At 67.3% G+C, this 55819-nt stretch carries 54 protein-coding genes (1 of these 54 cut by a window edge); 23 read left to right on the plus strand and 31 right to left on the minus strand.

Annotated elements, in window-relative coordinates; genetic code table 11:
* The first annotated feature begins 12 nt into the window (after positions 1–12).
* The 7 genes from VLK31_RS33725 to VLK31_RS33755 all read left to right on the plus strand — a co-directional run bounded on the left by VLK31_RS33725 (position 13) and on the right by VLK31_RS33755 (position 6843).
* A complete protein-coding gene (locus VLK31_RS33725; protein WP_409172850.1) occupies positions 13–939 on the plus strand; it encodes a hypothetical protein in 927 nt (308 codons plus the stop codon).
* Between the two features lie 356 nt (positions 940–1295).
* The gene (locus VLK31_RS33730; RefSeq protein ID WP_409172851.1) at positions 1296–1919 is read left to right on the plus strand and encodes a recombinase family protein; all 624 of its coding nucleotides are present in this window, start codon (positions 1296–1298) and stop codon (positions 1917–1919) included.
* Positions 1920–1950: 31 nt separating this feature from the next.
* Positions 1951–3264: a hemolysin family protein gene (locus VLK31_RS33735; RefSeq protein ID WP_409172852.1), complete on the plus strand. Its 1314-nt coding sequence runs from the start codon at positions 1951–1953 to the stop codon at positions 3262–3264.
* Positions 3265–3275: 11 nt separating this feature from the next.
* Complete coding sequence (locus VLK31_RS33740; RefSeq protein WP_409172853.1) at positions 3276–4253, plus strand: protein kinase family protein; 978 nt, start codon at positions 3276–3278, stop codon at positions 4251–4253.
* Positions 4254–4311: 58 nt separating this feature from the next.
* The gene (locus tag VLK31_RS33745) at positions 4312–5292 is read left to right on the plus strand and encodes a VWA domain-containing protein (protein WP_409172854.1); all 981 of its coding nucleotides are present in this window, start codon (positions 4312–4314) and stop codon (positions 5290–5292) included.
* Between the two features lie 7 nt (positions 5293–5299).
* Positions 5300–6646: an adenylosuccinate synthetase gene (locus VLK31_RS33750; RefSeq protein WP_409172855.1), complete on the plus strand. Its 1347-nt coding sequence runs from the start codon at positions 5300–5302 to the stop codon at positions 6644–6646.
* On the plus strand, positions 6643–6843 hold the full coding sequence (locus tag VLK31_RS33755; RefSeq protein WP_409172856.1) for a hypothetical protein: 201 nt from the start codon (positions 6643–6645) through the stop codon (positions 6841–6843). The genes VLK31_RS33750 and VLK31_RS33755 overlap by 4 nt, the downstream gene beginning before the upstream one ends.
* A gap of 29 nt (positions 6844–6872) precedes the next feature.
* Here VLK31_RS33755 and VLK31_RS33760 read toward each other — a convergent pair whose 3' ends face one another.
* Complete coding sequence (locus tag VLK31_RS33760; RefSeq protein WP_409172857.1) at positions 6873–7319, minus strand: DUF1801 domain-containing protein; 447 nt, start codon at positions 7317–7319, stop codon at positions 6873–6875.
* A gap of 180 nt (positions 7320–7499) precedes the next feature.
* Between VLK31_RS33760 and VLK31_RS33765 the strand changes: the two genes are divergently transcribed.
* The gene (locus VLK31_RS33765) at positions 7500–8741 is read left to right on the plus strand and encodes a GGDEF domain-containing protein (RefSeq protein ID WP_409172858.1); all 1242 of its coding nucleotides are present in this window, start codon (positions 7500–7502) and stop codon (positions 8739–8741) included.
* Between the two features lie 19 nt (positions 8742–8760).
* Here VLK31_RS33765 and VLK31_RS33770 read toward each other — a convergent pair whose 3' ends face one another.
* Both VLK31_RS33770 and VLK31_RS33775 read right to left on the minus strand, forming a co-directional pair.
* On the minus strand, positions 8761–10677 hold the full coding sequence (locus VLK31_RS33770; protein ID WP_409172859.1) for a YadA family autotransporter adhesin: 1917 nt from the start codon (positions 10675–10677) through the stop codon (positions 8761–8763).
* A 203-nt stretch (positions 10678–10880) separates the two neighbouring features.
* Entirely contained in the window at positions 10881–12065 is a 1185-nt protein-coding gene (locus VLK31_RS33775) for a glycoside hydrolase 100 family protein (protein WP_409172860.1), read from the minus strand.
* Between the two features lie 152 nt (positions 12066–12217).
* Between VLK31_RS33775 and VLK31_RS33780 the strand changes: the two genes are divergently transcribed.
* Positions 12218–13915: a phospholipase D family protein gene (locus VLK31_RS33780; protein WP_409172861.1), complete on the plus strand. Its 1698-nt coding sequence runs from the start codon at positions 12218–12220 to the stop codon at positions 13913–13915.
* Positions 13916–13947: 32 nt separating this feature from the next.
* On the opposite strand, the gene VLK31_RS33785 is transcribed toward VLK31_RS33780, so the two are convergent.
* Positions 13948–15852: a GspE/PulE family protein gene (locus VLK31_RS33785; protein ID WP_409172862.1), complete on the minus strand. Its 1905-nt coding sequence runs from the start codon at positions 15850–15852 to the stop codon at positions 13948–13950.
* Positions 15853–16189: 337 nt separating this feature from the next.
* On the opposite strand from VLK31_RS33785, the gene VLK31_RS33790 reads away from it, so the two are divergent.
* On the plus strand, positions 16190–17245 hold the full coding sequence (locus tag VLK31_RS33790; protein WP_409172863.1) for an NAD(P)-dependent alcohol dehydrogenase: 1056 nt from the start codon (positions 16190–16192) through the stop codon (positions 17243–17245).
* A gap of 36 nt (positions 17246–17281) precedes the next feature.
* On the opposite strand, the gene VLK31_RS33795 is transcribed toward VLK31_RS33790, so the two are convergent.
* Complete coding sequence (locus VLK31_RS33795; protein ID WP_409172864.1) at positions 17282–18751, minus strand: PLP-dependent aminotransferase family protein; 1470 nt, start codon at positions 18749–18751, stop codon at positions 17282–17284.
* 83 nt (positions 18752–18834) lie between these two features.
* On the opposite strand from VLK31_RS33795, the gene VLK31_RS33800 reads away from it, so the two are divergent.
* Entirely contained in the window at positions 18835–19491 is a 657-nt protein-coding gene (locus VLK31_RS33800) for a pyridoxamine 5'-phosphate oxidase family protein (RefSeq protein ID WP_409172865.1), read from the plus strand.
* 60 nt (positions 19492–19551) lie between these two features.
* On the opposite strand, the gene VLK31_RS33805 is transcribed toward VLK31_RS33800, so the two are convergent.
* From VLK31_RS33805 to VLK31_RS33830, 6 genes are all read right to left on the minus strand, one after another.
* On the minus strand, positions 19552–19962 hold the full coding sequence (locus tag VLK31_RS33805) for a PepSY domain-containing protein (protein ID WP_409172866.1): 411 nt from the start codon (positions 19960–19962) through the stop codon (positions 19552–19554).
* Positions 19926–20720 carry a PepSY-associated TM helix domain-containing protein gene (locus VLK31_RS33810; RefSeq protein WP_409172867.1) on the minus strand — a complete coding sequence of 265 codons (795 nt, stop codon included), beginning with the start codon at positions 20718–20720 and terminating at the stop codon, positions 19926–19928. Before VLK31_RS33810 ends, VLK31_RS33805 begins: the two co-directional genes overlap by 37 nt.
* Before the next feature lie 11 nt (positions 20721–20731).
* Entirely contained in the window at positions 20732–23200 is a 2469-nt protein-coding gene (locus VLK31_RS33815) for a TonB-dependent siderophore receptor (protein WP_409172868.1), read from the minus strand.
* Between the two features lie 160 nt (positions 23201–23360).
* Complete coding sequence (locus VLK31_RS33820) at positions 23361–24440, minus strand: FecR domain-containing protein (RefSeq protein WP_409172869.1); 1080 nt, start codon at positions 24438–24440, stop codon at positions 23361–23363.
* The gene (locus VLK31_RS33825) at positions 24421–24942 is read right to left on the minus strand and encodes a sigma-70 family RNA polymerase sigma factor (protein WP_409172870.1); all 522 of its coding nucleotides are present in this window, start codon (positions 24940–24942) and stop codon (positions 24421–24423) included. Before VLK31_RS33825 ends, VLK31_RS33820 begins: the two co-directional genes overlap by 20 nt.
* Positions 24943–24992: 50 nt before the next feature.
* Complete coding sequence (locus tag VLK31_RS33830) at positions 24993–25358, minus strand: hypothetical protein (RefSeq protein ID WP_409172871.1); 366 nt, start codon at positions 25356–25358, stop codon at positions 24993–24995.
* A gap of 118 nt (positions 25359–25476) precedes the next feature.
* On the opposite strand from VLK31_RS33830, the gene VLK31_RS33835 reads away from it, so the two are divergent.
* Positions 25477–25818 carry a hypothetical protein gene (locus VLK31_RS33835; protein WP_409172872.1) on the plus strand — a complete coding sequence of 114 codons (342 nt, stop codon included), beginning with the start codon at positions 25477–25479 and terminating at the stop codon, positions 25816–25818.
* 8 nt (positions 25819–25826) lie between these two features.
* Here VLK31_RS33835 and VLK31_RS33840 read toward each other — a convergent pair whose 3' ends face one another.
* The 10 genes from VLK31_RS33840 to VLK31_RS33885 all read right to left on the minus strand — a co-directional run bounded on the left by VLK31_RS33840 (position 25827) and on the right by VLK31_RS33885 (position 36840).
* Positions 25827–26291 (minus strand): GNAT family N-acetyltransferase, encoded by a 465-nt coding sequence (locus VLK31_RS33840; protein WP_409172873.1) that lies wholly within the window; start codon positions 26289–26291, stop codon positions 25827–25829.
* 67 nt (positions 26292–26358) lie between these two features.
* Positions 26359–27306, minus strand: a complete 948-nt coding sequence (locus VLK31_RS33845; RefSeq protein ID WP_409172905.1) for a CobW family GTP-binding protein — start codon at positions 27304–27306, stop codon at positions 26359–26361.
* 2 nt (positions 27307–27308) lie between these two features.
* The gene (locus tag VLK31_RS33850) at positions 27309–29012 is read right to left on the minus strand and encodes an amidohydrolase (protein ID WP_409172874.1); all 1704 of its coding nucleotides are present in this window, start codon (positions 29010–29012) and stop codon (positions 27309–27311) included.
* Positions 29009–30046, minus strand: a complete 1038-nt coding sequence (locus VLK31_RS33855; protein WP_409172875.1) for an ABC transporter ATP-binding protein — start codon at positions 30044–30046, stop codon at positions 29009–29011. Before VLK31_RS33855 ends, VLK31_RS33850 begins: the two co-directional genes overlap by 4 nt.
* Positions 30043–31128: an ABC transporter ATP-binding protein gene (locus VLK31_RS33860; protein WP_409172876.1), complete on the minus strand. Its 1086-nt coding sequence runs from the start codon at positions 31126–31128 to the stop codon at positions 30043–30045. Before VLK31_RS33860 ends, VLK31_RS33855 begins: the two co-directional genes overlap by 4 nt.
* Entirely contained in the window at positions 31128–31994 is an 867-nt protein-coding gene (locus VLK31_RS33865; protein ID WP_409172906.1) for an ABC transporter permease, read from the minus strand. Before VLK31_RS33865 ends, VLK31_RS33860 begins: the two co-directional genes overlap by 1 nt.
* A 77-nt stretch (positions 31995–32071) precedes the next feature.
* On the minus strand, positions 32072–33049 hold the full coding sequence (locus tag VLK31_RS33870) for an ABC transporter permease (protein ID WP_409172877.1): 978 nt from the start codon (positions 33047–33049) through the stop codon (positions 32072–32074).
* A 12-nt stretch (positions 33050–33061) separates the two neighbouring features.
* Complete coding sequence (locus tag VLK31_RS33875) at positions 33062–34669, minus strand: ABC transporter substrate-binding protein (protein ID WP_409172878.1); 1608 nt, start codon at positions 34667–34669, stop codon at positions 33062–33064.
* 240 nt (positions 34670–34909) lie between these two features.
* Positions 34910–36397, minus strand: coding sequence for an FAD-dependent oxidoreductase (locus tag VLK31_RS33880; protein ID WP_409172879.1), 1488 nt, complete (start codon positions 36395–36397; stop codon positions 34910–34912).
* Between the two features lie 41 nt (positions 36398–36438).
* Positions 36439–36840: a nuclear transport factor 2 family protein gene (locus tag VLK31_RS33885; RefSeq protein ID WP_409172880.1), complete on the minus strand. Its 402-nt coding sequence runs from the start codon at positions 36838–36840 to the stop codon at positions 36439–36441.
* Between the two features lie 139 nt (positions 36841–36979).
* On the opposite strand from VLK31_RS33885, the gene VLK31_RS33890 reads away from it, so the two are divergent.
* The 4 genes from VLK31_RS33890 (at position 36980) to VLK31_RS33905 (ending at position 41728) form a co-directional block, all read left to right on the plus strand.
* The gene (locus tag VLK31_RS33890) at positions 36980–38515 is read left to right on the plus strand and encodes a PLP-dependent aminotransferase family protein (protein ID WP_409172881.1); all 1536 of its coding nucleotides are present in this window, start codon (positions 36980–36982) and stop codon (positions 38513–38515) included.
* 178 nt (positions 38516–38693) lie between these two features.
* A complete protein-coding gene (gene tauA / locus VLK31_RS33895; protein WP_409172882.1) occupies positions 38694–39701 on the plus strand; it encodes a taurine ABC transporter substrate-binding protein in 1008 nt (335 codons plus the stop codon).
* A 343-nt stretch (positions 39702–40044) separates the two neighbouring features.
* The gene (locus VLK31_RS33900) at positions 40045–40833 is read left to right on the plus strand and encodes a taurine ABC transporter ATP-binding protein (RefSeq protein WP_409172883.1); all 789 of its coding nucleotides are present in this window, start codon (positions 40045–40047) and stop codon (positions 40831–40833) included.
* A complete protein-coding gene (locus tag VLK31_RS33905; protein ID WP_409172884.1) occupies positions 40826–41728 on the plus strand; it encodes an ABC transporter permease subunit in 903 nt (300 codons plus the stop codon). The genes VLK31_RS33900 and VLK31_RS33905 overlap by 8 nt, the downstream gene beginning before the upstream one ends.
* On the opposite strand, the gene VLK31_RS33910 is transcribed toward VLK31_RS33905, so the two are convergent.
* Positions 41646–42659, minus strand: coding sequence for a LysR family transcriptional regulator (locus VLK31_RS33910; protein WP_409172885.1), 1014 nt, complete (start codon positions 42657–42659; stop codon positions 41646–41648). The two genes, VLK31_RS33905 and VLK31_RS33910, sit on opposite strands and share 83 nt — an antisense overlap.
* Positions 42660–43009: 350 nt before the next feature.
* Between VLK31_RS33910 and VLK31_RS33915 the strand changes: the two genes are divergently transcribed.
* Positions 43010–43309, plus strand: a complete 300-nt coding sequence (locus tag VLK31_RS33915) for a hypothetical protein (RefSeq protein ID WP_409172886.1) — start codon at positions 43010–43012, stop codon at positions 43307–43309.
* Positions 43310–43377: 68 nt separating this feature from the next.
* Here VLK31_RS33915 and VLK31_RS33920 read toward each other — a convergent pair whose 3' ends face one another.
* The 5 genes from VLK31_RS33920 to VLK31_RS33940 form a co-directional block, all read right to left on the minus strand.
* Positions 43378–43677 carry a hypothetical protein gene (locus VLK31_RS33920; RefSeq protein ID WP_409172887.1) on the minus strand — a complete coding sequence of 100 codons (300 nt, stop codon included), beginning with the start codon at positions 43675–43677 and terminating at the stop codon, positions 43378–43380.
* 10 nt (positions 43678–43687) lie between these two features.
* Complete coding sequence (locus VLK31_RS33925; RefSeq protein WP_409172888.1) at positions 43688–43813, minus strand: YHYH domain-containing protein; 126 nt, start codon at positions 43811–43813, stop codon at positions 43688–43690.
* Positions 43814–43983: 170 nt separating this feature from the next.
* Positions 43984–44202 (minus strand): hypothetical protein, encoded by a 219-nt coding sequence (locus tag VLK31_RS33930; protein WP_409172889.1) that lies wholly within the window; start codon positions 44200–44202, stop codon positions 43984–43986.
* A gap of 314 nt (positions 44203–44516) precedes the next feature.
* On the minus strand, positions 44517–44792 hold the full coding sequence (locus VLK31_RS33935; RefSeq protein WP_409172890.1) for a DUF3253 domain-containing protein: 276 nt from the start codon (positions 44790–44792) through the stop codon (positions 44517–44519).
* Positions 44789–46324: a cryptochrome/photolyase family protein gene (locus tag VLK31_RS33940; RefSeq protein ID WP_409172891.1), complete on the minus strand. Its 1536-nt coding sequence runs from the start codon at positions 46322–46324 to the stop codon at positions 44789–44791. The genes VLK31_RS33935 and VLK31_RS33940 overlap by 4 nt, the downstream gene beginning before the upstream one ends.
* A gap of 198 nt (positions 46325–46522) precedes the next feature.
* On the opposite strand from VLK31_RS33940, the gene VLK31_RS33945 reads away from it, so the two are divergent.
* From VLK31_RS33945 to VLK31_RS33965, 5 genes are all read left to right on the plus strand, one after another.
* Positions 46523–47569: an SAM-dependent methyltransferase gene (locus VLK31_RS33945; protein WP_409172892.1), complete on the plus strand. Its 1047-nt coding sequence runs from the start codon at positions 46523–46525 to the stop codon at positions 47567–47569.
* Positions 47566–48357 carry a DUF1295 domain-containing protein gene (locus tag VLK31_RS33950; protein WP_409172893.1) on the plus strand — a complete coding sequence of 264 codons (792 nt, stop codon included), beginning with the start codon at positions 47566–47568 and terminating at the stop codon, positions 48355–48357. Before VLK31_RS33945 ends, VLK31_RS33950 begins: the two co-directional genes overlap by 4 nt.
* Positions 48354–49040 carry a DUF6134 family protein gene (locus VLK31_RS33955; RefSeq protein ID WP_409172894.1) on the plus strand — a complete coding sequence of 229 codons (687 nt, stop codon included), beginning with the start codon at positions 48354–48356 and terminating at the stop codon, positions 49038–49040. Before VLK31_RS33950 ends, VLK31_RS33955 begins: the two co-directional genes overlap by 4 nt.
* Before the next feature lie 204 nt (positions 49041–49244).
* Positions 49245–49691, plus strand: a complete 447-nt coding sequence (locus tag VLK31_RS33960; RefSeq protein WP_409172895.1) for a hypothetical protein — start codon at positions 49245–49247, stop codon at positions 49689–49691.
* A 13-nt stretch (positions 49692–49704) separates the two neighbouring features.
* Positions 49705–50724, plus strand: a complete 1020-nt coding sequence (locus VLK31_RS33965) for an alpha/beta fold hydrolase (RefSeq protein ID WP_409172896.1) — start codon at positions 49705–49707, stop codon at positions 50722–50724.
* Here VLK31_RS33965 and VLK31_RS33970 read toward each other — a convergent pair.
* Both VLK31_RS33970 and VLK31_RS33975 read right to left on the minus strand, forming a co-directional pair.
* A complete protein-coding gene (locus VLK31_RS33970; protein WP_409172897.1) occupies positions 50716–52035 on the minus strand; it encodes an MFS transporter in 1320 nt (439 codons plus the stop codon). The genes VLK31_RS33965 and VLK31_RS33970 overlap by 9 nt on opposite strands.
* A gap of 55 nt (positions 52036–52090) precedes the next feature.
* Positions 52091–53734, minus strand: a complete 1644-nt coding sequence (locus tag VLK31_RS33975; RefSeq protein WP_409172898.1) for a GMC family oxidoreductase — start codon at positions 53732–53734, stop codon at positions 52091–52093.
* Positions 53735–53830: 96 nt separating this feature from the next.
* Between VLK31_RS33975 and VLK31_RS33980 the strand changes: the two genes are divergently transcribed.
* Complete coding sequence (locus VLK31_RS33980; protein ID WP_409172899.1) at positions 53831–54643, plus strand: IclR family transcriptional regulator; 813 nt, start codon at positions 53831–53833, stop codon at positions 54641–54643.
* Positions 54644–54656: 13 nt separating this feature from the next.
* On the opposite strand, the gene VLK31_RS33985 is transcribed toward VLK31_RS33980, so the two are convergent.
* Both VLK31_RS33985 and VLK31_RS33990 read right to left on the minus strand, forming a co-directional pair.
* On the minus strand, positions 54657–55742 hold the full coding sequence (locus VLK31_RS33985; RefSeq protein WP_409172900.1) for a TRM11 family SAM-dependent methyltransferase: 1086 nt from the start codon (positions 55740–55742) through the stop codon (positions 54657–54659).
* A protein-coding gene (locus VLK31_RS33990; RefSeq protein ID WP_409172901.1) for a hypothetical protein crosses the window boundary here: on the minus strand, positions 55711–55819 show its 3' end. 1079 nt of this gene lie beyond the right edge of the window; 109 of the gene's 1188 nt are visible here — the last part of the coding sequence; its start codon lies off the right edge, out of view; its stop codon occupies positions 55711–55713. Before VLK31_RS33990 ends, VLK31_RS33985 begins: the two co-directional genes overlap by 32 nt.

Consider the following 55819-nt stretch of genomic DNA (forward strand, 5'->3'; position numbering starts at 1 on the left):
GAAGGCCGCTGAGTGCGTGCGGCGGGGTCTTCTGCTCATATTCGCTCCAGTCTTCACAGGCGAGGTCCTCGCCAGCAGGAGCAGTTTCCACACTTATCGGCTTGTTCAGATTTCCGGGGCCAGCTCTATGGCGAGTTCGTCAAGGTCGCGGACAAGTTCAACAAATACGATCCGAAGTACTTCGGCACCTACAAGTCGCACGTGTCCGGTGATATCGACACCGACACCTACACCGACAAGCGCGCCAGCTTTCTCAATACGTCATTCGTGCGCTACGGCGTGCCATTGGCGATTGGCCTGGCTATCTGGGGCGGATGGAAGTCGTGGGCGTTCTTTCACCCTGAGGCTGTGAAGCCGAAGCCCGGCAGTGTGTCTGTTGCGCAGGCCGGTCCTCCTGTGCAGACCGCTTCTGCCGCGCCGGTGGCGCCGCCAAGCGCGCAAAAGCCTTTGATCGGTACGACACCCCCACCGGACGCTAAAACGCCTCAGGAGCGTTATTTTTCGGATCTGGGCGCGAAGGGGAGGGTTCGCCTTTCCGGATTGCTCCTGGCGAACGGTCGAGTTGCCGCCGGCGTTGTTGAGTGGGTGGACGGTGGTGCGCGTGTCATAGAGCGCATCGGGCTCGACACGATGCGCCAGCTCGGTGTGTCCGTCGAGGTGATCGGGCCAGCTGTTGTTCTCAGGCTCGGTGAGTGGAACACGTTGGCCACGATGTGGCCTGTTGAAGCAGAGGGCAAGGTATCGGAGTATCGACAGGCTGTGATCCGTGGGTCCGCCGACCATGTCGAGGGTGTTGCTCCTTCGGGGCTATCGCTTATCGATTCTGGGAAATCATCTGGTGGTGTCGCGCCTGTCGGGGCGCCTGTCGGGGCGCCTGGTGACAATCCTGCGTCGCGCGTGCAGCCTGGATCAAAGTGGTCTTTTCAGGCGGGCGCTTAGCGGTGTTTGGCCGGGCCCTGCCATATGGGCCTTGCCTTGGCTGCGGCGCATTTCGTTTCCGGCAGCGTCAATCCGCTCTTATGTCGGGCAGGTTGGCTGTATTCGCCGCGCGGTTCCTTGCTGGCATGCGTGTGTCTCGAGTGCCGCGTTGGGCGTCTAGTACCCCGTCGCGGACTGCCAAGCGGATCACGAAATACATCACCGCTAGCCCTAATAGCGTGCCGATGATCGATAGGGCAATCCCGCCGATGGCCCATGCTGCCAGGGTGCGTTCAATGTCAGTCGCTGCTCGCATCTTGCTCCTCCGGTAAAGTTGTGCAAACTAATTGTTACATGTTCTTTAAGGAGGCAGGTCTGTGCTGATTGGTTATGCAAGGGTTTCTACTAGTGAGCAGGAAACGCATCTTCAGATGGATGCCTTGCGTGCTGCTGGTGTTGGTCGTGTGTTCGCGGAAAAGGGTAGTTCAGTTGGGCCTCGCCCTGAGCTGCGTAGGGCGCTCGCGAGCATGGCTCACGGAGATGTGCTTGTGGTTTGGAAGCTGGACCGCCTTTCTCGCGGTCTTATTGATCTTCTCGCGTTGATTGATCAACTGAAGGTTAGCGGTTGTGGTTTTCGGTCTTTGACTGAGCCGATTGATACGACGAACCCGCTTGGCGTCTTCATGCTTCAGGTGCTTGGCGCGGTTGCTCAGTTGGAGCGTTCGCTTATTCGTCAGCGGGCCGTTGCGGGCCAGGTGGCTGCTTATGACCGTGGCGTGCGTTGGGGCGGTCAGCCTCGTGCTTTATCTGACGATGATTCTCTCGAACTGGTGCGTTGCAAGCGCACTGGGTTTTTCACAAACGCTTTGCTGTCTGAGATATTTGGTTGCTCGATGTCTACCGTGTATCGGACCTGGTGGCACGCGGCCAACCCTGGAGGGCTGCGGTCACGAGTGCGAGCACTCCCTGTGCTCGGCTCTTATGTGTCACCAATGAAGTAAAGTGACATTCCCTCATTCTCTCCCTCAGTTCATGGATGTCTTGCTCCTGGCTTTGCTGACCACGCTCAACGCGGCGTTCGCAATGTCCGAAATGGCCCTTTCAACCAGCCGCCGCGCACGCCTCGCGGCCTTGGCCGAAACGGGAGACACCGGCGCGGTGGCCGCGCTGAAGCTGATGGAGTCGCCCACGCAGTTTCTTTCCACCGTGCAGATCGGCATCACCTCCATCGGCATGCTGAGCGGCATCGTCGGTGAGGCCGCCTTTGCCGCGCCGCTGGCGGTGTGGATGGAGTCGGTGGGCATGGGCGCGGGCACCGCCAGCATCGTGTCGACCGCCTGCGTGGTCACCTGCATCACCTTCTTCACCATCATCTTCGGCGAGCTGGTGCCCAAGCGCATCGGCCAGCTCTACCCCGAGCCGGTGGCGCTCTGGGTGTCGCGCCCCATGCGCGCGCTGGCCAAGGGCGCCAAGCCTTTCGTGTGGTTGCTGGCCGGGGCCACGGCCACCATGCTGAAGCTGCTGCGCATCGACGCCAACGCAGCGCGCCACGTCACAGAAGAAGAAATCTCAGCCAGCCTTGAAGAAGGCGTGGACGCCGGCGTCATCGAGCAGCATGAGCACCAGATGGTGCGCAACGTGTTTCACCTGGATGACAGGCGCCTGTCGTCGCTGATGATTCCGCGCGCCGACATCGAATGGCTCGACGCCTCGTTCACCGTGACCCAGGCGTTGCAGCAGGTGGCCGACGCGGCCGGGCTGAACCTGGTGCATTCGTGGTACCCGGTGTGCCGCAACTCGCTGGACGACGTGGTCGGCGTGATCAGCGTGGCGCACCTGCTGCGCCTGGGCTCGGCCCACGTCGGCGCGCTCGGCCGTGAGGCCACGCCCGCCGTGTTCGTGCCCGAGACCCTCACCGGCATGGAGCTGCTCGAGCAGTTCCGCGAACGCGCGGGCCGCCTGGTGTTCGTGGTCGACGAATACGGCGTGGTGCAAGGCCTGATGACCCCGCGCGACCTGCTCGAAGCCATCACCGGCGAGCTGCAGCCCGGCATGCAGACCGACGCCTGGGCCCGCGAGCGGCCCGATGGCGTGTGGGAGCTCGACGGGCTCATGCCCGTGTCGGAGCTGCGCGCGCGCCTGGGCATTCGCGAGCTGCCCGAGGAAGATCGCGGTCGCTACAACACCGTGGCCGGCTTGCTGATGTCGGTGTCGGGCCACTTGCCCGAGGTGGGCGAGCTGATCGACTGCGCCGGCTGGTGCTTCGAGATTGCCGCGCTCGAAGGCCGCCGCATCGACCGCGTGCTGGCATCGCCCGACCCGCAGGCGCACCTGAAAAACGACTAGGGCACAGGCCGATGCTGTCACTGCTCGCACTCAGCTGCCCCCAATGTTCCGCGCCGCTGCCGCGTGCCGCGCGATGGCGCACCGTCAACTGCAGCTACTGCGGCGCCACCATCGTGCGCGGCACCGAGACCGTGGAGCGCGAGAGCTTTCGCGCCGCGCTGCGCCGGGCCAATGCAGATGTGCCGGGCGGGCGCATCCTTGCCTGGCGCGGCGCGCGCTACCGCGTGCTGGCGCCGCTGGCCACCGGGGAACACAGCGAGGTGCTGCTGGCCGAACGGCTCGGCGCGCTGCCTGAGCGCGTCACCTTGAAGCTGGCGCGCGACTCGGCGGCCCACAGCGTGCTGCTGCGCGAAGCCGCCGTGCTGCAGGCCTTGCAAGAGCTGTCGGTGTCCGGCGCGGCGTATTTCACAAGGCGGCTGCCGCAGCCGCTGGGCACGGGCATGGCCGAGGGGCTGGGCGACGGTGCGCGACAGGCTCTGGTGCTGCGCTACCCGACCGGTTTCTGGGGCAGCCTGCAAGACGTGCAGCAAGCCAGCCCGGGTGGCATCGACCCGCGCCACGCCGTGTGGCTGTGGCGCCGCATGCTCGAGGTGCTGGCCTTTGTGCACGGCGCCGGCTGGACGCACCGCAACCTGTCGCCCGCGCATGCGCTCGTGCATCCGCGCGACCACGGTGTGCTGCTCATCGGCTGGTCGCGCGCGCAGCACGCCACCGGCTCGGCGCACGCCGCCGCGGTGGTGCGCGACCTGATGCAGTCGGCCTGGACGGTGCGTGCCGTGCTGCATGGCGACAGCGCCGGCGATCCTGGCGTTGGCGCGCACACCCCCGCACCGCTGGCCGCCTTGCTGCGCCAATGCAGCGAAGACGCCGCCGCCTGTGCGCGCCTGGGCGCGCAGGGCATCGAACAAGCGCTGTCCGTCGCGTCGCGCGAGGCCTTCGGGCCATCGAAGTTCGTTCACTTCGACCCCGCGCCGCACGCGGGCATCTGAACCAGCCTGAACGGGCTTGAACGGGCTTGAACCCACACAGTCACCAAGGAGGATATTCATGGGCTACGGAAATTACTCGCACGCCGCGCACACCGCGCTGATTGCCGACCGCGCCGCCAAGCCGGGCGCCGAGGTCTTCACGCAACGTTCCACGCACCCGCTGATGAACCCGCACGGCCTGAAGGTGCGTGAGTCGCGCGACAACGCCGACCACCCCAACTCGCTGGGCATCGTCTTCGCGCTGGACGTCACCGGCTCCATGGGCGACATTCCGCAAACGCTGGCGCGCCGCGAGCTGCCCAACTTCATGAAGCTGCTGACCGACTGCGGCGTGGCAGACCCGCAGCTCATGTTCATGGCCATCGGCGACGCCAACTCCGACGGCGCGCCGCTGCAGGTCGGCCAGTTCGAGTCGACCGCCAACCTCATGGACCAATGGCTCACCTGGAGCTACCTCGAAGGCGGTGGCGGCGGCAGCGGCGAAGAAAGCTACGAGCTGGCCTTCTACGTGATGGCGCAGCACACCGACATGGACTGCTGGGTCAAGCGCAAGAAGCGCGGCTACCTGTTCGTCACCGGCGACGAGCTGCCGTACCCAGCCGTCTCGCGCCACCAGATCGAAGGCCTCATCGGCGAAAAGCTCGACGAGGACATTCCCATCGAAGAGGTCATTGCCGCCGCGGCCGAAACCACGAACCTGTTCTTTCTGATTCCCGACGCCCAGCGCCGCCGCCGCTGCGAGGGCCGCTGGCGCGAGCTGCTGGGCGATCACGTCATCTGCATGGACTCGCCCGACGACGCCTGCGCCGTGGCCGCCGGCATCGTCGCCCTCACAGAAAAGGCCGTGCCCAGCCTGGAGGCGCTGGCCGCTGTGATGAGCGGCACCGGCATGGCCAAGGAACGCGTGGGCGGCGTGCTGCATGCGTTGGATGCGTACGCCGCACTGCTCGACCCGACCGCGCCGCGCCGCGCGCCACCGGCCGTGGCCACCGCGGCGGGCAACCCGCGCTCGTCGTGGTGGAAGCGGCTTTTCGGCTGATGGCCGAGTGAGTGCCGCCACGCCAGCCACGCGCTACGTCTCGCTGCTGGGGCTGGGCTTCGGCGACTGCGGCAAGGGGCTCTTCACCGACCACCTGTGCGGCGCTTTGCAGGCCCACACCGTGGTGCGCTTCAACGGCGGTGCGCAGGCGGGGCACAACGTGGTGCTGGCCGACGGGCGGCACCACACCTTCTCTCAATTTGGCGCCGGCAGTTTTCATGCAGGCGTGGGCACAGTGCTGGCCAGCCCGGTGGTGGTGCACCCCACGGCATTGCGGGTCGAAGAGGCCGTGTTGCGACAGGCGGGCGTGCACCATGCCTTCTCGCGCCTGCTGATCGACGCGCGCTGCCGCGTGACCACGCCCTTTCACCAGGCCGCGGGCCGGCTGCGCGAATGGGCGCGCGGGGAGGGCGCACATGGCACTTGCGGCGTGGGCGTGGGCGAGACGGTGCGGCATGCACTTGCCGCGCCCGACCACGCGCTGCATTACGGCGACCTGCTGCATCCGGCCCGCGCGCTCGACAAGCTCGAAGCCTCGCGCGCGATGCTGCTGCAAGCGTTCACCAGCGCATCGTTCTCGCAAGCCGACGCCGTGCAGGAACTCGCCGTGCTGCAGGACGACTCGATGGCCCGGCGCTGGTTCGATGCCGCGGCCCCCTGCGTGGCGCAGTCGCCTCCCGCCAGCACGGACCGCATCGCCGAGCGGCTTTCGCGCCCGGGCACCGTGGTGTTCGAAGGCGCGCAAGGCGTGCTACTCGACGAGTGGCGTGGGTTTCATCCGCACACCACCTGGAGCACCATCTCGACCGCCGCCGTCGAGGCCGTGCTGCGTGAGCTGGGCATCGGCGCCGGCGTGCAGCACCTGGGCGTGCTGCGCAGCTACCTCACCCGCCACGGCTCGGGCCCGTTGCCCACGCACGACCGCGCGCTCGACGCGCGGCTGGCCGAGCCGCACAACGCGGACGAAGGCTGGCAGGGCGTGTTCCGACGCGGGCATCCCGATGCGGTGTTGCTGCGCTATGCACTGGATGCGGTCGGCGCGCTCGACGGCCTGGTCGTGAGCCATCTCGATGCCGTCGAAGGCACGGGCTTGCGCTGGTGCTCGGGCTATCGCGATGCCGATGGTTCGCGCCTGACCTCGCTGCCGTTGAGCCGAACGCCGGACCTCGAGCATCAGCACGCGCTGACCCAACAGCTGCACAGCGCCCAGCCGCTGTACGACCCCGGCACCATCGGCACCGCACAAGAATGGATCGAGCGTGTCGAGGCCCTCAGTGGCCTTGCGGTGCACTACGGCGCCTTCGGCCCGACCCGCGACACGGTGCGCGTGCCGCGGCCGCTCGAAAGATCTTGAAAGACCTTGGGGCCTGGAACATTCCCCTGACCGCCGGCGCCTCCCTCATCGCCCACGCGGCGCTGCTGTTGTTCGTCTTCAACCGCTGGCGGCTTACGGCCTTGTGGGTGTGGAGTTCGGCGATCTGCCTGGTGTTTGGCAGGGTGCACGGCGGGGTGCACCTGCTCGGTGCGGTGCAGGTCTGGCCCGATCTTTGAACGCTTCGCTGGCCCGGCTCCCGGGCGCCTCAGGCCTTTGTTTTCTTCGCGACCTTTGCAACCTTTGCTACCCTCCCCGCCGCTGACTTGCCCGCGCTGTTGAGCGCAATCGCCTCACGCACCAGCGCCTTGAAAGCCGATGCGTCGACCGCATGACCTTCAGCGATGTCGATCGCGCGGCGTGTGTTGCCGTCGAGGCTGGCGTTGAAAAGCTGCGTCGGGTCTTTCAGCGAAGCGCCCTTGGCAAAGGTGAGCTTCACCACCTTCTTGTAAGACTCGCCGGTGCACACGATGCCGTCGTGCGACCACACGGGCGTGCCCATCCACTTCCATTCCTCCACGACGTCGGGGTCCGCTTCTTTCACCAGCTTGCGCATTTTGGCCAGCGTGTCGCCGCGCCAGTCGCCGAGGTCGGCAATTTTTTGCGAGATGAGCTCCGAGGCCGGAAGGTCTTCGCTCGCGCCTGACTTTTTCATGTTTGCGTCCTTGAGGTTTCGCAAGATCGTCACGCCGGATGTCGGCGGCGATGTTAGGCGCACGTTCAGGGGCCCGCAAGCCGAGGCGCCCGGTCTCTGCGCCGCCGCATGCGTTGCCTAGAATGCGGCTCCCCCCGCTTTTCGCCGCCACGCGCTCCCCGCCCGCGCCCCCCCGCCGCCATGCAACTCGACGTCCCTTCGCTCATGCTGCCGCTGGGGTTGGGCTACCTGTTGTTCGCATGGCAGCTGGTGCTGGTGCGTCGCCGGCTGGCGGCCGACCGCGCCCTGGCGTTGTGGACCAAGGGCTGCCTGTTTCTGCTGGCGGGCATGGTGGCGCTGCTGTCGCGGCTGCTGTTGCCCGAATGGGTGGCCGTGTTGCTGGGCAACCCGCTGGTGCTATGCGGCATGCTGTATTTCAATCAGGCGGTCTACGTGTTCGTGGGCAAGGGGCCCGTGCCGAAATGGGTCACGGGCATGGTGGTGGCGGCCGTGCTGGCCACGCCGGTGCTTCTGGCCTGGCCGATCAGCACGCGCTCGATGGTGTTTTCGGTCGTGCTGATGTTGATGGCCGGCGCACCGGCGGTGCATGTGTTTCGCCATGCCTGGCATGCCGAGAGCACCATGCGCGCCGTCGGGCTGACCATGCTGATGCTGAGCCTCGCGCACGCGGCGCGCGCCGTGCAGGCAGGCTTGGTGCCGGATCAGTACCTCAACTTCTTTCAGTCGAGCATGGGGCAGGGCATCGTCGTTCTGCTGGCGTTCCTGGCCCTGCTGGGCAGCGGTGTCGGCTTTGTGATGGCCTCGCTGGAGCGCACGGCCAAGAGCATGGAATTTCTGGCCAGCCACGACGCGCTCACGGGTTGCCTGAACCGACGCAGCTTCGACCCGTTGTGCGAGCACGAGGTAGCGCGCAGCCGGCGCAGCGGCGAGCCGCTGGCTTTGCTGGTGCTGGACCTGGACCATTTCAAACAGGTCAACGACCTGCACGGCCACCGCTGCGGCGACCTCGTGTTGCAGGGGTTTGCGCAGCGCGTGCAGAGCCGGCTGCGCTCGGGCGACGTGTTCGCCCGGCTGGGCGGCGAGGAGTTTGCGGTGCTGCTGCCCCACACCGACCTGGCCGGCGCGCTGGGCGTGGCCAATTACTTGTGCAGCGCCGTCGCAAGCAACCCCGTGCCGCTGCCCGACGACCAGTTGCTGGCCCTTACCGTGTCGGTGGGCCTGGCGATGCTGACGCCGCACGGCGGCCAAGCGGCGCCGCTCGCGCAGCGCCAGCGGGCTACCACGGCCGCGCACATTTCGCCGGAGCTGCTGTACATGCGCGCGGACCAGGCGCTCTACCAGGCCAAGCGGCAAGGGCGCAACCAGGTGGTGGTGTGGCAGGCGGAGGCCGTGTCGGCCAGGGGCGCAGCCGTGTCCGCATGAAGCGCAGGCGCGGGGCCGCTCACCATGCGTACCCTGCCTGCAACCGTGCCGCGATGCGGCTGTTGCTTCCACTGCTGGTGGCCGTCGAAACGCCTACGCCCAGGTTCAGGTTGTCGTTGACCTGGTAGCCGAAGGCAAACCCCACGGCCGATGCACCCGCGTAGTTGCCGACCGCCGCGCCCATCCATTTTTTCCCCGCAGGCAGGTTCGGCATGGATGGCATCGCCAATGCCGCGGCAACGCCCTGTGCCGCAAATGCGTTCGACTGCTGTGTCGCAATGCCCACCGCTTGTTGCAGTTGGTTGACGTTGACCGCATCGGTGCCCAGCACACCCGGGGCAACATTCGCGATGCCGCGCAACTGGCCGGTGGTGGCATTGCCGACCGACACGGTGTTGTCACGCTCCGCCACGGAGCCCTGCCCCAGCGCAACCGAGTTGGTGCCGCTGGCCAGCGTGTTGGCTCCCAGCGCGACGGCGTTGTTGCCGGTGGCCACCGCGTTGTTGCCGACGGCGGTGGTGGGGTCGGCCAGCGCCCGGGCGCCGGCGCCGATGGCCACCGAGCCCGCGTGGTCGGCCTGCGCACCGTTGCCAATGGCCACCGTGTTCTCGCCGTTGGCCTGCGCGTTGGTGCCCATCGACGTGCTGCCCGCACCGCTCGCCCCGGCCCCCGGACCGCACGCCACGGCCCCGCCCGCGCCCACGGCGCACACGCCGCTGCTGAGCGCCTGGTTCATCAACGCCTGCAGCGCGGTGACCTGCTGCACGGTGAAGTTGTGGGCCGTGGTGACAGCGGCCTGCTGGGCCTCCTGTACTTGGCCGACATTGGCGGCGTCGGTCGTCGCCTGGCCCGCGCTCACGTTGCCGATGGTGGTGCCGGCGCCGCCGTTGGCGTTTAGCTGCAGCGACGTGCCGCCCGCGCTGTATTGCGCCGAGTTCTGCGCCAGGCCCAGTGCGGAGTTGGCCGTGGTCTGCGCCGTGGTCGCAACGGTCGCCGCCGTGTTGGCCGTGGTTTGCGCCGCCGTGGCGGTCGTCGAGGCGGTGTTCGCGGCGGTCTGTGCCGCCAGGGCGGTGGTTGATGCTGTATTGGCGGTCTGCTGCACGGTGTACAGCTGAGCGCCGTTGACGGCGTCGGTGCTCGCGGCGCTTACCGCGCCGGCGCTCACGTTGACCAGGCCGCGCGTCTGGCCCGCGGAACCGAAGGACACGGTGTTTGCCGCGCTGGCCACCGAGTTCGCGCCAATGGCCACGCTGCCCGTTGCACCGCTCGCAACTCGGCTGCCCGAGCCCAGCGCGACGCTGCCTGAGGCCAGCGCGGCCGCGCCCGCAGAACCGTTGTTGGCACCACCGATGGCGGTGCTCCCATTGCCCGACGCCACCGCGCCCTGGCTGCTGCCCGAGGCACTGCCGATGGCGACAGCGGCATCGCCGGAAGCCTGCGCGCCGCTGCCGCCGGCCTGGCCGGTCGAACCACAGCAGCGGTCACTGCCCGTGCCGCCCGCACCGAGCGCGATGGCACCACTCGAGGTGGCCTGCGCGCCAAGCCCGCCCGCGCCACCGACGCCACCCGCACTTCCCGCGCCGCCGCTGCCGCCGCTGCCCACGGCGGTCGCGCCACCGGCGCTTGCTCTGGCACCTGCACCGCCGGTGCCGCCGGTGCCGCCGGAATTCGCCGTGCCGCCGGAGCCGCCACCCCCGACAGCGGTGGCGCCACCGGCGTTGGCGCTGGCGCCTGCGCCACCGGCGCCGCCGGCGCCGCCAGAACCCGCCGCGCCGCCGTCGCCGCCCGCACCCGACGCGGTGGCTCCGTCGCCCGAGACCGCCGCTGCGCTGCCGCCGGCGCCTCCGGCGCCGCCCGCGATGCCGATGCCCGCAGTGCCTGCATCACCGCTCGCCGACCCGGCAGCATGGGCGCCTGCGATGCCGAACAAAGCCATCGCTGAAAGGCACCGAAGCACGTGATGCAATTTTTTGGCGCGTGTGGCTTTGTTGGGCGCGCCTTCGGGATGGGTTGAGATGGGCATTTTTTGACCTGTGAAAACGGGAAGACAAACGCGGGCGAGTGTGTCTTTTTGCTTTCATCAGAGCCATCCCCGAGAACTGGTAGATGCGCTTTGCCGATGCGCAAAGGGGGCTGCAGCTAACAGGCGCCAGCGTCCCCCTCCAACGCCCGCCTTGCCAGCAGAAACGTCGCCGCATTCCAGCTCTGCCCGGCCATCCCCATCGGCGCCAGCGTGCGCCCATGGAACCACTCGGTGAAGCGCCAGTCGTGCAGCGCGTTCGCCTGCGCAAGGCGCGCAAGCTCCGGCCAGCCCTGGGCATGCAGCCCCAGCTTGGCCAGTGCCATCACCCAGAACCCGCCGACGAACGGCCAGATGCCGCCGTTGTGGTACTGGTGCACGATGTTCTGCTGATGCCTGCCCATGTACGCCCGCCATAGCGGGTGCTGCTGCGACAGCGGGTGCAGCACCACGCGCACTGGCCAGGGGTCGCACGCGCGTGCCTCGTTGATGGTCTGCACGATGCGGTGCGCCATGGCCGCATCGGCCAGCCCGCTTTGTATGGCCAGCACGTTGCCGAACACGTCCCCCTCGTCGCCCACGAAAGCGAAGTTGACGAAGCTCAGGTACAGGCCAGGGTCGCGCCGCCCGCGCCGCGCGTAGTGGCGCAGCAGCCGGGCGCGGTGGTACTCCGGCAGGTCGCGCTGGAACGGGTTGAACAGGTGGTTGAAGTGATGCAGCGTGTCGTTGGCATGGTCGAGCGCAAATCGGCGCTTCACGTCGTACCACAGCGCGTTGCTGTACAGCACGTAGCCCGAGCGCGGCATGATGTCCGCCCAGTCGCTGGCCTCGTTCTGCTGCAGCAGCCGAAAGTGCTGGTGCTCCTGCGCGTGCAGCCACTGAATGGCGCGTGCCACTTCCTCGTGCCAGTGCGTGGGCCCGACCTTGCCGTGCCGGCGCACATGGTCGACCGCAATCAGCCACCACAGGGTGGCGTCGATGCAGCCCAGGTACCAGAAGTCGGCGTCCTGCCCCTCGGGGTCGACGTACTTGGGAATCTGCCCGTTGGCAGCCTGCTGCGCGGCCAGCGCATCGAGGCTGGCCACCGCGCCTTGCTCCAGCGCGCGCACGCCGCTGCCGCACATGGCCATCACGCAGATGGCCGCGTCGCGCCCGAAGATGCGCGTGTAGCGCCGCGCCACGGCGGCCTCGGTGCGGCTGGCGGCCAGGATGCCGTGCGGCGTGAGGTTGCTTTCGAGCAGGTCAAGGCAGGCCTGGGTGCAGGCGTCGATGTGGGCGAGCGTGGAGGGGTCGAGAAGTGTCATGAGGTGTCTATGTTCGCGCAGCGGCAGGCCGTTGCCGGAACTTGCTTTGGCACGTCGGGTATCTGATTGTCTGATCTCAGAATCAAACCGCATACTCTGCGCCGGACCCTTCCGCAGCGGGAGGGCGTGGCAACCGAACCGGGAGCAGACACATGGCGACCGCAGGCTGGATCGAACTGAGGCGAGTGCTGCGTGGGGCGTTCGGGCTGCACCTCTCGCTCTTTCTCTCGCGCTCTCTTTCGCGCTCTCTCACGTTTTCTTTGACGCTCGCGCTCACGGTGCTCATGAGCGCCTGCGCCAGCCTGCCGCCGCAGCTGCCCGTGCCGCCCGTCGGCGCGATCACCGATTTCTCGGCCACGCCGTTGGCCGCCATCACGCAGAAGGTGCTGCCGCCGGACGACCGCTCGGGCTTCCGCCTGCTGCCGTACGGCCCGACCTCCTTCGTCACCCGCGTGGAACTTGCCCGGCTGGCCACGCGCAGCCTCGACGTGCAGTACTACCTGCTGGCCGGCGACAACACCGGGCGCGCGCTGATGCGGGCCCTGCGCGACGCGGCGCAGCGCGGCGTTCGCGTGCGCTTGCTGGTCGACGACCTTTACACCACCGGTGAAGACACACTGCTGCTCGCGCTGGCCAGCTACCCCAACGTGCAGGTGCGCCTGTTCAACCCGTTTCCGGGCGGCCGCGGCAGCGAGGTGACGCGCTTCATCCGCTCGGGGCTCGACTTTTCGCGCGTCAACCGGCGCATGCACAACAAGCTCTTCGTGGCCGACAACGCAGCGGCCGTCGCGGGCGGGCGAAACATGGCCGACGAGTACGTGATGAATGCCGCCGGCAGCAACTTCGTCGACATGGACGTCTTTGCGGCCGGCCCGGTGGTACGCGACCTGTCGGACGAGTTCGACCACTACTGGAACAGCGAGGTCGTGTACCCCGTGGGCCGCATTGCCAGCAGCGCCCTGACGGTGGCGCAACTGCGGCAAGACTTCGAGCAGCGCACCGCGGCGGCGACACCGCCGCAGGCACCGCGCATTCCGGCTGACGGCAAGGTCGAGGACCCCAGCCCCGGCGAACCGACGGCATTGCCGCTGGACATGGTGCCCATGATGAATCTGCCGTTCGAGCTGGCCGAGCACCGGCTCAGCCCCTTGCTGTGGGCGCATGCGCGCGTGCTGTACGACCCGCTCAGCAAGACCGAAGGACTGAACCAGCGCGAGAACTCGCTCAAGGGCACGGTGACGGAAGGCGTCATTCGCTGGTTTCGCACGGCGCGCAGCAACATCAAGATGGTGTCGCCGTACTTCGTGCCGTCCGACGCGTCGGTGGAGAGCCTGGCGCAGGCGCAGGCCGCGGGGGTGAGCGTGGCGGTGCTCACCAACTCGCTGGCCTCGACCGACGAGCCGTGGGTTTACGTGGGCTACTGGCCGCACATCCATGAGCTGCTGAAGGCCGGCGTGTCCATTTACGAGCTGAGCCCCACCTTGAGCGTGAAGCGCGGCAAGCTCGGCATCTTCGGCCACCGCACGGGCGCGCTGCACATGAAGAACGGCATCGTGGACCACCAGCAGGTGTTTCTCGGCTCGATGAACCTCGACCCCCGCTCGGCAAGGCTCAACACCGAGCTGGGCCTGATCATCGACAGCCCCGAGATGGCACTGCAGCTCGAAGGCTTCGCGGACGCGGGCAGCTCCTACCGGCTGCGGCTGGACGCCAGTGGCCGCGGCGTCGAATGGGTAGAGCAGGACGCCGACGGCAAGGAAACCGCCTATGACGTGCCACCCGAAACCACGGCGTGGCAGCGCCTCAAGCTGAGGCTGATGGCGCCGTTCATTCCGGTGGACGAGCTGTAGCGCCCGGCGGGTCTGGCCGCCGGGCTACCCCGTCACACGTTGCTGGTCGCGCGCACTTCCTCGATGCTCGTGTGCCCGGCCAGCACCTTCTCGATGCCGTCCTGGCGCAGGGTGCGCATGCCTTCCTGCAGCGCGGCCTGTTGCAGTTCTTCGGCGCGGGCGCCGGTCTGCACCAGGCGGCGCAGCGTCTTGGACATCACCATCAGCTCGTGGATGCCCACGCGGCCCTTGAAGCCCGTGTTGCCGCAGTGCTTGCAGCCGGTGCTGGCGTGGCTGTGCAGCTTGCCGTCGTGGCCATAGCGCTGCATCCAGTCTTCGTACACCGACCTGCGCTGTGCCGCGGGGTGCTCCTGCGGACCGAAGGCGTGCATGTAGTCGTCCAGCAACTCCTCGACCACCTCGGTGCGCGCGGGCGTGGTGGTGGTGCAGCGCGAGCACAGGCGGCGCACCAGGCGCTGGGCCAGCACCGCGAGCAACGCGTCGGCAAAGTTGAACGGGTCCATGCCCATGTCCAGCAGCCGGGTGATGGTCTCGGGCGCGCTGTTGGTGTGCAGGGTCGACAGCACCAGGTGGCCGGTGAGCGAGGCTTCGATGGCCGTCTTCGCGGTTTCGCCGTCGCGAATTTCGCCGACCATGATCACGTCGGGGTCCGCGCGCACAAAGGCCCGCAGCGCCTTGGCAAATGTCCAGTCGATGCGCGGGTTCACCTGCACCTGGCGCAGGCCGGTCTGCGTGATTTCGACCGGGTCTTCGGCCGTCCAGATCTTTCGCTCGGGCGTGTTGATCTGCATCAGCGCCGAGTGCAGCGTGGTGGTCTTGCCCGAGCCCGTGGGGCCCACGCACAGCACCATGCCGTAGGGCCGCTCGACCGCCTTGGTCAACTGCGCCAAGTTGTTGGGCGACAGGCCCAGCTGGGCCATGGGAATCGGCTTGGCCGAGGCCAGGATCCGCATCACCACGTCTTCCAGGCCGTTGTTGGTGGGAATGGTGGCCACGCGCAGCTCGATGCGGTGCTGCGGCGAGTATTTGGCAAAGTTGATCTTGCCGTCCTGCGGATTGCGCTTTTCGCTGATGTCCAGGTCGCACATGATCTTGATGCGCGCGACGATCGCGCTGCGGTAGCTCGGGGGCAGCTCCAAGTAGGTGTAGAGCAGTCCGTCACGCCGGAAGCGGATGCGCGTTTTTTCCTGGCCGGGGTAGCTCTCGATGTGGATGTCCGAGGCGCCTTCGCGGTGCGCCTCCAGAATCATGCTGTTGATCATGCGCACCAGCGAGTTGTCCGACTGCTCGATGGGGGCTTCGGTGGTGGGCGCGGCGGGGCCTTCGCGCTCCAGCGTCTGCAGCAGCTCGGTGGTGCCGGCCATGTCGAACTCGATGGGGCGCATCGGGTCGAGGTTGGCGGCAAACACGCCCCCCGCGCCCCCGGCCGCCGCGTCGCCGATCTTCTCGTAGGCGGTGTGCAGCACGCTGTCCAGGTCCAGGCATTGGCCGATCACCGGAATGACCTTGGCCTGCGCAATGAACTCCACCTCGTCCAGCGCGGAATGCCGGCTGATCGGGTCGTCGATGGCCACGATGAGGCGGCCCTCGTGCAGCATCAGCGGCATGACCTGCAGGCGCCGCGCCACGCTGTGACCCACCTTGCGCAGCGCCTCGGCCGACGCGGGAAACACCTGCAGGTTGACCAGCGGATAGCCCATCTTGCGCACCAGCGCCGTCTGCAACTGGCCCTGGGTGACGATGCCCATGCGCACCAGCGTCTCGCCCAGCGGCACCTTGGGGTCGCGCTGCTGCTGCGCCAGCCCGGCGCGCAACTGGTCCTGGGTGATCATGCCCAGCGAGGTGAGGGCCTCGCCGATCCGGGCGATCGGCATGCGGCTCTGCGCCGCGATGGCGGCCAGCAAGGGTTCGGGCATGACGATTTCATTGGGGGACATCGGCTTTTCTCCTGTCTGCATGTCTTGACGGCTCGAGGGTAGCGCACTGGATCGGCGGCGCGCCCCGTGCTGCATCGTAGGGCGCGGCAGTCGAACGTGCCACCCCGTAGAGACGCTGGCGTACGCAAGTTCTAAGGGCTGCGCAGGCCGCGGCAATGTGCTCGCCAGTCGCACGGCGCCGCGTCGTTGGCGCGACAGCCGTGCGGGCCGTGGGGACAAGCGCGTGCCGTGCATGGCGTGGCAGCCCGCATCGCTGAAGATGGTGCAGTGCAACCCCGGCCAACCCGCCCAACGACGGGCCATTGGCCGACCTTCAAAACACCAGATTTCCCACACCATGACCCTCACTCACGCCTACGCGGCCAAGTCCGCCACCACGCCCCTGGCGCCCTTCAGCTTCGAGCGCCGCGCACCCGCCGCGCGCGACGTGGCCATCGACATCCTGTATTGCGGCGTGTGCCACTCCGACCTGCACACCGCGCGCAGCGAATGGGGCCCGGCCGCCTACCCCTGCGTGCCGGGCCACGAAATCGTCGGGCGCGTGCGCGCGGTCGGCAGCGAGGTGTCCAGGTTCAAGGCAGGCGACCTGGTGGGCGTGGGCTGCATGGTCGACAGCTGCCAGCATTGCCAGCCCTGCAAGGACGGCCTGGAGCAGTACTGCGACAACGGCATGACCGGCACCTACGACAGCCAGGAACAGGTGTCGCGCGCCAACACGCTGGGCGGCTATTCGGACCACATCGTGGTGTTCGAGAAGTTCGTGCTGAAGATCTCGCACGACGAGAAGCAGCTGGCCGCCGTGGCGCCGCTGCTGTGCGCCGGCATCACCACCTATTCACCGCTGCGTCAGTGGAAGGTGGGCCCGGGCTCCAAGGTGGGCGTGGTCGGCCTGGGCGGGCTGGGCCACATGGGCGTGAAGATTGCCGCGGCCATGGGCGCGCACGTGGTGCTGTTCACCACCTCGCCCGGCAAGGCCGAGGACGCCAAGCGCCTGGGCGCCAAGGAGGTCGTGGTGTCCAGAAACGAAGACGAGATGGCCGCCCACCGCAACAGCTTCGACGTGATCATCAACACCGTGGCGGTCTCGCACAACCTCGACCCCTTCGTGCAACTGCTCAAGCTCGACGGCACGCTGGTGCTGGTCGGCGCGCCGGGCACGCCGCATCCGTCGCCGGGCGTGTTCGGCCTGATCACCAAGCGCCGCCGCATCGCGGGCTCGATGATCGGCGGCATTGCCGAGACGCAGGAAATGCTCGACTTCTGCGCCGCGCACGGCATCGTGTCGGACATCGAGACCATCGCCATGCCGAAGATCAACGAGGCCTACGAACGCATGCTCAAGAGCGATGTGAAGTACCGTTTTGTGATCGACATGGCAACGGTTGCGGCCTGAACAGCGGGGCGCGGAGCCCCTTTGCTGAACAGACCCTCATGCGGCGGCCTCGCTGCGAATGACATGCGCCAGCTGTTTGACCAGTGAGCCCATCTTGTCGACCGGCACCTGCGCGTAACCCAGCAGAAAGCCGCGCCAGGGTTGGGTGCGCAAGCCGACGGCATGCTGGCTCAACGCGGGGGCCGCGATGCCCCGGTCGAGCAGCCTGGCGCTCATGCGCACATCGTCCAGCGCGTGGTCTTTCAGGCGCAGCGCCAGGTGCATGCCGGCCGTGCTGCCGTGCACATCCGCCACGTCGCACAACTGCGCTTCCAGTTCGGCGACGAGTGCATCGCGGCGCTGGCGGTAGAGGCGCCGCATGCGCCGCAGGTGCAGGCTGAATTGGCCGCTGCGAATGAATTCCGCCAGTGCAAGCTGGTCTGCCTGACGCCCACGCGGCGCGGTTCGCGCCAGCAGTTGCGCCAGCGACGGCGCCAGGCATGCGGGGACCACCATGAAGCCGATGCGCAGCGCCGGAAACAGCGTCTTGCTGAAGGTGCCCAGGTAGATCACCGGGGCATCCGCCGCCAAGCCTTGCATGCATGACAACGGTGGGCCTTCGTGGCGGAACTCGCTGTCGTAGTCGTCCTCGATGATCAACGCTCCGGCCCGGCGCGCATGGTCGATGAGCGCGAGGCGCCTCTCCAGGCTGAGCACGCTGCCCACCGGGTACTGGTGCGAAGGCGTGACATAGATGAGCCTGGGCCTGTGGCGCAGCCAGTCATTGGCCGTAGGGGCCATGCCCTGCGCATCGACCAGGATGCCGATGGGTTTGAGCTTGGCGCCGCCGAACGCAGCCACCGCGCCCTGGTAGCCCGGGTTCTCCAGCCACACCTTGTCGCCTGCATCGGCAAAGGCGCGGGCACACAGGTCCAGGCTGTTCTGCGTGCCGTCTGTGATGAACACCTGCTCGCTGTCTGTCAGGGCGCCGCGCGCTACGCGCAAGTGGTCGGCGATGGCGGTGCGCAGCGCGTGCTCTCCCCTGGGGTCGGCGTAGTTGAGCTGGGCCGGCTTCAAGGAGCGCCATGCCCTGTCCAGCAAACGCCGCCACAGCGTCACCGGAAAATCTCCGAGTGACGGCACACCGGGCGCAAACGCACCGGGCATGTCGAAGTTCGGCAAGGCCGGCAGGGTGCGCGCGCGGCGCGACAAGCCCGAGCGCAAAGACAGCCCGGCACCGGGCGCTGTCGCCGGTGTCTGCAAGCTGACGATCGACGCCACCACGCTGCCGCGCCGGCTGGCAACGAGAAAGCCCTCCGTGGCCAACTGCTCGTAGGCATACAGGGCCGTGTTGCGTGCCATGCCCAGTTCATTGGCCAGCGTGCGGCTGGCGGGCAAGCGGGTGCCACCGGTCAGGGTGCCGTCGCGAATGCTCCGGCGCAGGCACTCGTGCAACTGCCGCTGCTGCGACCACTTCGCGTGCGCCGGGTCTGCCTGGAACGTGGAGAACAACAGCCGAAAGTCCATTCTGTGGCTCTAGAAAATATGCGGTGCCTGGATCTTATTGAAGAACCACATATCGCCTAGATTGCGCTCCCCAACCACTCTCGATGGAAACAGATTCCGTGAACGATGCCATTGCCAAGCCCGCGACCGACCGCACCCGCGTAAGACGCATTGCCGAGAACGCGCGCTATGACCGCGCGACCCTGCACGCCATCGTCGATGCGGCCTATCTGTGCCATGTGGCGTTTGCGGACGACGCAGGCACGCACTGCATTCCGACGGCTTGCTGGCGTGAGCAAGACCATCTCTACATCCACGGCTCCAACGGGGGTCGCCTGATCAAGCTGCTGCAAAAAGGAACGCAGGCTTGCGTCACGATCACGCACCTGGACGGCCTGGTGCTTGCGCGTTCGGCCTTCAACCATTCGATGAACTACCGCTCGGCGGTGGTCTACGGCAGCTTCGAGGCCGTGCACGACAAGCGCGGTGCCATGGCTGCCTTCATGGAGCACATCGCGGTGGGCCGACAAGCCGAGATCCGCGCCGGCAACGCCAAGGAGTTTGCGGCCACCACGGTCATGCGCATTGCGCTGAACGAGGCGGCTTGCAAGGTGCGCAGCGGGCCGCCCGTGGACGACGAAGCAGACCTGCAGCACCCCGTCTGGGCAGGCGTGCTGCCATTGGTGGCTGGCCGCGCACCGCCCATCCCCGATGCGCGCTGCAGCGAAGCGCCGCCAGGGTATGTGAAACAGTGGGTGTGATCGACATGTCGACGGTGGCGCAGTAACCACCCGGCGCACCACCCGGCTCACGACCCCGGCTCACGACCCCGGCTCACGGCCCGAGACCCTGGGCTTGTGCTGCCCCCGGCGCGCCAGCCACAGGTACAGCCCGCTGCTGAGCAGCACGATGGCCACGCCGTCGAGCAGCGCCCAGATGATCTTGAGCGGCAGCCCACCGTAGTCGCCGAAGTGCAGCGGGCGCGACAGCTGCAGGGCCGTCAGGTACCAGGGCGGCGGGGGCAGCAGCACGAGCGCGCCGGTTCTCGCGTCCACCAGCGCCGGTGTGAACAGCCGCGAGGTCACGGGCGTCTGGCCGATGGCCCACACCAGGTAGTGGTGAGGGCTGCCCAGTTCGCCGTCGGGGAAGCGCACGCTGCGAATGCGCATGTCCGGCATCGCCTGCAACACGGCTGTCACCGCGGCCTGCGCCGAGGCGAGTTGTGTGGGCATCGGCTGCCCGTAGTAGGGCCGCAGTGCATCGGCAAGGGCCGCAGTGCATCGGCAAGGGCCGTCTCGCGCCAGCGGTCGTACAGCGGATCGGCCACCTCGTTCATGGCGCCCGTGGCACCGACCACCAGCACCCACGCCAGCGTCGTGATGCCGAGCAGGTTGTGGATGTCCAGCCAGCGTATGCGGGCACCGCGTTGCCGGCGCACGGTTCCGAAGTCGAGGTTGCGCAGGTACGGGCTGTAGAGCACCGCGCCCGAGACGCTCGCAAGCAGCACCAGCAAGGCCATGGCGCCCAAGAACAGCTCGCCCGGCAGGCCCAGCAGCAGGTCTTTGTGCAGCCGCAGCAGCACGCCGGTCAGCGTGGGCCGTCCGGGGGCGGCCTGCGATGCGGCCGGTAGCATGCGGCCTGTGTGCGCGTCGAACTTCAGCACGTGGTTGAGCTTGCGGTCCGCGAGGTAGGTGGGCGCGAGCGCGATCCACATCTCGGGGCGGTCGTCTTCCAGGCTGATCCAGCGCACGGTCTGGCCCGGGTACAGCCCCGAGGGGCCGCGCGCCGCGTCCACCATCGCGTCCAGGTCGGCCTGGCCGGCCTGCGCGGGCGGTGCGGCCTTGCCCGCGGAGGCGCTGGCCCAGTCGGCCAGCTCGTCGCGGAACACGAGCGGCAGGCCGGTCAGGCACAGCACCAGCAGAAACACCGTGCAGACCAGGCTGCTCCACCGGTGGACCCATTGCCAACGCCGAAGGCGCCGTGCGTGCATGGCGCGCGCGCTCAGAAGTCGAAGGTGGCCGACAGCTGGATGCTGCGTGGCGAGCTCTGCACCAGGTAGCCGTCGATGGCCGAGGCCCAGTAGCTTTTGTTCAGCAGGTTCTGGATGTTCAGCCGCAGCGTGGTCGGCACGCCCGACCAGCTCGTGCGGTAGCGCGCCCCGACGTCATAGCGCGTCCAGCGTGGAATGGACTGCGCATTGAGGGTGTCGACGTACTGCGAGGCGGTGTGAATGGCGCGGCCCGACAGCGTGAGGCCCGGGGCCTGGGGCACATCCCACTCGGCGCCGAGGTTCAGTTGCACCTTGGGCGCGCCCGTGACCTGCCGGCCGTCGTTGGTGCCGCCCGCGGTGCGGGTCTGCTTGGCATCGACCAGCGCCAGGCCGCCGAGCAGCCGCACGCCCGTCGCAAGCTCGCCAAAGCTGTTGAGCTCGATGCCGCGCGTGCGCTGCTCGCCGTCCACCGAATACACGCGCGTGGTCGCGTTGGCCAGGCCGTTGGGCGTCTTGAGCTGGTACACGCCCAAGGTGGTGGCGATACCGCCAAAGTCGACCTTCACGCCGGCCTCGTACTGCTTGGAGACGTAGGGCGCGAAGATCTGGCCCGCGTTGACGGAGCCCGCGGTGGCCGTCGGACCCTGTTGCAGACCCTCGATGTAGTTGGCATACACCGAGACCCTCTCGCTCGCCCTCACCACCAGGCCCACGCCGGGCGTGGTGGCCGACTTGTCGTAGCTGGACGACGTGGCGCCCGTGGTCGCGCTGTAGTTGGCCGACTTCACTTTCTGCTGGCGCACGCCCAGCGTGAGCTGCACCCGGTCTTGCAGCACCGACAGCGTGTCCGCCACGGCCACGCCCGAGATGTCGGCCGAGCCGGTCTGCGGCACGGCGTCGGGCCCGCGCAGCCCCGCGATGCCCGGTTGGCCGATGAACACCGGCGCATAGATGTTGGTGCTGGTCTGCGCCAAAGTGTTCAGCAGAATGCCGTTGCGCACGCGCAGCGTGGAGGCCGTGACCGTCCAGCGGTGCTGCACCGGCCCGGTGTCGAAGCGCCCGCGAATGCCGGCTTCTGCCGTCGTGCTGTTGCGGTAGAGCGGCCAGTACACCTGGTTCTGCAAGAGCTTGCCGGCCGACGACTGCAGCTGCGAGTTGGAGAACAGCTGCGACTCTTCGAAGCGTGAGCCACCGGCCGCGGCAAAGACGGTGAGGCCGGGCGTGATGTCGAACTCGCCGCGCAGCGCCACGGTGCGTGAATTGACGTTGTCATAGGACCAGGGCTGCTGCCAGTTGCGCCCGGAACGCGGTGGCGCGGGCAGCGCGAAACCGGGTGCCACGAAAGTGGTGCGTGAGGGCGAGTCGCTGTCGTTGCGCCGCGCGCCCAGGTCGGCGGACAGGCGCAGGCGGTCGCCGCGGTAGTCGAGCGCCAGCGCGCCCATGGCCACTCGTTTTTTCTGGCGGTCGGTGGCGGTGTCGCCGTCGCTGTAGACGCCGTTGAAGCGAATGCCGAAGCGGTTGTCCTGGCCAAAGCGGCGCCCCACGTCGGCCTGCACGCCCCATTGCGCATCCGACACATAGCCCGTGCTCAGCCGCGTGAGCGGTGCGTCGCCCGCGCGCTTGGGCACCTGGTTGATGCTGCCACCCACCCCGCCGACCGGACCAAGGCCGTTCAGCAGTGCGTTGGCGCCCGAGAGCAATTCGATGCGCTCGAGCGACTCGACCCCGGGCGACATCAGCCCATAGAGCCCGCCGTAGGCCGCGTCCAGCGCCTTGACCTTGTTGCCGCGCACCACAAAGTCGGTCATGGCGTCGTTGCCGGGGTAGATGGCTCGAAACGACGGGTTGTTGTCCGCGATGTCGGCAACGGAGCGGGTCTGCTGGTCGCGCATCACCTGCGCCGTGTAGGTGATGAGGTTGAACGGCGTGTCCATGAAGTTGCGGTCTCCCAGCAGTCCGACCCGGCCGCCGCGCGCGACCTGGCCGCCCGCATAGGGCTGGGGCAGGTCGCCGGGCACGGCCGAGTCGGCGGTCACCGTCACGGGGGGCAACACGGCGTCGCTCTGCGAGGCCGGCGGCGCGCCGGCGGTGTTCTTGCGCAGGGTGTACTCGCCGTTCGCATCCCGCAGGGCCTCCAGGCCGGTGCCGGCCAGCAGCGAGCGCAGCGCGTCGTTCACGCTCAGGGTGCCGCTCACTCCAGGGCTGCGCAGGCCGTTGGTCAGCTCCGCGTTGACCGCGATCTGCGCGCCGGCCTGGCGCCCGAACCGGCTCAGGGCCTGGTCGAGCGTGCCCGCGGGAACGTCGAAGCTGCGGCGTTGCTCACCTGACGGCATCGCTCCTTGCGCGAAGGCCGGCCCGCTGGCCAGGCCGCCCACCGTGCCGAGCGCGACGCACAACAGGGCCAGCGCCACGGGCGACAACTGATACCGCCCGCCCGTGGCGGATGACTGTGGAAAAGACCGAGTGCGAACGACCGCCATGTTGCAGATTCCTCTTGCTGTTGCTTGTGTTGGACAGTGGCTTGGCAAGCACGCACAAAGAGTCGTTCCGCCTGGCTTCTGCATGCAAAGCCGCACGAGACCGAAAAAACTGCCGGTTTTCTGTGTAAAGCCGCTGTGAGTGCGTCAGTGCCTCAGCACGTCAGCGCGCCGACACGGTGACCCAGTAGCGCGTCAGGCGCGTCACCTTGACCGGCAGGCGCCGCGCCAGCGACTCGAGGATTCGCTCGGTCGGGTCGCTCCCGTCCAGCGGCCAGGCGCCGGTGATGCGCAGGCCCGCCACCTCCGGCGAGCACCGCAGCCGGCCGGGTCGGTAGCGGTCGAGTTCCGCGATGAACCGGCCCAGCGGCATGCCTTCGGCGGTGAGCGTGCCGTCGGTCCACGACTGGCTCGCCTCCTGCAGCGCTTCGGGTGTGTCGACGTGGTGGCGCGTGAAGCGGGCCTGCCGGCCGGCGCGCACCAGCGTGGGCGGTGCAGGGTTGGGGTTGCCATTCGCGGTGCGGATCTCCACCGCGCCTTCGCTCACCCCCAGGGCGGTGAAGCCCAGCGAGTCGTCGGCGGGCTCGTCACGGCGCACCGTGAAGCGCGTGCCGACGGGCGTGAGGCTGCCGTCGCGCGTGCTCACCACGAAGGGCCGACGGGCCGCATCGCGCGCCGTCGCGACCATGATTTCTCCGCGGTGCAGAACGAGCCGGCGCTCGCGCGCGTCGAAGCGCACGTCGAGCGCGGTGCCGGTGTTCATCAGCACCGTGCTGCCGTCGGAGAGCACCATGCTGCGGCGCTCGCCGGTGGCGGTGCGCATGTCGGCCCAGGCGCCCGCGAACTGGCTGCGCCAGGGGAACTGGTCTTGCACAAGGTAGAGCGCGGTGCCACCGGTGCCGACCCACATCAGCGTCTTCAGCGTGCGCCGGCGCGCCGACACCGTGGCCGCGCGGCCCAGGGTGGCCCGCGTGACGGCCGGCTCCACGCTGGCCGAGCTGCCGCGCAACTGCTGGCCCATGGCCTGCAGACGCTGCCAGGCGTGGGCATGGTCGGGGTGAGCGGCATGCCAGCGCGCGAATGCCGACGGGTCTTGCGCGTCGCCAAGGCCGGAGGCCCGCTGCACATACCAGCCGATGGCCTGCTCCACGATGGCCTCAGGCAGCACCTCTCCAGTGTCTGGCGGTGACGGAAACTGCGCGCTCACCTGCAAGGCCCGCGCTTCAGCGGGCCGTTGGCGCATAAAGCGCCTTGTAGCAGTGCGCCATGGCGCGAACCATGGCCTTCTGCACCACGTTGACGGTAGTGCCCAGCCGTTCGGCAATCTGCGGATAGGTCAGCCCGTCGAGCTGCGACAGCAGAAAGGCTTCGCGCACCTGCGCGGGCAGGCCGTCGAGCAGGCGGGCAATTTCCTCAAGCGTTTCAAGAATGAGGCAGCGCTCCTCGGGGGACGGCGCCAGCGCCATGGGCCGGGCGGCGAGGGTGTCGAGCCAGGCCTGTTCGAGCGCATGGCGGCGCCAGTGGCTCGCGAGCAGGCCGCCGGCAATGGTGGTCAGGTACGCGCGGGGTTCGCGGATGTCCTCGCTGGCGTTCTTGCCCAGCACGCGAACGAAGGTGTCATGTGCCAGGTCGGCAGCGTCGAAGCTGTTGCCCATCTTGCGGCGCAACCATCCCTGCAACCAGCCATGGTGTTCGGCGTAGAGGGACTCGACCGGATGAGGGGACGCAAGGGACGGGGAATTCACGATCCGCGCACGGCCGAACGGGCGCTCGACAGTCTAAATAAGAATTGCTCTCAATTATGTGGGCCACTACGACTTTTGGCAACACGCCGCAGCCGCACCGTCAGCTCCTTCGCCAACTGCATCTCACCGCGCCGCTGCGCCACTTCCAGGCCCTTGGCGAACGCGCTCTCGGCCTGCGCGGTGTTGCCCAGCTCCAATGCGACCAGCCCCTGCAGCCGGTGGGCAGCGCTGAAGTCCGCGTCAAAGGCCAGCGCTTTTTCCAGGTGCGTCAGCGCGGTCAACGGGTCTGCCCGGCGGTGGTAAGCCAGCGCAAGGCTCATGCGCAACAGCGCGCCGTCGCGGCCGGCGGCCAGCATGCGTTCCAGCGCTTCGGGCGCGGGGCCGGCGGGGCCGGCTGGTGGGGCGGGTGTGTCCATGGATCGTCCTTCTGCGTTTTTGTCAAAGCATAGTCTTTGACATTTTCAGTTGCAGCGCATGGCCTGAATCTCCTTTCGTCCTACGCGGGTCAGGCGCCGCATCGCAAAGCATCGAGCGATGCGTAAATTGATTCTTGTGACGACGTTGGGTTTGAGCGCGGCCAGCGCGCTGGTGCAGGCCGAGCCGGTGAAGGTGCCGGTCGACAACGACGACAAGGGCACCGTGTATGTGGCGCCCAACGTGAACCCGACCGAGACTTCGGCCACCGTCAACGGCGCCACGGTCGGCGTGCAGCGCGCCGACGGCAGCGGCACCTACATCGGAACCGACACCTCCACGCCGCGGCCCACCTATTCGATGGGCGCGAGCACGGGCGGCAATGTGTCGCTGTCGGGCGGGGTGTCTTCGGACGGCAAGGCCAACAACGGCGTGAAGGCGGGCGTGACCATCAAGTACTGAGGGCTGCCTCAGACCATCTTGCTGTACACGATGAACCCGTCGTGCGACGCGACCTTGTCGTACAGCGTGCGGCCCGCCGTGTTGGTCGCATGCGTCTGCCAGTACACGCGGTGGCCTCCCGCGAGCTTCACGTTTTCATACACGGCCTGAATCAGCTGCCTCCCCACACCTCGCCCGCGCTCCGACGGCAGCGTGAACAGGTCCTGCAAATAGCACGTCGGCTCGATGCGCGTCGTGCTGCGGTGGTACAGGTAATGCGTGAGCCCGACCAGTTGCCCGTCGCGCTCGGCCACCAGCGCATGCACCGGCTCATGTGCGTCGAAGAACCGCTGCCATGTGGCCTGAGTGATTTCTTGGGGCAGGGCGGACGGGCCCTCGCGGCCGTAGAAGGCGTTGTAGCCCTCCCAGAGCGGCTGCCATGCCGCAAAGTCGTCCGACACCGGGGGGCGAATCAGAAGGGTGGAAGTCGTCATGCGTGTTGCGGCCTGCGCGTTGAAAAGAACACGCGCGATTGCAACATGACTGCGGCCGCGTCAAACATCAGCGCGCGAAGAATGCCTTCAGCGCGCCTTCAGGCAACTGCCCGCGCAGCCCGATCGCGACCACGCCGGCACGGCCATCTCCCACCGGCGGCAAGGCCTTGCGCAGGCTGCCGTGGCGGCCGGCGAACTGCACCTGCGACCAATCGCTTTCTCCTGTGCGAAGCAGGCCCTTGAGCCGCAGCACGCCCGGCGGCACATCGCGCAGCCACGCACGCAGCGCTTCGGCGGGAATGACCGCGTCGGGCTGCGCGTTCCAGGTCTGGAAAAGCGCGCCGTGGTCCGGCGCTCCATGCCCGTGCTGCCCGTGATGCGCATGACAGCCAGGGCCGCACACATGCGCCGCCGCATCCGCCTGCGTCACGCCCGACAGCAGTTCCAGCGGCACCGCCGATTCGGTGGTCTCCATGCACGGCGTGCCGGGCGCCGTCGCTTCGACCCAGGCCCACGCCCCGGCCAAGGCATCGGCCGTCGCCAGGTCCGCCTTGTTCACCACCACCAGGTCGGCCGACTTCACCTGCCGCGCCAGCGTGTCGGCCAGCAGCGGATCTTTGGCTTGCTGTGCCACCGCGCTTGCATCCACAAGCACGACGACCCCTTCCAGGCTCAGCTCCGGCGCGGCCATGCCGATCTGCGCGATGCGCCACGGGTCCGACACGCCGCTGGCCTCGATCACCACCGCGTCGAACGGCGTCGTCGCCTCGATCACCGCCACCAGCGCGCGCCCCAGGTCGTCGCCGATCTGGCAGCACACGCAGCCGTTGGTCAGCGCCGTGGTGTCGCCGTGCGTGGCGGCGATCAGGTCGGCGTCAATGTTGAGCGCGCCAAAGTCGTTCACCAGCACCGCCATGCGCAGCCCGTTGGCCTCGCGCAGCCAGCGGTTGAGCAGCGTGGTCTTGCCCGCGCCCAGAAAGCCGCCGATGACGGTGAGCGGCAGGCGCTTTTTCAGGCTCACGCGCCCGCGCCTCGCTGTGCCTCGAACACCCTGCCCGACAGCACGGTGCCCCACACGCGCGCGTCTTTCAGGGCCATCGGGTCCATCTGCAGCGGGTCGTCTTCCAGCACGCAGAAGTCGGCGCGCTTGCCGCATTCGATGCTGCCGATTTCGCCGTCGAGCTTCAGCGTCCAGGCCGCGCCCAGCGTGATGGCGCGCAGCGCCTGCGCCACGGTGATGCGCTCGGCCTCGCCCAGCAACCGGCCCTTGGGCGTGACACGGTTCACCGCGCACCATGCGGTGAACAGCGGCCCCAGCGGCGTGACGGGCGCATCCGAATGAATGGCCAGCGGCACGCCAGCCGCCAGCGCGCTGCCGCAAGCATCGAGCCGGTTGGCGCGGTCGGGGCCCATGGTCATTTCGTAGTGCTGGTCGCCCCAGTACCAGATGTGGTTGGCGAACAGGTTGGCGCACAGGCCCAGCGCGGCCATGCGGCGAAACAGCGGCGCATCGATCATCTGGCCATGCTGCAGCGTGTGGCGGTGGTCGGGCCGCGGCGCGCGCGTGAGCACGCGTTCGATGGCATCGATGGCCACCTCGCTGGCCTCGTCCCCGTTGGTGTGCGTGTGGATGGTGAGGCCGGCGCGGTGGTAAGTCTCGAAGTCGGCCTCGTACTGCGCGGGCGCGGTCACCCAGATGCCGTTGGGCGCGCCGTTGAAATGCCCCGGCCAGCGCAGCCGCGCAGAGAAGCCCTGGATGGAGCCGTCGAGCATCATCTTCACCAGCCCGTAGCGCAGGCGGTCGGTGTTGCGCGGCAGCAGCGCCTGCACATGCGCCGCGCCCTGCGGCGCGCCGTGCGTGCCGTGAAAGGCCTGAAACGCGGGCAGGATGCGCACGCCAAAGCCGTCGTCGCCGGTGGTCTTCTCCAGCACGCCGCAGTCTTCGGGCGTGAGCTTGTTGACGAGGTCTGTCGCGGTCGTCACGCCCTGCATGCAGGCCAGCCTGGCGAATGAGCGCACCCCGGCCTCGGTCATCGGTGCGAGCAGGCCGGCGTTGCCGATCTTGCGCAGCACCAGGAACATGGCCGCCGGCTCCTGCAGCTCGCCGGTGGGCTCGCCTTCGTTCGCACCGTCGGCAAACTTGACCACGCCCTCGACCTCGTTGTCGCTCGAAATCTCGGCGATGTTCAGCATTGCGCTGTTCACGTTCATCAGGTGCCCGTTCGCATGGCCGATGACGATGGGCCGCGTGGCGCTGGCACGGTCGACGTGCTGCACCGTCATGCGCTCCCCGCCGAAGTAGATGGGGTCGAAGCCCCAGGCGATCAGCGGCGTGGTGTCGGGCACGCCGTCGGCGGTCATCCTGGCGGCCACTTCGGAGAGGCGGGACACCACTTCGTCCATCGACCTCAGGCCGCTCCACACCTTGCCCGCGGGGTCGCGGCGGTCGAACCAGCCCAGGTATGTCCAGTCCCACATGCTGCCTTCCTTCAGGTGGCAGTTGCCCTCGACCAGGCCGGGCATCAGCACCTTGTCGGCAAAGCGCTCGTCGAGAGTGAAGGCTCCCCAGGCCTGCATGTCCGCGAGCGAGCCGACGGCCAGCACATGGCCGTCGCGCACCGCCACGTGGGTGGCGTGCGGCTGCATGGGGTTCATGGTGATGATGGTGCGGGCGGTGTAGACCGTGGTGGTAGCAGTGGTGGTGGTGTTCGTTTGGCTCATGGCGACTCTGGATTCGAAAGAGGCGGGCGCGGCACGCCGTCGACCATGTCGACGCGCCTGCAACGCACCCAGTGGTCGGGCGCCACCTCGCGCAGCGGCGGCAGCTCGGCCGCGCAGGCCGGCTCGGCCACTGGGCAGCGCCCGGCAAAGCGGCAGCCCTTGGGCGGATCGATGGGGCTCGGCGGATCACCGCTGAGCTTGATGCGGCTTGCCGCGCGCCGGCGCCCGCCGCTCACCGTGGGCACGGCCGACATCAGCGCCACGCTGTAGGGGTGCAATGGCCGCGCGAAAAAGCTGCGCCGCGGCGCGCGCTCCACGATCTGGCCCAGGTACATCACCGCGATGTCGTCGCAGATGTGCTCCACCACCGCCATGTCGTGCGAGATGAACAGGTAGGTCAGCCCCAGCTCGCGCTGCAGCCGGGCCAGCAGGTTCAGTATCTGCGCACGAATTGCGATGTCGAGTGCCGACACCGGCTCGTCGCACACCACCAGCTCGGGGTTGGTGGCCAGCGCCCGCGCAATGTTGATGCGCTGGCGCTGCCCGCCCGAGAACTGGTGCGGAAACAGGTGCTGCTGCTCAGGCCGCAGGCCCACCGCCTCGAACAGCTCGGCAACGCGGCGCGTGCGCTCTTCGGGCGTGCCGACCTTCATGAGGTCGAGCGGCGCGCGCACCGCCGCGCCCGCTCGCTCGCGCGGGTTCAGCGAAGAGAACGGGTCCTGAAAAATGATCTGCATGCGCGTGCGCGCCTGGCGCAAGGCCTCGCCCTGCAGCGCGCCCAGGTCGGTGTCGCCGAGCTGCATTCGGCCCGACGTGACCGGCGTGAGCCGCATCACCGCCAGCGCCGTGGTGGTCTTGCCCGAGCCCGATTCGCCCACCACCGCCAGCGTGCTGCCGCGCCGCACCTCGAAGGAGACACCGTCCACCGCCTTCACCACCTCGGGCTTGCGGCCCCAGCCAGAGTTGCCGCGCGGAAAGTGCACCTTCAGGTCGTCGACCTTCAGCAGCGTGTCGGTCTTGCCGATGAATGTCATGCCGCCTCCTTTTCGCGTCGGCCGAGCGCATCGTTCGCGTTCGGCGCATCAGCATGCAGCCAGCAGGCCGCGCCGTGCGGCAGGCCCGCGTCGACATCCCCTTGCACCGCGAACATCGGCGGCACCTCTTCGGCGCAACGCGCCATGGCGCGCGGGCAGCGCTCGCGAAACGCGCAGCCTGTGCCCAGCTCCCAGATGGAGGGCACCACGCCCGCAATCTCCGCCAGGTCTTCGCGCGTGTCGCCGTCCCAGGCGGCGCTGCTGCCCAGCTCCGGCAGGCAGTCGATCAGCCCGCGCGTGTAGGGGTGGCCGGGCTCGGAAAGCACCTGCTCGGTGGTGCCTTGCTCGATGACGCGGCCCGCGTACATCACCATCACGCGGTCGGCCATTTCGGCCACCGCGCCCATGTCGTGCGTGATGAGCAAGATGGCCGTTCCCTTTTCGCGCTGCAGCTCGCGCAGCAGGTCGAAGATTTGCGCCTGCACCGTCACGTCCAGCGCGGTGGTGGGCTCGTCGGCAATCAATATGTCGGGGCGGCAGGCCAGCGCCATGGCAATCATCACGCGCTGGCGCATGCCGCCGGAGAGCTGGTGCGGGTACTCGTCCACGCGCCGTTCCGGCGCCGGAATGCCCACCTGGCGCAGCATTTCGATGGCACGCTCGCGCGCCGCGTGCGCGTTCATGCCTGCATGCAGCCGCAGCGACTCGCCGATCTGATCGCCCACGGTGAACACCGGGTTCAGCGAGGTCATGGGCTCCTGAAAGATCATCGAGATGCGGTTGCCGCGCACCTCGCGCATGCGCGCGTCGGTGGCCTGCACCAGGTCTTCACCCTGGAACAGCACGCGGCCTTTGCTGATGCGGCCCGGCGGCTGCGGAATGAGCCGCAGCAGGGCCAGCGCCGTCATGCTCTTGCCGCAGCCCGACTCGCCGACCACGCACAGCGTTTCGCCGGCGCGAACCTCGAAGTCGACCCCGTTGAGCACCAGCGCCTGGCCGCGGCGGGTCTTGAACTCGACGTGCAGGTCTTGCACGCGCAGCAGTGCTTCAGTGGCGTCGTGGTTTTCTTTGCTCGTGGCCATCAGCGTTCCCTCAGCTTGGGGTTGAGGGCATCGTTCAGGCCGTCACCAATCAGGCTCACGGCCAGCACGGTGATGAAGATGGCTGCGCCCGGAAAGGCCACGGCCCACCAGCACGACAGCACATATTGGCGGCTGGAGCCGATCATCAACCCCCAGCTCATCTGGTTCGGGTCGCCCAGGCCCAGAAACGACAGCCCCGCCTCGAACAAGATGGACGCGCCGATGGCCAGCGTGGCCGACACCACCAGCGGCGGCAGCGCGTTGGGCAAGATCACCTTCCAGATGATGCGTGCGTCGCGCGCGCCAATGGCCCGCTCGGCACGCACGAACTCCAGGCCGCGAAACTTCATGAACTCGGCGCGCGTGAGCCGCGCGGTGTGCGTCCAGCTCACGATGCCGATGGCCAGCGTCACCGTCACCAGCGTGGGTGAGAACAGCGTGACCACCACCATCGCGAACAGCAGCGCGGGCAGCACCTGAAAAAACTCGGTGAGCTTCATCAGCGCCGTGTCTATCTTGCCGCCGTAGTAGCCCGCAAAGGCGCCCAGCGTGATGCCGATCACCACCGACAGCAGTGCGGCCACCGCGCCCACCAGCAACGTGGCGCGCCCGCCGTAGATGAGCGCGGTGAGCACGTCACGGCCCAGGTAGTCGCTGCCCAGCCACGCCTCTTCGCTGAAGGGCGGGGTGAGCGGCGCTGTCTTTATTTCGAACGGGTCGGCCGGGTACAGCCAAGGCCCGGCAATGGCCACCAGCAGCACGGCCAGCAGCATCACCATGCCGGCGATTGCGGCCGGGTTGCGCAGGAACATGCGCAGGGCTTCCATGCCGGGGTGCTCCACGCGAACGGGCGAGGGCGTCTTCATGGCAGGGGCCTTGGCGGTTGCAGCGGCAACAGCGGGCACGGTGGTCACCTTGGGCACCTTGGTCATATGGGCGGTGCTCATGAAGCTTTGATCCGCGGATCGATGAAGCGATAGCAAAGGTCGGTGAGCTGGTTCATCACCACCACCACCACCGACGAGAACAGCAGCACGCCCAGAATGGTCGGGTAGTCGCGCCGCAACACCGACTCGAAGGCCAGCCGCCCCAGGCCCGGCCAGTTGAATACCGTCTCCACCAGAATGGCGCCGGCCAGCACGTTGCCGAACTGCAGCCCCAGCACCGTGACCACCGGCAGCAGCGCATTGCGCAGCGCATGCTTGTAGAGCACCACCCGCTCGGCCAGGCCCTTGGCGCGCGCCGTGCGAATGAAGTCGGAGCCCAGCACGTCGAGCATCGACGAGCGCGCGAGCCGGCTGTATTGCGCCAGGTACACCAGGCTCAATGTGAGCGTGGGCAGCACCAGGTGGTGCGCCACGTCGAGCATGTCCTTGAGCCCGCCGCCGCCGTCGGAGTCGATGGCGCGCATGCCCGCCACCGGAAACACCGGGAACACAGAGGCCAGAAGAATCACCAGCATGATCCCCAGCCAGAACACCGGCGCGGCAAAGCCCACCAGCGACAACACCGTGATGAACTGCGACAGCCAGCCGTTCGGCTTGCGCGAAGACAGCACACCCAGCGCCGTGCCCACCAAGAACGCCAGCAGCACCGAGCTGAGCACCAGCAGCAGCGTGGCCGGCACGCGCTCGGCAATCATGTGGGTCACCGGCAGGTTGAAGAAGTACGAGTAGCCCAGGTCGCCCCGCGCCACCTTGCCCAGGTACACGCCCAGCTGCACGGGCAGCGGCTTGTCGAGCCCGTACTGCGCGCGCAACTGCGCCATGAGCTCGGGCGACATGCCACCGCTGGCGCCCGCAATGGTTTCCACCGGGTCGCCCGGCGCGGCATGCACCAGCACAAAGTTGAGCACCACCACCGCAATCACCAGACCCAGGGCCTGGAGCAGTCGAGAGGCGGCATAGCGCAGCGTGGCCATGGCTTGCCCGCCTTACTTGAAGTACACCTCGTCCATCGGCGACATCGGTCCCCAGATGGTGGTCGGCACGTTCGCCACCTTCCTGCTGGTGATGGTGTGGTACGGCACCTGGTTGATGAACTCGATGGGCAGCTCGTCGGTCACGATCTTCTGGAAGGTCGCGTAGTAGGCCTTGCGTTGCGTCGGGTCGATCAGGCTGCCGGCGGTGTTGAGCAGCTCGTCCACCTTCGGGTTGGCGTACGACTGGGTGTTGGTCCAGACGATGGGCTTGATGTTGGTCGACAGGTAGGTGCGGTGCACGCCGATGATCGGGTCGCCCCAGTTGAACACCGTGTCCATCGACATGTCGAAGTCGTGCGAGGCCAGCCGCTTGGCCCATGCCGGAAAGTCCGCCGAGGCGCGCACCTCCACCGTGATGCCCACCTTCTTGAGCTGCCCGCGAACGTACTCCGCCACGTTCTTCTGCTGGTCGTCCACGCCGGGCAGGTAGTCGATGGTGAGCTTGAAGCGCTCGCCACCCGCACCCCCGCCACCGGCGTTGTAGCCTGCGGCGTCGAGCATGTCGCCGGCCTTTTTCAGGTCGAACGGGTAGCGCACCAGGTCAGGCACGGCAAACGGGCTGCTGGCCACCAGCGGGCCGTCGGACACGCTGGCAAAGCCGCCCATCAGCGCCTTGGTGATGAAGTTCTTGTCCAGCGCGGTGGCAATGGCCTTGCGCACCTGCACGTCGGCAAGCGGCTTCTTCGCGGTGTTGAAGGCCAGCCAGTTGAGCGCGCCGATGCCGTCGTAGCCCTTGGGCGTGAGCGCCACCTTGGGGTCGTTGGCCAGGCGCTTCAGGTCGGTGGGCAGGGTGGCGAAGGGCACCATCTGAATGTCGCCGCGCTCCAGCCCCAGCATCAGGCTGGCCGAGTCGGGCGTGAGGCTGATGATGATCTTGTCCAAGTAGGGCTTGCCGGGCAGAAAGAACTTGTCGAAGCGCTCGAGCACCACGCGCTGCGCGGGCTTGAAGTCGGTCACGCGGAACGGGCCCGAGCCCACCACGTCGGTGGTGTTGCGCGGATGGCTCTTCAGGTCTTGCCCGTCGCCGTAGATGTGCTTGGGAAGAATGGGGCACAGCGCGGGCGACATCGCCAGCACGATGGCCGGGTGCGGCACGCCCATGCGAATGACGGCGGTGTACGCGTCAGGCGTTTCCACCTTGTCGACCGGGCCCATCATGGTGGTGAAGGGGTGGTTGGCCTTGATGGCCATGATGGAGAAGGCCACGTCGGCCGAAGTGACGGGCTTGCCGTCGTGGAACACCGCGTCCTTGCGCAGCTTGAGCGTGAGCGACTTTCCGTCGTCCGCCAGCTTCCACGACTCGGCCAGGTAGGGCTGCGGGTTCCACTTGTCGTCGAAGCGCAGCGGGCTCGCAAAGATCTGCGTCGACGGCATGGCCGTGGCGGTGCCCGACTGCACCGCGCCGTTCAGGTGGCGCGGCGTCTGGGTGCTGCCGATGACCAGCGTGCCGCCGCGCTTGGGCTCGTCCGCCGCAAAGCTCGGCAGCGGGAGCAAGGTGCCCGCTGCCGCCAAGCTGGCGGAAAGCAGGGTGGTGCGGCGCGTGAAAACGGGAAGCGACATGGCAGGACCTCGGAGAGTTCGACACAGGCAGATCAGGATTCGGTTGGCATCGGCATGCGCAACCTTGGTGTCGAAGATAGGGGCTTGAGGCGCGCCGGCGAAGAGCCAACGCGGCGCCAGTCACAGGGCCAGAAGGCGCGGGTTTGCCCCGTTGTGCAACAGGGTGGTGCTGGCGGTGCGCCACTTAGGGGAATGACGGGGGAATGTGCGCGCGCGGTGCGTTCCCCATGCACCCGAACGCTACTTCTCGTCCCGCAGCCAGTACCACTTGTAGAGCATGCGCTGCCCCATGCGCCGGAACGGCGCGAACGCGCGCGACTCCACCAGCCCCAGCACATTGGGAAACGGCAGCGGCGATTGATAGATGGGCAGCTCGAACACGTCCTTGCCCGTGTCCTTGCCCGCCACGCGCTCGGCCAGCCGCTTGCCGGCCCAGGTGGAAAACGACACGCCGTTGCCGCCGTACCCCACCGCGTACCAAACCTTCTTGTCGGCCTCCGGCTGCGTGATGCGCGGCATCATGTCGTGGCTCATGTCGACCCAGCCCCACCACGAGTAGTCGATGCGAATGCCCGCCAGCGGTGGAAACTTGCGCGCGATGGCGTCCGTCAGCAGCTTCAGGTGCACCGGGTCTTCTGCGTCCGCGCCGCTCACCGCGCTGCGGCTGCCAATCTGCAGCCGGTTGCCCTTGAGCAGCCGGTAATAGAAGCGCAGCGTGCGCGTGTCGGTCAGAAAGGTCTGCGACTTGAAGTTGGTGGCCTGCAGCTCCGCGTCGGTCAGCGGGCGCGTGACCACCGAGTTCGACAGGATCGGCATGATCCGGTTCTTCAGCAGCGGGCTCAGCGCCTGCCCCGTGTAGCCGCCGGTGCACACCGCCACGCGGCGCGCGCGCACCACGCCGGCCGGTGTCTGCAAATGGTGCACGCCGTCGATGGTGTGCCAGCCCTGCACCGGGCTCGATGTGTGCACCGTCACGCCCAGCGCACGGGCGCGCTGCATCAGCCCGAAGGTGAACTTCAGCGGGTGAATGCCGATGCCCTCGGCCTCGAACATCGCGCCCACGGTTTCGCGCTCGTCGCAGTAGTTTTCGTGCACCTCTTCGGCGCTCATCATGCGGGTGGCGTAGCCGAACTTCTCGCGCATGAGCTGCGCCTCGGCCGCCAGCACCGGCAGCTTTTCGGGCCGGTGCGCCAGGTAGAGGTGGCCGCCGTCGAAGGCGTCGCAATCGATCTGGCGGGTGAGCTCGCGAAAGTTCTCGAAGCCGCTTCTAATTTCGGTGTCGAGCCGGCGCGCGGTGTCCATGCCCCAGCGCTGGATCCACTGCGAGCGCTTGAGCCGGCCGCTCGCGTTCTGCCCCTGGCCGCCGCTGCGGCTGGAGCAACCCCACGCGGCCTGATTGGCCTCTAGCACCGTGGCGCGAATGCCGTGCTCCTGCGCCAGGTAGAGCGCGGTCGACATGCCGGTGGCACCCGAGCCGATGATGGCCACGTCCACATCGATGTCGTGCACCAGCGGCCCGTCGTCCTCTGGCGGCTCACCGGCGCTGGCCACCCACCAAGTGGGTGCGTAGGCGCGGCCCGCGCCGGGGTCGGGTGCGTGCAGCGGGTCGTACTGCGGGTCGTAGGGGCGAAACGGGGCCTGCGGCGGCTGCGTGAATGCCACGGCACCGTCGATGGCCACGCTGGCCGCATGGGAGGGCGCGAACTGCACGGTGCCTGTCATGGTCATGAAGGGCTCCAAGAGGGGGAAAGAAGAAAAGAAGGGCCGGGCTACTTGGCGGCGGGCAGGTTGGGGCGGGCCTTGCGGAACACGTTCTTCAGGTGAATCTTGTCGCCCCTGAAAGTGAACACGTCGATGCCGTCGGTCTCGATGCCGCTGCCGTCCGCGGCGGTGCCGGTGAAGGTCCACTGCGAGGTGCCGAAGTCGCCATGCACAAAGTGCTGGCCGTTGACCCACTGCGCGTTCGGCACGGCGGCCCAGGCGGCGGCGAAGGCCTTGCGCACGGCCTCGGTGCCCGTGTGGCGCGTGCCGCAGGCGTCGGGGCCGGCGGCGGTCTGGAAGATGCAGTCGGGCGTCATGAAGCTCATCAGCGCGTCGATGTCGTGGCGGTTCCAGGCGTCGCTGAAGGCGGCCAGGGTGTCGGTCGTTACTGAAGAAGAAGAGGGATTCACGCGGAGCTCCGAAAAAGAATTGAGGCAAGCGTAGGCAGCCCGCCGCTTGCGCGATAGGGCCAGTTGCGGGGATTCGACCGAGCCAGAGCGCCACCGGACGGTGAAGAAGCACAGGGGCTGCCCTAAACTGCGGCGCACCATGTCCAACCCGCGAGCCACCCAATGGGCGCAGCTCTTCGCGCTGCCCGACCAGCCTGCGTTGCCCCTGCAGGCCCGTTTGCGGTCTGCCGTGGTGCAGGCCATTCTTGAAGAACACCTGAGCCCCGGCGCGCCGCTGCCGTCGTCGCGCGAGCTGGCCGCGCTGCTGGGCCTGAGCCGCAACACCGTCACATCGGCGTACCTGCAACTGATCGACGAAGGCTTTCTTGAGGCGCGTCCGCGCAGCGGCGTGTTTGTGGCGCGCAATGCGCGGCCCTTGTCCGCCGCGCATGCCGAGCCGCTGGTGGGCCGCAGCGGCCAGGCCAGCCAGCCGCCCGACTGGTCGGGCCGCGTACTGCGCTCGCTGGTCGACAAGCCCACGCTGTCCAAGCCCGACCGCTGGCGCGACTACCCGTACCCTTTTGTCTACGGCAACTACGACCCCCAGCTGTTTCCCACCGAAGACTTTCGCGAATGCTGTGCGCGCAGCCTGGCGCGCTCGCAGCTGCCGCACTGGACGCCGGACTTCGAGACCGACGACGTGCCCGACCTCATCGAGCAGATTCGCACGCGCCTGCTGCCCAAGCGCGGCGTGTTCGCGCTGAAGGAAGAAATTCTGGTGACCATGGGCGCGCAGCACGCCTACTACCTGCTGGCCGAGGCCCTGTTCGACGAGCAAACGCGCGTGGGCCTGGAGGAGCCGGGCCATCCGCATGCGCGCAACAGCTTCTCGCTGCGCCAGCCCAAGTGGGTGGAGGTGGACGTGGACGAAGACGGCCTTGTGGTCGACGCGCTGCCCGCCGCCGACTACCTGTTCGTGACCCCCTCGCACCAGAGCCCGACCACCGCCACCCTGAGCCTGGAGCGCCGGCAATGGCTGCTGCGCAAGGCCGAGCTGCAAGACTTCGTGATCATCGAGGACGACTACGAGGCCGAGAACCTGTACGAAGGCACGCCGATGCCCGCGCTCAAGAGCCTGGACAAGACGGGGCGGGTCATCTACGTGGGCTCGGTATCGAAGAGCCTGTCGCCCGCGCTGCGCATGGGCTTCATCGTGGCGCCGCGCGCGCTCATCAAGGAGCTGCGTGTCATTCGGCATGCGATGGTGCGGCACCCGAGCACCTTTCTGCAGCATGCGTACGCGCTGTTCCTGTCGCTGGGCCATCACGAGTCGCATGCACGCCGCGTGAACCACGCCATGCAGGAGCGGCTGGCGCTGGCGGCGCAGGCGCTGCGCGACCATTTGCCTGATTTCGAATTCCGCCTGCCTTCAGGCGGTGCGTCGATCTGGGTGCAGGCGCCGACCTGGGTGGACGCCACCGAGCTGTCGCTGATGGCGCGCAGCCACGGCGTGTTGATAGAGGCGGGCGAGGTGTTCTTTGCGAAGCCGCCGTATCCGTGCCCGTTCTTCCGGCTGCGCTTGTCGTCCATCACGGCGGCGCAAATTCCGGCGGGCATCCGTGCCCTGGGGCTGGCGGTGGAAGAGCTGGCCTTGGCGCGCGGCGAGAAGCGGCCCGCGGGCGCACGCACGCACTGAGCGGGCCGGCTGCGGCCCCGCTCCCGGCAACCGGCGCGCACCGCGTGCGTGCAGCGCGCACCAGAACGAGGGTAAGTCCCGATCCACTGGCTCTACGCCCGCCAGCGGGCTGGTACTTCCTGGCTGGCGGCTATCGGTGCAAAGTCCGCAGCGAGATCCACCCTCCAGGAGAACACAGATGACCATGACCCGACGTCTTTCCCTCCAGTGCGCAGCCCTTGTGGCGGCATTCACCTTTGGCGGTGCAGCCGTTGCGCAAACCAAGGAAGTCACCTTCGCCCATCAGGACATGCTGGTGCCGTTGCGCCTGGTGATGGAGTCCGGCGAGGTCGAGAAGGCCACGGGCTACAAGATCAACTGGCGCATGTTCGCGGGCGGTGGCGACGTGATTCGCGCGATGGCCTCCGGCGACGTGCAGATGGGCGAAACAGGCTCCAGCCCGTTGACGGCCGCGGCCAGCCAGGGGCAGGACATCAAGCTGTTCTGGATCTCCGCGGACATCGCAAACGCGGAGGCACTGGTGGCGCGCAACGGCTCCAACATCAACAGCATGAAGGACCTGGCCGGCAAGAAGGTGGCCACGCCTTTTGTGTCGACCGCGCATTACCAGTTGATGGCCGGCATGAAGATGGACGGCGTGGACGCCAAGAGCGTGAACGTGATGAACATGCGCCCGCCGGAGATTGCCGCCGCCTGGGAGCGAGGCGACATCGACGCCACGTTCATCTGGGACCCGGTGCTTTCCAAGATCAAGGCCAACGGCAAGACGATTGCCACTTCGGGCAGCATCGGCAAGCGCGGTGCTCCTACGTTCGAGGGCATTGTGGTCAACGCCAAGTGGGCCGCTGCCAACGAGCCGTTCATGGTCGCATTCGTGAAGGCCTTGAACCGTGCCAACGACGAATACAAGGCCACCGGAAAGAGCTGGACACCTGACTCCCCGCAGACCAAGGCCATGGCCAAGTGGACCAAGGCCGACCCGAAGGACGTGTCGGCCGCGATGGCGCTCTACACCTTCCCGACCATGGCCGAGCAGGTGTCTGCTACGTGGCTGGGGGGTGGTGCTGCAAAGGCAATGGCCAATACGGCGGCGTTCCTGAAAGAGCAGGGGCGTGTGCAAGAGGTGAAGCCTGACTACGGCGCGTTCGTGACCACTGCTTATGTCGAGAAGGCGATGGGGAAGTAACTGCTTTGGTGCTTTGTGGGCGCTGCTGTTCAGGGCTCTTGTTCAGGGCGCGTGCACAGGCCGCCGGGTGCTCCCCTCCGCGAATGTCCCCCGGGGCTTCGCCCCTCCTCCTTTATTTCGCTGCGGGGAGCACCCGACGCCCTGTGCACTTGGGCACGCTCTGAGTGATCGCGCGATCAACGACAGCTCTGAAAACGCTCACGTCGATGGGGTGCCTTGCGCAGCGAAATAAAGGAGGAGCGAAGCGGGGGACATTCGCGGAGCAAGGCACCCCGTCGGCGTGAGCGTCGCCCTGAACAACAGCGCCAAAAACGAATTCAGCAACCGCATTTGGAGAACCAGAATGCCCACGCTAGACATCCGAGACCTCACAGTCAACTACGCAGTCAAGGGCGGCACCTTGCAAGCGTTGGCCCCGGTCAACCTCACCATGCACGACGGTGACTTCGTCGTGGCGCTGGGCGCCTCAGGCTGCGGCAAGACCACACTGCTCAACAGCATCGCCGGCTTCCTTCCACCTTCCACAGGGGAGATCCTGCTGGACGGCAAACCCGTCGTCGGCCCCGGCGCCGACCGTGGAGTGGTGTTTCAGAAGCATGCGCTCATGCCCTGGCTCAACGTACGCGACAACGTGGCACTGGGCCTGCGACTGGCCGGCGTCGCCAAGGCAGAACGCGACCGCATCGCCGAAGAAAAACTCGGCCTCGTCGGCCTGCAACCCTACGCCGACCGTGCCGTGTACGAACTCTCCGGCGGCATGCAACAACGCGTGGGCATTGCGCGTGCACTGGCCAGCGACCCCGCCGTGCTGCTCATGGACGAACCCATGGGCGCGCTCGACGCGTTCACGCGCGAACAAGTGCAAGAGATACTTTTGCAGGCCTGGTCCAAGTCCAACAAGATGGTGTTCTTCATCACCCACTCGGTGGAAGAAGCGCTGTTCCTGGCCACCCGCCTCATCGTCATGAGCCCCAGCCCCGGGCGCATTTCGCATGTGTACGACAACGTGCCCTTCTCGCGGCAGTTCTTGTTGCACGGCGACTCGCGCAAAGTGAAGTCGGAGCCCGAGTTCATCCGCATGCGCGAAGAAGTGCTGTCCATCATTCACCAGCGCGAGGTGGCCCATGCCTGAGGCGTCCATTGCATCCCCCGTTGCGGCCGTCGTCATGACACAACCCCCGCCCACCAAACCTGTGGCCTCGCCCGCGCCCGCAGCCGCACCCGGCGCCAAGCTCAAGACCAGCGCGTTCAAGGTGCCGGGCGAAGGCTCCAGCGTGGTCATCAGCGTGGTCACCGTGGGGTCTTTGATCGCGCTGTGGTTCCTGGTCACCAACATGGGCTGGGTCAAGCCGCTGTTTCTGCCCACGCCGCAGGCGGTGTTTCAGCAGTTCTACGAATACCTCACGGGGCAGGCCAACGACAAGCCGCTGTGGCAGCACTTTCTGGCGAGCATGTTCCGCGTGTTCTCGGCGTTTCTGCTGGCCTGCGTCACCGCCATTCCGGTGGGCATTGCCATGGGCATGAGCCGCTTCTGGCGCGGCATTTTCGACCCGCCGCTGGAGTTCTACCGGCCGCTGCCGCCGCTGGCGTACCTGCCGCTCATCATCATCTGGTTTGGCATCGACGAGCTGCCCAAGGTGCTGCTGATCTTCTTGAGCTGCTTCGCGCCGCTGGCCCTGGCCGCGCGCTCGGGCATGCGCAGCGCGTCGCAGGAGCAGATCAACGCGGCGTACTCCATGGGCGCGAGCTACATGCAGGTGATTCGCCACGTGATATTGCCGTCGGCCCTGCCAGACATTCTGGTGGGCATGCGCATCGCCATCGGCTTCGGCTGGACCACGCTGGTGGCGGCCGAGATGGTGGCGGCCAGCATGGGGCTGGGTCAGATGGTGCTTAACGCGTCGAACTTTCTGCGCACCGACATCGTCATCATGGGCATCATCGTCATTGGGGTGGTGGCTTACCTGTTCGACCTGCTGATGCGGTGGCTCGAACGGCGACTGGTTCCCTGGAAGGGGCGCATGTAGCCGTCAGCGCCACCGGCTGCGCCGGCGGCATCACCTGCGGAAACTCGCCGTTCGGCCCCATCGACTGCTCCAGAAAATCGAGCATCGCGCGCATGGCCGCGCTGTTGTGCCGGCGCTGCGAATACGCGGCATACAGCCAGTGCTCATGCGGCATGTGATCGCGCAGCACCGGCACCAGCGCACCGCGCTCCAGGTGCGACTGCGCCAGCGGCTCTGGCACATAGGCCACGCCCACACCGCGCAGCGCCAGTTCGATCAGCGCAATCGCGTCGTTCGCCTCCATGCGGCTGTGCACCGCCACGTCGTGCGGCTTGCCGTTGGTTTCGAAGGGCAGGTGCGTAGTGGGCATGGCCGAGTAGCTCAGCACCGCGTGCTTGGCCAGGTCTTCGGGCACCTGCGGAATGCCGCGCTGCGCCCAGTAGGCGGGCGACGCACACACCACCATGTCGAACTGCACCAGCCGTCGCACGATGAGGTTCATGTCGTCGATGCGCCCGCCGGTCAGGTGAATGTCGATGCCTTTTTCGATCAGGTCGAGGTCGTCGTTGGTGAACACCAGGCTCACATACACCTCGGGGTAGCGCTTGATGAACTCGGCAATCACGTCCGACAGCCAACCCGCAATGAGCCCGTGCGGCGCGCTCATGCGCAGGCGCCCCTGCGGGTGCGAGCCGTGGGCCTGCAGGTCGTTGAGCGTGTTTTCGGCCATGGCCACCAGCTCGGTGCTGCGCTCCAGCAGCACCTGGCCGGCGTCGGTGAGGCTCAGGGAGCGAGTGGAGCGGTTCAGCAGGCGCACGCCGCTGCGGGTTTCCAGCTCGGCCACGTAACGGCTGACCGTGGCCTTCGACATGCCCAGCGAAATGGCCGCGCGGGAGAAGCTGCGCCGGAACGCGACTTCACGAAAGGTTTTGATGAGGTCGAGTCCGTCCATAAGTGGGCGGATTGTTTCAGCTTCGGGATTCGGGGTTTTTTGCGGGGGGAATGGGGCGGTTTTGCTCGCTCGGCGGCGGGGGCTGCGTGGCTATACTGCCGCCGTCACGTCAGCAAAAGGCGTGATCGGGATTGGACTCCCGTTGAAATCACTGCGACGCAAGCCGCAGTCACCCCGCAGGGTCTGCGGCTTCGTCACTCTTGCTTCCTTTTTAGGCGGCTCGATGGGCGGGCGCGAGCCCGGCCGGTTTCACGCAAGTGGTTTCCCGGTAGTCCAACTCGTCGAGCCGCCGCCTCCGATTGGACTCGGGTGCGTCGGTTTCAGCAAACCGAAACCCTTGGAGGCCACCCATGGCTCACGCTTCTTCGTTCCCCGAATCTTCCGAAACCCCCACGGCTGAATCGCTCGCCCTGCAGGCATGCGACGACGTCGACAGTCTTCGCGTGGTGCACCGCGCGTACGCGTGCCTTGAAAAGCTCATCGTTCCGCAACGAGTGAACGATGCGGAAGAGGTCTACCCGAGCCGCACCGAACTCAGTGCGTTGGTGAGCGTGGTCAATGAAGACCTGCAGCGGCGAATCGAGGTGGCTGATGCCACGGTGCTGGCGCTTCGTGCGGCTGTGGACAAAGGCGCTGCGGCGGTGGGCTGACTCGCGCCGACCAGGCCCATGCAAACGCGGGCCGATTCCGCTGCCCACGGGCCGAGCCTCAGGCCTTGTCAGTTCTGAGGCTTGGTGCCTTCCTTGCCCGTGTAGGGGTTGACGTTGCCCTTGGTGGACCAGTTGTCCGACTTCGTGCCGTTGGGGTTGGTCGCATGGCTGGGGGCGACATAGGTTCCGTTGCTCTTGGTGTAGCCACTGGTCGAATGGCTTTCGCTCGATGACCCGGACGCATGCGAACTGGCGTTGCTGTGCCCGCCCGAACTGTGCCCGCCACCGCCGCCGCCCTTGGCAAACGCGGACGAGCCGAGGGCGAGTGCGAGTGAGGCGACAAGAATGAAGATCGGTTTCATGTTCATGCTTTTCACATCAATGGCAGTGGGAGCCGCCGTTTTTGTGGTCGCGATGGCATCCGTTCTTGTCGGTGCCGCCCGAGTGGGCGAGCGCACCGCAACTCATGCACAGCGCCGCGATCAATACCGCAATCTTCTTCATGTTGTCTCCTCGGTTGTTGGAGGCCGAGTGTGGCGCGATGAGTGAGCGCGTCTGCGAGGGTTTGCGAGCGCTCTCACATGATCATGGGAGCCGGGATCAGACATGGCCTGTTGCTGCTCAGGCAGCGCTTCTTTTCGAAGAATGCGTTTCGCAGTCGATGGACGGCGTCTTCAACGCTGCTCGTCGCGCAACCTGTTCAGCTCCGCCCGCCCGAGCGGCGTAATGCGCAAGATCACCCCGCCGCGGCCTGCGGAGTCGCTGGCGTCCTGAAGGTTTGCTTCAACCAATTCGGCATCCGCCAGGACGGCCGTGCAATGGATGTCGGCCTTCTCATGGACGGCAAGAGGGAACGACGCGTTCTCGATGCGGCGAAGAAAATCCATTGGCATTTCGACAAGACTCCTGTTTTTCAAACGGTGCAGCGAGCGGGTGGGGCAACGATGGATTCCTCAGCGTGGGGCCAGAGCTGCCTTTGGTAAGCGATGCCGCGATGTTGGTGTAGGCGGTCAATCGCTATTCCGAGAAATTTACCTCTGCGTCTACGTTGGAACTCGCGCCTCAAAAACTGGCCGATTCAGTTGGCGCACAGCCTCCGCATGTTCGCCGAGCCGGCCCGGCGACGCTTTCTTCGATGATGAAATTCAACGGGTTATGCCTCCGACACGCAACAAGCAATCCGCCATGAATCACGCGCCAATGTGCATCACTTCGGCCGCCGCAACCGCACAGGCCCGCCCGCACTCATCGCATCCACCTCATCCGCCCCCCGCGTAACCCGCACCAACCCCTCCTCCGCCAACCGCGCAGCCACCCGCCGCACATCCCCCATCAACGCCCGCCAGCCCGCATCGTCCGTCGCCAGCGCACGCGCTACCTCAAACGGGCAAATCGATGCGGAAGCATCGCGCCTTGCCAGCAGCGCAAAGATGGTCTTCTCGATCGTCTCGTCACTCGTCACGGCAGCGGTGCCTTTCTTCAAAGCAATTCCGGCCGCTCACGCATCGCATCCGCAGTGCGTGCAATCGCAGCCCGCTCCTCGACACTGAAGCGCTGAAAATTGCGCGCCATCATCACCGTGCGCGGGTTGTTCTCCAGCAGGCGTTCATGGCGCGCCACAAAGTCCCAGTACATCACCGTCATCGGGCACGCACCTTCTCCGCTGCGCGTGGTCGGCTTGTAGCGGCAGCCGTCGCAGTAGTTGCTCATGCGCCGGATGTAGGCGCCGCCCGCCGCATAGGGCTTGGTCACGAAGCGCGCGCCATCGGCAAACAGCGACATGCCCACGGTGTTGGGCAGTTCGACCCACTCCACCGCATCGACATACACCGACAGGTACCACGCATGCACCTGCGCCGGTGCCACGCCGAAGGTCAGCGCGAAGTTGCCGGTGACCATCAGGCGCTGAATGTGGTGCGCATAGCCAGTGCGCAAGGTCTGGCCGATGGCCTGCTTCATGCAGTTCATGCCGACGTTGCCGCTCCAGTACCAGTCGGGCAAATCGTGCTGGTGCTTCAGCGCGTTGGCTTCGGCCAGTTGCGGCATGCGCCACCAGTACACGCCGCGCATGAACTCGCGCCAGCCCAGTATCTGCCGCACGAAGCCTTCGACCGATTCCAGCGGCACCACGCCGGCGCGCCACTGGGCCACTGCCGCGTCTATCACCTCGCGCGGGTCGAGCAGTTTCAGGTTCAGCGACGACGACAGCAGGCCGTGATACAGAAAGGGCTCGTCGGTCCACATGGCGTCCTGGAAGCGACCGAAGTCCTGCAGACGGCATTCGACGAAATCTTTCAGGGCCACCAGGGCTTGCTCGCGCGTGACCGGCCAGTCGAACTGCGCGGCGCTGCCGTAGTGGTCGCCGAAGTGCGTCTCTACGTCGGCCAGCACCTCGCGGGTGATGGCATCGGGCGCGAACGACGGCGGCGGTGGCAGCATGCCCGGCCCTTCGCGGCCGAAGGCGCCGCGGTTGTCGTGGTCGAAGTTCCACTGGCCGCCTTCGGGCTGGCCGGCGTCGTCCAGCAGCACCTGGTGCTTCACGCGCATGCGCCGGTAGAAGGCCTCCATGACCAGGCGCTGCTTGCCCTGGGCATGGGTCGCGAATTCGGCGCGCGAGGCCATGAAGTGCAGGTCGTCTCTCACCACCAGGCGCACACCGGCCGCCTCGCAGGCGCTGGCCATCGCCTGTTCGAGCCGCCATTCGCCGGCCTCGACCATCACGACGGCCTGGGGGCGGTGGTGCGACAGGGTGTGCGTCAGCGCAGACGCGAGCGAGCCGAAACGGTGGGTGCCCAGTTTCAGGTAGTCGAGCGGCATGCCGCCGGCGGTGAGCGCCTCGGCAAAGTGCCGCATGGCGGACAGAAAAAGGGCCGTGCGCATCTTGGCGCTGGGCACGTGCTCGGACTCTTCGCGCACCTCGGCCATCCACACGCGGTCTTGCGCGGCGTCGAAGCCCTCGAAGGCCACGCTTGAAAGGCTCAGCTGGTCGCCCAGCACCACCACCAGATTTCGCATGAACGGGGTATGGAAAAAATTGCGGGAGGTCAGCATAGCGGCAGGGTGCCGGCGCGGTGACGCGAGGGGGAATGCCGGTGCAGGTGGCCCGAAAGCACGTGCGGTCGCCCACAATATCTGCCTCATCCAAAACCCGATCTGCCGCGTACAAGTGCCTGTGGCACGCGCATCGACGTGCCCCTACGAGGAAAAACCGACATGCCGCAAGACATTTCATTTGCCATCCGCTGGGTCGAGAAGGGCCTGGTGCCCGACACGGTGATCCGCCGCGGCATCCGCCGGCTGCTGAAAGACCGGCTCCAGGAGCTGCAGGCGGGCAACGCCTTGGCCGTGGCCGACCTCACGCAAGACTTTGTCGCCCGTATGGGCAAGGCCAACCTGGCGCCCCTGCCGGAGAAGGCCAACGAGCAGCATTACGAGGTTCCCGCCGCCTTCTTCGCCGAAGTGCTGGGAAATCACCGCAAGTACAGCAGCTGCTACTGGCCGGAAGGCACGCAGACGCTGGAAGAGGCCGAGTCTGCCGCGCTGGCCGCCACCTGCGAACGCGCCGGGCTGGTCGACGGGCACGACGTGATGGAGCTGGGCTGCGGCTGGGGCTCGCTCACGCTGTGGATGGCCTCGCATTACCCGAACAGCCGCATCACGGCGCTGTCCAACTCCAACTCGCAGCGCGAATACATCGAGGCGCAGGCGGCGCAGCGCGGCCTGCGCAATGTGCGCGTGCTGACGCGGGACATCAACGTGTTCGACACCCACGAGCGCTTCGACCGCGTGGTGTCGGTCGAAATGTTCGAGCACCTGCGCAACTGGCCGCAGGCCTTTGCCAACGTGGCGCGCTGGCTGAAGCCGGGCGGGCGTTTCTTCATGCACGTGTTCGCCCACAAGGAGGCGCCCTACCCGTTCGAGGTGCGCGACCCTAGCGACTGGATGAGCAAGTACTTCTTCTCTGGCGGCATGATGCCCAGCGACGACCTGGCGCTGCACTGCCAGGACGATCTGCGCCTGCTGCGCCGTTGGCGCTGGGAAGGCAGCCACTACCAGCGCACGGCCGAGGCCTGGCTGCGCAACATGGACGAGCGCCGCGACACGCTGCGCCCGCTGTTCCAGGCCACCTACGGCGCCGACGCCAACGTGTGGTGGACGCGCTGGCGGCTGTTTTTCATGTCGGTGGCGGAGCTGTTCGGCTTCGACCATGGGCAACGCTGGTGGGTGAGCCACTACCTCTTCGAGCGTCGCGCCGCATGACGGGGGTTGCACTCGCGGGCCTGGCCCTGACCGCGTCCCTGGCCTTCCTGACCTGGGTGGCCAGCCTGGTGCGGCGCGACGTCAGCCTGATCGACCGCATGTGGCCCGTGTGCATCGTGGGCGCGGGCATCGTCTACTTCGCGCTGCTGCCGATGCAGACGATGCGCGGGCTGTGCATGGCGGTGATCGGCGCGGCGTGGGCGGTGCGGCTCAGCCTTTACATCACCTGGCGCAACTGGGGCCACGGTGAAGACCGGCGCTACCAGGCGATCAGGGCGCGCAACCAGCCGAACTTCGGTTTCAAGAGCCTGTACCTGGTGTTCGCGCTGCAGGCGGTGCTGGCGTGGGTGGTGTCCGCGCCGTTTCTGCCGGGCATGGTAACGCTGCGGCCGCTGGGCGCGCTCGACGTGCTGGGCATCGCGCTGGCGCTGTTCGGCACCTTCTTCGAGGCGATCGGCGACGCGCAAATGGCGCGCTTCAAGGCCGACCCCGCAAGCAAAGGCCAGGTGATGGACCGCGGCCTGTGGCGCTACACCCGCCACCCCAACTACTTCGGCGAATGCTGCGTGTGGTGGGGGCTGTGGCTCATGGCCATGGGCGGGGCAGGGTGGGCAGGCGGGTGGAGCGTGGTGTCCCCATTGCTCATGACCTGGCTGCTGCTGAAGGTGTCGGGCGTGCGCATGCTCGAAGGCGACATCGGCGAGCGCCGCCCGGCGTACCGCGACTACATCGCGCGCACCAATGCCTTTGTTCCAGGGCCGGTGCGCGGCAACCCCAAGGCGTCATGAGCAAACAAACACACGGCATGCGGCTGCGGGCCGCCTTGACAGCGCTCGCGGCGCTTTCCGCAGGGGTGGCCGGCGCCGCCGGGCCCGCTACCGCTGCGGCCGCCGGCCCCTCCGGCGGCGAATGGGACTTTCGGGTGCTGCTCGACGACTCCCCCATCGGCGAACACCGCTTCGCGTTGGCCACCACCGGCAACGAGCGCAAGCTGACCAGCGAGGCGCGCTTCGCGGTGAAGCTGCTGGGCGTGACGGTGTACCGCTACCAGCACAACGCCACCGAAACCTGGCGCGGTGATTGCCTGAAGCGCCTCAGCTCAAAGACCGACGACGACGGCACTCCCGAAAAGGTGAACGCCGAAGCCGCGGGCGACAACGCACTGGCCGTGACCACCCCCAAAGGCACGCAGTCGCTGGAAGGCTGCGTGATGAGCTTCGCCTACTGGAACCCCGCCATCCGCACGCAAGACAAGCTGCTCAACGCGCAAAGCGGCAAGTTCGAAGCGGTGCAGGTCAGCCGCGCGGGCAGCGGCACGGTGGAGGTGCGCGGCCAGCCGGTGGCGGCCACGCGGTGGCGCATTGCAACCGATGCGCAGCCCATCGACGTCTGGTATTCGCAGCAGGGCGACTGGCTGGGGCTGGACTCGATGGTCAGCGGCAACCGAAAGCTGAGCTACCGGCTGAAGTAGAGGGGGGCGGCGGTGTCGCGCCGCTTTCATTCCGCTTGCAATTAAAAAAAGCACAAAAGAACAGCTTTCCTTTGTTTTGCTTTGTGAAATATTCACGCCTTCTGGCGCCGGAAGACCCCACACCGCGCCCGAAGACAGGCTGGGTTCAGCTGTTGTGCATATAACTAAAGCACTAGCCAACATGCAAATGCCGAAAGGGACGCGATGAATGGTTCGAAATTTCAGCTGCTCGACAGCTACTTCGACGCAAGGCTCCTGGAGCCGCGCCAAGATGCCGACGCGGCCGACCGGGCCCGCCGGGCGCGCCGCATGTCGCAGCGGCTCAACGAGCTGGCCTACCCGGTGTTCTGCGAGTTTGCAGACTACTTCGACACCAAGCTCGGCGATGCGGCCGAATGCTATGTCGACCGCGAAGAGGGGCTGAGCCGCGATGCCCCTCCGCATGTAGGTTTCAGATGGGGCGCGCAGGGCGGGCGGCTCAACGAGGTGGTGTTCACCGGCAACATCGAAACCGGCGAGGTGCACGCCACCTGGCGATGCTGGCGCAACGGCATTCCCGCCCTGGGCGACAAGACGCTCGACCCGTTCTGGTCCCCGCCGCTGGTGCATTCGATGCTGCAGGAGCTGATCTTCCAGTTCCCACCGGTCTGACCCGGCGGCCACCGTGCGCACCGGCTTCGGAGTTGCGGCCTTTGGCGCCGCCGCCTTCGTGGCGCTGGCCGTGCTGGCGGGCGTGGTGTACGAGCAGGTGGGGCGCTACCGCGCGGTGAGCGACTTTGCGCCGCCGGGGCAAATGGTCGACATCGGTGGGCGGCGCATTCAGCTCGACTGCCGCGGCACGGGCTCGCCCACGGTGGTCTTCGAGTCGGGGCAGAGCGTGGGCGGCGCGCTCGACTGGTCGGCCGTGCAGCCCCAGGTGGCAGCGCACACGCGCGCGTGCGCCTACAGCCGCGCGGGCTTGATGTGGAGCGACCCGTCGACAGCGCCTTCCAGCGCGCGTCAGGTGGCGCAAGACCTTCACGCCGCACTCACCCGCGCGGGCGAGCACGGCCCCTTCGTGATGGTGGGCCAGTCCATCGGCGGGCCTTATGTCGTGAGCTTCACGCGGTACTTTGGCAATGAGGTGGCGGGGCTGGTGCTGGTCGACCCTTCGCACCCCGACCAGGTGGCGCGCGTTGCCAGCTACATGGTGGAGACGCGTTCGCCGCTGTGGCGTGTGCTGGTGGGCCTGCGGTGGTTCGGCCTGTTGCGCCTGGCCGTGCCACGGCTGCTGCCGCAGGCGCCTCATCAGAGCGACCACGACGTGCAGGCGATACGTGCCTTCGCGCCGCAGTCGTTCGAAACGCAGCTCGCCGAAGGCGACGCCACCGACCGCACGCTGGCCGAGGCGGGTGCCTTTCGTGACCTGGGCAGTCGGCCGCTGGTGGTGCTCACCGCCATGGCGCCCTACACTCCGGCCGAGCTGCACGGCATGAAGATCACGCCGGCGCAGGGCGAGCAGGTGCAAGTGCTCTGGAAGCAGATGCACGACGACATCACCGGCTGGTCTTCGCGCGGCACGCACCAGCTGCTGCCGAACGCGGGCCACGACATTCAGTTCGACGACCCTGATGCGGTGGTGAACGCGGTGCTGTCCGTGGTGCGGCAGGTGCGCGCGGCCACGCCGCCTGCAAGCTCACCGTAACGGAACAGCCACCGCCACCGGCGCATCGGCCGGCGAGGGTGAGCGCCCGATCATCCAAGCGCACAGCGCCGACACCGCGCCGGCAAACAGCACATACATGCAGATCTGCCACGGCTGGCCGCCGCCCGACTTCAGCAGCGCAGTGGCAATGATCGGCGTGATGCCCGAGGCGAAGATGCCCGAGAACTGGTAGACGAAGCTGATGCCCGTGTAGCGCACCTTGGCGTCGAACAGGTCGCAGAACAGCGCCGCCTCCGGCCCGTACACCGACGCATACAGGATGCCGAAGGGCACGATGATCGCCAGCCATATCAACAGCACGTTGCCCCCGCTGTGCGTCATGAGCCAGAAGCCCGGAAACGCCGACACCGCGGTAATGATCGACCCCCACATGTAGACCCTGGGCCTCCCGATCTTGTCGGACAGGCGCCCGAAGAAAGGAATGAAGAAGATCATGACCACCGCCGAAGCCATCACGCCCAGCAGCGCGTCGGTGCGGCTGATCTTCAGCGTGTTCGTGAGGTAGTTGATCGAGAACACGCCGAAGATGTTGAAGAACACCCCGTCGATGTAGCGCGCCCCCATGCCCTTCAATACATTGCCGGGGTAGCGGCGAATCATGTCCATGAACGGAATGCGCAGCTCGGCGTTGCGCGCCTTCACGGCCGCAAACTCGGGTGTCTCCTGCACGTGCAGGCGGATGTACATGCCCACCATCACCATCAGCCCCGAGATGAGGAACGCGATGCGCCAGCCCCAGGCCAGAAACTGCTCGTCGGTGAGCAGCGACGACAGCAGCGCCACCACGCCCGAGGCCAGGCACAGGCCAATGGCCAGCCCGATCTGCGGCAGCGACGCATAGAAGCCGCGCTTTTCCTTCGGCGCGTACTCGTACGCCATCAGCACCGCGCCGCCCCATTCACCGCCCAGCCCAATGCCCTGCGCCACGCGAAGCAGCAGCAGCAGAACGGGCGCCGCCACGCCGATCTGCGCGTACGTGGGCACCAGTCCGATGAGGAAGGTGGCCACGCCCATGATCATCAGCGTGATGACCAGCATGCTCTTGCGGCCGATCTTGTCGCCGAAGTGGCCGAAGATCACCCCGCCCAGCGGCCGCGTGACAAAGCCCACGGCAAAGGTTGTGTAGGCCAGCAGCACCGACACCACCGGGTCGCTGCCCGGGAAGTACAGCTTGCTGAACACGATGCCGGCCACCACGCCGTAAAGAAAGAAGTCGTACCACTCGATGGTGGCGCCCACCAGGGCCGAGATGACCACCCTGCGAATTGCTTTTTCGTCGGTTGCGCTCATGTGTTTTGTCTCCAATGAGGTGTTGTCGTAGCGGCCTTCTTTGGGCCGCTGGTGCCTATCCCCTGGCGCGTGCTCTGTCGTTTCTGTCTTCTTTGATCATGTCCACGGCCTTCTCGGCCATCATCACCGCGGGTGCATTGGTGTTGCCCGACACCAGCGTGGGCATCGCAGAGCAGTCGATCACCCGCAGCCCCGCCACGCCGTGCACGCGCAGCCGCGCGTCGACCACGGCCAGCGCGTCGCTGCCCATGCGGCAGGTGCCGGTGGGGTGGAAGATGGTGGCGCCGTTGTTGCGGCAGAACTCGAGCAGGTCGGCGTCGCTCTCGGCCTGCGGACCGGGCTTTACCTCGCGCTTCACATAGGGGCGCATCGCGGGCGCATCGGCAATGGCGCGCGCTGCCCGTACACCGGCCACGGTGGTTGCGCGGTCCAGCTCGGTGGCCAGGTAGTTGGGCTGCATCTCCGGCGGCTCGGCCGCGTCGAGCGAGCGAATGCGAATGTGCCCGCGGGACTCTGGCCGCAGCTGGCACACCGACATCGTGAAGCCCGAGTAAGGGTGCACCTTGCCGCCCGCCATGTCGGCCGAGAGCGTGGCCACATGGAACTGAATGTCTGGCGTGGCCGCCACCGGCTTGCCTTGCGCGTCTTTCAGCGCACGCATGAAGCAGCCGCCCTGGTTGATGCCCACCGCCAGCGGCCCGGTGCGGTGCAGCAGCCATTCGAGGCCCATGCCCATCTGACCGAACCAGGAGTTGAGCTGGTCGTTGGTGGTGATGGGCTTGGTGCACTCGTAGCCCAGCCGAATCTGCAGGTGGTCTTGCAGGTTTTCGCCCACGCCGGGCAGCTCGTGCACCACCGGAACGCCGAGCGTGTCGAGCAGCGCGCGCGGGCCGATGCCCGAGAGCTGCAGCAACTGCGGCGACTGAATCGAGCCGGCCGACAGCAGCACCTCGGCGCGGCAGCGCGCGGTCTTCAGCACGCCGCGTTGCCGGTAGGTGACGCCAGCGGCACGCCGCCCGTCGAACACCAGCTTGCCGGCCATCGCGTCGGTCTCTATGCGCAGGTTGGCGCGCCGCTTCACCTCGGGCGTCAGATAGGCCTTGGCCGTGCTGCAGCGCCAGCCCTTGTGCGTGGTCAGTTGGTAGTAGCCCGCGCCTTCCTGCGCGGCGCCGTTGAAGTCTTGGGTGCGCGGCACGCCGACCTGTTCGGCCCCGCCAATGAAGGCCTCGATCAGCTCGTGCCTGGCGGCAATGTCGGACACCTTCAGCGGCCCGCTGCCGCCATGAAAGGCGCTTGCGCCGCGCTGGTTTCCTTCGGACTTGACGAAGTAGGGCAGCACGTCGTCGTAGCCCCAACCGGCGTTGCCCTGCGCGGCCCAGTGGTCGTAGTCCTCGCGCTGGCCGCGAATGTAGATCAGCCCGTTGATTGCGCTGGAGCCGCCCAGCGTCTTGCCGCGCGGCCAGTAGATGCGCCGGCCGTTCATGTTCGGGTCGGGGTCGGTCTGAAAGCGCCAGTTGTAGGTGGGGCTCCACATCGTCTTGCCGTAGCCGATGGGCAGGTGGATCCAGAGCGACCGGTCTGGCGGGCCGGCTTCGAGCAACAGCACGCGCGTGGCCGGGTCTTCGCTCAAGCGCGCGGCCAGCACGCAGCCGGCGGAACCAGCGCCGACAACGATGTAGTCGAACTCTTCTTCGGGCATGCCTTGGGGTCCTGGAGTGGAACAATCGCGGGGCTCGGCCGCATCCTAGGCCAATGATTTTCGGAACGCAATGTTCCACTTTTAAGGTTTACCCGCATGCCCCGTCCCGTGCGCCCCGCCGCAGCGGTGTCCGCCGCAGTTGTTTCCACCGAAGAGGCGGAGCCTTCTTCGGGCTCTTCCGCCGAACGCAGCCTGCGCCTGCTGGCCTTGCTGGCCAACGCGGGCCGCGCCCTCACGCTGGCCGACCTGGCCGCGCAACTGGGCCTGCCCAAGGGCACCGCGCACCGCATCTGCATGCAGCTGCTGGCCACCGGCTTTTTGGCGCGCGACGTGGACGAACGCTCGTTCAGCGTCGGCCCCGCGCTGCGCAAGCTGGCCTTCGACACGCTCAACCACGGCGTGGTGCGCGGCCTGCGGCACGAGGTGCTGTCGGCGCTGGTGCGCGAGGTGGGCGAAACCTGCAACCTCACCACGCTCGACGGCGCGCAGGTGCTCTACCTCGACCGCGTGGAGGCGCAATGGCCGCTGCGCCTGTCGCTGGACGTGGGCTCGCACGTGCCGTTGCATTGCACGGCCAGCGGCAAGCTCTTTCTGGCGCTGATGCCGAAGAAGGAGCGCGACACGCTCATCGACCACCTGCCTTTGGAGCGCATGACGGCCAACACGCTGGTGACGGCGCAGGCGCTGCGCGCCGAGTGCGACGCCATCGCCAAGCGCGGCCATTCGCGCGACCGCGAGGAGTTCATTGCCGGGCTGGTGGCTGTGGCCGTGCCGGTGCGCGATGCGGCCGGTGCGGTGCGCGCCGCGCTGGCGGTGCATGCGCCAACCGCGCGCATGTCGATGGACGATGCGTTGAAGCGCCTAGATGCGCTGAAGGCCGCGGCCGAGCGCATGGGCGGGCTGCTCTGACGCCGTTGGTCTTCTATCCCTCGTAGCCGATGTCCAGCCGCACCAGCGCGCCATTGCGGTCGATGCGGTCCGCGCGAAAGTAGAAGCGCCCGCGGTAGCTGTCGAGGTGCAGCGGCAGGCCGACCGGCTCGCCCCAGCTCGTCAACGAAAAGCCCTGGCCGCGCAGCCACTGCAGCAGTGCGTCGAGCCGCTGCGGATCTGCATCGACGCGAATGTCGGCGTCGGCGGGGGGCGTGCCTTGCGGGTCGGCAAGCCAGCGCGCGAAGCTGCCGATCAAGGTGAAGCCATGGCCCTGCGCGCGCAAGGCGTTCAGCAGCTCGCTGGTGGCCTGCAGGTCGATGCACTCGCGCTGCTTGCGGAACACCAGCGCGTATTCGTGGCGGCGGTCGGTGTGGGCCGAGGCCTCATCGGCGGTAGCTTCTTCCGCATGCGGATACACCAGCACGCGCTCTTCCTCCATCACGAAAAGCGCGCCGAGAATGCGCGCCAGGTCGAAGGCCAGGGGCAGCACGCGCTCGCCCAGGCGCACGTTCTCCACCATCGCGATGCAACGGCCGCCTTCGCGCAAGCCAGCGCGCACGCTGTAGAAAACATCGCGCAAGCTGTTCAGGTGCTGCGCGTAGCTGCGGCTGTCGTAGAGCTGAGAGGCCGCATCGTCACCGGGCCATCGGCAGCCGAAGTAGGGCACGTTGGTCAGGCACAGGTCGAAGGGCGGCAGAGTGACTCCATTCAACGTGTCGCTCTGCAACGTGTCGCACGACCCGTGCAGCAGCGTCACCCCATCGCCCAGCCCGTGCCGCGCCAGCCGCTCGCGCGCCAGTGCGATGCGCTGCCCGTCGACCTCGCAGCCAACGGCCGACCGGCCTTGGAGCCGCGCAGCAAGCAGCGTGGTGCCGAAGCCCGCGAACGGGTCGAACACGGTCTCGCCCGGTTGCGAAAACTGCCGCACGAAGGGCGTCATCTGCTCGACCCAGCCGCAGTCGCGCCCGCCCAGCGGGTCGCGCGCGCGCAGGTCGTCGGGCAGCCGGTGGTGCGGTGACTCTGCCTGCAGCAGCAACCAGCTGGGGCTAGGCATGGTGATGGGCATGGTGATGGGCATGGTCAGGCACCGGTTCGTTGCGTGTGTCGAGCAACACGTCGTGCCCCGGCTCCCAGCCCGCGCACAGCTGCCCATCG

The organism is Variovorax sp. H27-G14 (assembly GCF_046156345.1).
In the GTDB taxonomy this organism is placed as follows: domain Bacteria; phylum Pseudomonadota; class Gammaproteobacteria; order Burkholderiales; family Burkholderiaceae_C; genus Variovorax.

Bases quoted from the DNA above. Each gene is read 5' to 3' on its own strand.
- VLK31_RS33830 (WP_409172871.1), bottom strand. From the start codon at position 25,358: ATGGACACACCCGCCCCACCAGCCGGCCCCGCCGGCCCCGCGCCCGAA.
- VLK31_RS33735 (WP_409172852.1), top strand. From the start codon at position 1,951: ATGGATGTCTTGCTCCTGGCTTTGCTGACCACGCTCAACGCGGCGTTC.
- VLK31_RS33805 (WP_409172866.1), bottom strand. From the start codon at position 19,962: ATGCCCACACAACTCGCCTCGGCGCAGGCCGCGGTGACAGCCGTGTTG.
- VLK31_RS33840 (WP_409172873.1), bottom strand. From the start codon at position 26,291: ATGACGACTTCCACCCTTCTGATTCGCCCCCCGGTGTCGGACGACTTT.
- VLK31_RS33955 (WP_409172894.1), top strand. From the start codon at position 48,354: ATGAGCAAACAAACACACGGCATGCGGCTGCGGGCCGCCTTGACAGCG.
- VLK31_RS33925 (WP_409172888.1), bottom strand. From the start codon at position 43,813: ATGAAGAAGATTGCGGTATTGATCGCGGCGCTGTGCATGAGTTGCGGT.
- VLK31_RS33945 (WP_409172892.1), top strand. From the start codon at position 46,523: ATGCCGCAAGACATTTCATTTGCCATCCGCTGGGTCGAGAAGGGCCTG.
- VLK31_RS33785 (WP_409172862.1), bottom strand. From the start codon at position 15,852: ATGTCCCCCAATGAAATCGTCATGCCCGAACCCTTGCTGGCCGCCATC.
- VLK31_RS33860 (WP_409172876.1), bottom strand. From the start codon at position 31,128: ATGGCCACGAGCAAAGAAAACCACGACGCCACTGAAGCACTGCTGCGC.
- VLK31_RS33800 (WP_409172865.1), top strand. From the start codon at position 18,835: ATGGAAACAGATTCCGTGAACGATGCCATTGCCAAGCCCGCGACCGAC.
- VLK31_RS33950 (WP_409172893.1), top strand. From the start codon at position 47,566: ATGACGGGGGTTGCACTCGCGGGCCTGGCCCTGACCGCGTCCCTGGCC.
- VLK31_RS33930 (WP_409172889.1), bottom strand. From the start codon at position 44,202: ATGCCAATGGATTTTCTTCGCCGCATCGAGAACGCGTCGTTCCCTCTT.
- VLK31_RS33780 (WP_409172861.1), top strand. From the start codon at position 12,218: ATGGCGACCGCAGGCTGGATCGAACTGAGGCGAGTGCTGCGTGGGGCG.
- VLK31_RS33795 (WP_409172864.1), bottom strand. From the start codon at position 18,751: ATGGACTTTCGGCTGTTGTTCTCCACGTTCCAGGCAGACCCGGCGCAC.
- VLK31_RS33870 (WP_409172877.1), bottom strand. From the start codon at position 33,049: ATGGCCACGCTGCGCTATGCCGCCTCTCGACTGCTCCAGGCCCTGGGT.
- VLK31_RS33980 (WP_409172899.1), top strand. From the start codon at position 53,831: ATGCCCCGTCCCGTGCGCCCCGCCGCAGCGGTGTCCGCCGCAGTTGTT.
- VLK31_RS33985 (WP_409172900.1), bottom strand. From the start codon at position 55,742: ATGCCCATCACCATGCCCATCACCATGCCTAGCCCCAGCTGGTTGCTG.
- VLK31_RS33940 (WP_409172891.1), bottom strand. From the start codon at position 46,324: ATGCGAAATCTGGTGGTGGTGCTGGGCGACCAGCTGAGCCTTTCAAGC.
- VLK31_RS33910 (WP_409172885.1), bottom strand. From the start codon at position 42,659: ATGGACGGACTCGACCTCATCAAAACCTTTCGTGAAGTCGCGTTCCGG.
- VLK31_RS33760 (WP_409172857.1), bottom strand. From the start codon at position 7,319: ATGAAAAAGTCAGGCGCGAGCGAAGACCTTCCGGCCTCGGAGCTCATC.
- VLK31_RS33740 (WP_409172853.1), top strand. From the start codon at position 3,276: ATGCTGTCACTGCTCGCACTCAGCTGCCCCCAATGTTCCGCGCCGCTG.
- VLK31_RS33815 (WP_409172868.1), bottom strand. From the start codon at position 23,200: ATGGCGGTCGTTCGCACTCGGTCTTTTCCACAGTCATCCGCCACGGGC.
- VLK31_RS33865 (WP_409172906.1), bottom strand. From the start codon at position 31,994: ATGAAGACGCCCTCGCCCGTTCGCGTGGAGCACCCCGGCATGGAAGCC.
- VLK31_RS33960 (WP_409172895.1), top strand. From the start codon at position 49,245: ATGAATGGTTCGAAATTTCAGCTGCTCGACAGCTACTTCGACGCAAGG.
- VLK31_RS33855 (WP_409172875.1), bottom strand. From the start codon at position 30,046: ATGACATTCATCGGCAAGACCGACACGCTGCTGAAGGTCGACGACCTG.
- VLK31_RS33900 (WP_409172883.1), top strand. From the start codon at position 40,045: ATGCCCACGCTAGACATCCGAGACCTCACAGTCAACTACGCAGTCAAG.
- VLK31_RS33810 (WP_409172867.1), bottom strand. From the start codon at position 20,720: ATGCACGCACGGCGCCTTCGGCGTTGGCAATGGGTCCACCGGTGGAGC.
- VLK31_RS33975 (WP_409172898.1), bottom strand. From the start codon at position 53,734: ATGCCCGAAGAAGAGTTCGACTACATCGTTGTCGGCGCTGGTTCCGCC.
- VLK31_RS33970 (WP_409172897.1), bottom strand. From the start codon at position 52,035: ATGAGCGCAACCGACGAAAAAGCAATTCGCAGGGTGGTCATCTCGGCC.
- VLK31_RS33850 (WP_409172874.1), bottom strand. From the start codon at position 29,012: ATGAGCCAAACGAACACCACCACCACTGCTACCACCACGGTCTACACC.
- tauA (WP_409172882.1), top strand. From the start codon at position 38,694: ATGACCATGACCCGACGTCTTTCCCTCCAGTGCGCAGCCCTTGTGGCG.
- VLK31_RS33915 (WP_409172886.1), top strand. From the start codon at position 43,010: ATGGCTCACGCTTCTTCGTTCCCCGAATCTTCCGAAACCCCCACGGCT.
- VLK31_RS33775 (WP_409172860.1), bottom strand. From the start codon at position 12,065: ATGACACTTCTCGACCCCTCCACGCTCGCCCACATCGACGCCTGCACC.
- VLK31_RS33790 (WP_409172863.1), top strand. From the start codon at position 16,190: ATGACCCTCACTCACGCCTACGCGGCCAAGTCCGCCACCACGCCCCTG.
- VLK31_RS33745 (WP_409172854.1), top strand. From the start codon at position 4,312: ATGGGCTACGGAAATTACTCGCACGCCGCGCACACCGCGCTGATTGCC.
- VLK31_RS33890 (WP_409172881.1), top strand. From the start codon at position 36,980: ATGTCCAACCCGCGAGCCACCCAATGGGCGCAGCTCTTCGCGCTGCCC.
- VLK31_RS33820 (WP_409172869.1), bottom strand. From the start codon at position 24,440: ATGCGCCAACGGCCCGCTGAAGCGCGGGCCTTGCAGGTGAGCGCGCAG.
- VLK31_RS33835 (WP_409172872.1), top strand. From the start codon at position 25,477: ATGCGTAAATTGATTCTTGTGACGACGTTGGGTTTGAGCGCGGCCAGC.
- VLK31_RS33880 (WP_409172879.1), bottom strand. From the start codon at position 36,397: ATGACCATGACAGGCACCGTGCAGTTCGCGCCCTCCCATGCGGCCAGC.
- VLK31_RS33770 (WP_409172859.1), bottom strand. From the start codon at position 10,677: ATGGCTTTGTTCGGCATCGCAGGCGCCCATGCTGCCGGGTCGGCGAGC.
- VLK31_RS33765 (WP_409172858.1), top strand. From the start codon at position 7,500: ATGCAACTCGACGTCCCTTCGCTCATGCTGCCGCTGGGGTTGGGCTAC.
- VLK31_RS33920 (WP_409172887.1), bottom strand. From the start codon at position 43,677: ATGAACATGAAACCGATCTTCATTCTTGTCGCCTCACTCGCACTCGCC.
- VLK31_RS33905 (WP_409172884.1), top strand. From the start codon at position 40,826: ATGCCTGAGGCGTCCATTGCATCCCCCGTTGCGGCCGTCGTCATGACA.
- VLK31_RS33875 (WP_409172878.1), bottom strand. From the start codon at position 34,669: ATGTCGCTTCCCGTTTTCACGCGCCGCACCACCCTGCTTTCCGCCAGC.